Below are 55,619 nucleotides of genomic sequence, written 5' to 3'. Positions count from 1 at the left end.
CGGACACGCTGACCGGATTGCCGAACCGGCGCGCGCTCGAAGAGTTCTTCCGCCATGCGCAGGTCGAGGCGATGGAGCGCGACGAACCGCTCAGCGTTCTCCTGATCGACGTCGACCACTTCAAGAAGTTCAACGACAATTACGGCCATGGCGTCGGCGATCAGGTGCTGCGCCTTGTCGCCAAGGCATTGCGCGAGCGCGTCCGCGACAAGGATCTTCCCGCACGCTACGGCGGCGAGGAACTGATCGCGGTGCTGCCGCAGACCGACCTCGAAGGTTGTACTGTCATCGCCGAGCGCATCCGGCGCACCATCGCCGATTGTCAGTTCACGCGGCGCTCGACCGGCGAGGTGTTGCCGCAGATCACGGTGTCGATCGGCGTCGGCCAGTTCCAGTTCGGCGAATCGATGGCTGATCTGATCGACCGTTGCGACCGCTCGCTGTATCTCGCCAAGAAGCTCGGCCGCAACCGCGTGGTCACCGAGCTCGAGCTCGACCAGAAGCTCGCGGTCGGCTGATCGCAGGCCGCAGCCGCAGCCCTATCCTGCGCGTGCCACGCCGCTCCTGACATCCGCGACATCCGCGAAGCCATGCGCGATGACCGTGTTGCGGCCGCGATGCTTGGCCGCATAGAGCGCGGCATCGGCGGCTTCGATCAGGTCGGAGGGCATCAGCGACTCGTTCGGCCGGGTCGAGGCGACACCGACGCTCACGGTGACGCACCGATGCGCCGACGTCGCGTGCGGCAGCTCGAGCTCCAGCACCGTGGCGCGCACCTGCTCGCCGACCGCGAGCGCCTCTCTGGCACCCATGCCCGGCAACAACAGGCAGAACTCCTCACCGCCATAGCGGCCGGCGAAAGCCGTCATGGCGCCGGCGATCTGCGACAGCGTCTCGCCGAGACGTGACAGGCAGGCGTCACCCTCAGGGTGCCCATAGGTGTCGTTGTAGAGCTTGAAGTGGTCGACGTCGATCATCAGCAGCGACAGCTCGGTGCCGGCCTGCTGCGCGCGGCTCCATTCGACGTCGATGCGGTTCTGGAAGCCGCGGCGGTTGGCGAGGCCCGAGAGCATGTCGATCGACGCCATCACCGTCAGCCGGTCATTGGCGGCGACCAGCTCGCGCTCGCGCTGGCCGAGCTTGGCGGCCATCGCATTGAAGGACTTTGCCAGCGGAACGAACTCCGACGGCAGATGCTTGGTGGTGACGCGCGCCGACCAGTGGCCGTGGCCGAAGCGCTTGGCGGTCGCGGCGAGCATGCTGACGGGCTTCACGATCAGCTTCTCGGCGGCGATCAGCGCGCCGAGCAGCACGATCAGGCAGACGAGGCCAGCCTGCAGATAGGCGTTGCGGATCTCGCGGTCGATGGCGGCGGTGACGCGGGTCTCATCGATGCTGACGATCAGCCGCGATCCGGTGTCGGCGATCCGAGTGAAGGTGATCGCGCGCTTAGAACCATCCGCCGCCGTGAAACTCATCGTCTCGCTCGGCTTCCCCGAACTCAGGGCGGTCTCGGCAACGGCCGACAACAACGGCACGCTGTCGAGCGGCCGGCCGATCAGCTCGTTGCGGTCGGCGGGCGCCGCCAGCACGGTTCCTTCGCTGTCGACCAGCACCGCCGTGATGCCGGGGCGGCCGCCAAGATTGTTCATGATCTTGGACATCCATTCCAGGTTCACGCTCGCCAGCATCACCGCGTCCGGCTCGCCGGTGATAGCGCCGACCGGATAGGCGGCCATGACGATCGGCACGTGCGACGGCTTCGACAGCAGGTAGTCGCTGAACACGAAATCACGTGATTCCTGGGCGCCACGGAAATACGGCCGGTCGCTGAAATCGAGCCCTACATATTGGTTGTTGGTCGAGCACTGGATGCGGCCGTCGCGGCCGGCGATCATCAGGGTGCGGATCCACGGCAGGGTCGCCGGCAGGCTGGCGCGCATCATGTCGCAGCTGCGGCTCACGCCGGTGCTCGACGCCCGGACATAGGCCGTCGACTTCAGCACCGTCTCCACCGACATGATGACCTCGCGCTGCATGTCGGCGCTTTGCCGGGCGAGGCCGGAGAATTCCTCCGATGCGAGTGCGATCTGCCTTGTCCTGGCGCTTTCCAGCGAGCGCGCGCGTTCCAGCATCAGCGGCGCGACCAGGATCAGGGCGAGCAGCGCCAGCCGGGCGCGGATCCCCATCAGCCGGTTCAGCTTCACTCTATTGCGATTGAACCGGATGCTTGGCATTTCTTCCCCCTACCCCCGGCCGTGAAGGGTAAGGAGAAGGGCTCAAGAACCCTTTCTCGAACTCTGTAAAATTGCAGCCAAACCCGTAAATCTACCGACGGACGCCATCGTGCCTGATGAATCGAACGCCTCAACCTCGTCCTCGCCGTCCGCGCTCGCCGCCGTCGAGCAGGAGATTCTGCGCGCCTGCCGCGACGCCAAACGCGATCGCGGCTCGGTCACGCTGATCGCTGTGTCGAAGACCTTCGATGCCGACGCGATCGAGCCGGTGATCGCGGCCGGACAGCGCGCGTTCGGTGAAAATCGCGTTCAGGAAGCCAAAGCCAAGTGGCCGCCGCTGATGGCCGCGCATCCGGGGCTCGCACTGCACCTGATCGGGCCGCTGCAATCCAACAAGGCCAAGGAGGCGGTCGCGCTGTTCGACGCCATCCATTCGGTGGACCGGCCAAGCCTGTGCGTGGCGCTTGCCAAGGAGATTTCCGCCCAGGGCCGGCATCCGCAGCTGTTCGTCCAGATCAATACCGGCGAGGAGCCGCAGAAGGCGGGCATCGCGCCCGGCGACGCCGACGCCTTCATCGCCGCCTGCCGCACGGATTACGGGCTGGCGATTTCAGGACTGATGTGCATTCCGCCGGTCGATGAAGCACCGGGGCCGCATTTCGCGCTGACCGCCAAGATCGCCGCCCGCAACGGCCTCGCGCATCTCTCGATGGGCATGAGCGCCGATTTCGCCACCGCCATCCAGTTCGGCGCCACGCATGTGCGGGTCGGCTCGGCGATCTTCGGGCATCGCTGAAGGGGGGCGCGGTCGCGGCCGGTCCCTACTCGAACCGCACCGATACCTGCCCCAGATCGCCGAAATCGGCCTCCATGTGGTCCCCGCTGCCGATCGGCAGCGGCGGATGACAGGTGCCGGTCGTGACCACCTGCCCTGCCCGCGCGGGCACGCCGAGCGCGCTGAGCTCGTTGACCAGCCAGGCCAGCGCTATCAGCGGATCACCGAGCACGTTGCGGCCGTGGCCGATGAAGGTCTCGCCACGCAGCGCGATGCGCGGCCGCTCCGCGATCAGGTCGCGGCTGCGCCAGTCGGCGGTGGCGGCCTCGCCCAGCACGAACAGATGCGCGCAGGCATTGTCGGCGATCAGTTGCGCCTCGCCGGCGCTGACGAAGTCGGCGAACCGCGAATCGGGAATTTCGATCGCGGGGTGCAGCGTGTCGACCGCGGCCAGCACCTCCGCGACATCATAAGGTGTCGGTCTGGGCGGCAGATCGCGTCCGAGGCGGAAGGCGAATTCCGGCTCGGCGACCCGCATCGCGTTGCCGGCCATCGATGCGGTGCCGCCGACCGGCAGCACCGTTTCGGCCAGGATCCGCCCGGCCATCGGACCGGCGACATTGATATGGCGCTGGCCGGCCTCGCTGGTCGCCGCAATCTTCCAGCCAAATAATGGCTTGGGCGAGTGGCGCTCGAGCTCGGCCTGGATGGCATAGCCTTCGGCGCGATCTCTCGGACGCAGCTCAGTCGGCAGCTCTGCCAGCTTGCTGCCTTCGCTCCAATGCTGGCGCAGGATGCCAGCGGCGCTGGCTGGCTGATCCGGTGCGCGCATGACGTCCTCCCCCAACTCGCTTCTCATTCGATGACGATTCTGGTGCGCGGACCGATTCTTTGCAACAGACGCAGCATCGCCGGCCGGGTCATGGCCACGCAGCCTGCGGTCGGGCCGAAATTCGGCCGCGCCAGATGCAGGAACACGGCGCTGCCGCGGCCCGCGATCCGCGGCCGCGTGTTGTGGTCGATCTCGATGATGAAATCGTACAGATGGTCCTGGCGCGCCAGCCGGTCTCCGGGATGGTCGCCGTGCAGCCGGATCGCCTGGTTGTAGTGCCGGTCGGCCGGGTCCTCGCACCACGCATCCTCCGGGCCAATCGGCCGGATCGGCAGAAAGGTGCGCGGACGCGAATGACGATCGGCCCGCCACCACAGCCGCCGGGGCCGGAAGGTCCCTCGGGGGGTGCCGCCATCTCCCTCGCGCTTGTTGGCCAGGACGCCGCCGCGCCCGAGCGCCACCGGAATGACATGGCCCCAGACATGGAGCCAGCCGCGCTGCCGCGACCCGGCTTTGGTGCGAATCGAGATCCGCGATGCTGGCATGCCAGGCTTCACCTTCGCTAACGACATGAAACAACGTGCCTTTTCATTGCCATGGATTGCCCGGTAATTGCCTTAATGTCGGCAAATGGTCCGCCGCGAGGGTCGAACAGGACAATCATCTCAATCCCTGCTCAATTCTGGAGTAGAGTCCCGGGCGCTTGTGAATCGGTAACAGCCCCCTACTTCAAGACGGAACAGGGCTGATGAGCCTGTTTGCCCACCGTTGACGGCGCCACCCATCCGATCCCGCCGGCGCCACCTAGAGGATTGTACAATGGCCAATGCCCGCAAGATCCTGATCGTGGATGACGACACCGATCTGCGCGATGCCCTGATGGAGCAGCTCTCGCTGCATGACGAGTTCGAAGCCCAGGCCGTCGATACCGGCGCCAAAGGCGCCACCGCCGCAAAGGCCAATTCACCCGACCTGGTTCTGATGGACGTCGGCCTGCCCGACACCGATGGCCGCGAAGTGGTGCGGTCCCTGCGCAAGGGCGGCTTCAAGGCGCCGATCATCATGCTGACCGGGCACGATACCGATTCGGACACGATTCTCGGGCTCGAATCCGGCGCCAACGACTATGTCGCCAAGCCCTTCCGCTTCGCCGTGCTGCTGGCACGCATCCGGGCCCAGCTTCGCCAGCACGAGGCCAGCGAGGACGCGGTGTTCTCGGTCGGCCCCTACAGCTTCCGGCCGGGCTCGAAGATGCTGACCGGCGCCAACGCCCGCAAGGTCCGCCTGACGGAGAAGGAAACGGCGATCCTGCGCTTCCTGTACCGCGCCGGCCAGCAGCCGGTGTCGCGCGAGACGCTGTTGCAGGAGGTCTGGGGCTACAATTCCGGCGTCACCACCCACACGCTGGAAACGCACATTTACCGTCTGCGGCAGAAGATCGAGAAAGATGCCGCGAATCCGGAGATTCTGGTGACGGAGGCCGGTGGCTACAAGTTGGTACCGTGATAGGTTCGGGGATGGCGGTTTCGCCATTTATGATATTGGTTCCATTCAGCCTTCCCCGGGCCCTTGATGTCGATCGAAGACGATATTGCGCTATTGGAGCGGGTCCCAACATTGCGCCTGCTGGGAAGCGACTCGCTGCGCATGATCGCCATCGGCTCCGAGCAGCGTAACATCCAGAGCGGAGAGACCCTGTTCCGCGAGGGGGACACCGCCGATTGCGGCTATGTCGTGCAGCGCGGGTCGTTGCGCATCAGCGACGAGGTCGGTGCCGAGATCGTCGCCACGCCGACCATGCTGATCGGCGAGCTGGCGCTGCTGGTCGAGATGCGGCGCCCGGCGACCGCGACGGCCCTGGAATATTCGACCGTGGTGCGGATCTCGCGCAGCCTGTTTCAGCGTGTGCTGGAAAGCGACGCCAAGGCGGCGCGCCGGCTGCGCGACGAGTTCGCCCACCGCGCCAGCCGAATCGCCAACGACATCATGGCGGCCGGGGCCAAGCTGACTTCGTGACCGCGCGGGTCCGCTACGACACGTCCAGAGTCACCGTGACCGGCACGTGATCCGACGGCCGCTCCCAGCTGCGGGCGTCGCGCAGGATCCTGAAATCGCTGACCCGGTCCTTCAGTGCGCGTGACACCCAGATGTGGTCGAGCCTTCGGCCGCGATCGCCGACGGTCCAGTCGGCCGCGCGGTAGCTCCACCAGGTGTAGACCTTCTCCGACATCGGGATGCGCTCGCGAGCGACATCGACCCATTCGCCATGGGTCTGCGCCGCCAACAGCTTTTCACATTCGATCGGCGTGTGCGACACCACCTTCAGGAGCTGCTTGTGCGACCAGACATCGTGCTCATGCGGCGCGACGTTGAGATCGCCGACCAGGATATGCCGGTCGTCGCCGCGTGGATGCAGCGGCTCGCACGCCTTCATTTCGTCGAGGAATTGCAGCTTGTGCTCGAATTTCGGATTGAGCGCGGGGTCGGGAATGTCGCCGCCTGCGGGCACATAGAAATTGTGCAGCACCAGCGGCTGCGCGAGCTGCGCCTTTTCGCCGAACGCCACCGTGATGTGGCGCGAATCCACCTTGTCGCAGAAGGTGCGGACGTTGGTCTCCTCGAACGGCCATTTCGAGATCACGGCGACGCCGTGATAGCCCTTCTGCCCGTTCAGCGCGACGTGCTCATAGCCGAGCCTCTTGAAGCGCTTCAGCGGAAAGGCGTCGTCGATGCACTTGGTCTCCTGCAGGCACAGCACATCGGGCCTGACCTGCTTGATGAGCTTGGCGACGAGGTCGATGCGCAGGCGCACCGAGTTGATGTTCCAGGTGGTCAGGACGAGACGCATGAGACCCGCGTCATACCATGAATTGCGGCGATGTCAGCGATTCCGCATCGCCTCGGACGCATCGGACTGACCGCGTTGGTTGGCCTTATCCCCAGCCATGTGGGACGGCGCCTGATCAGCGCCGTTTGCTCTCGATGACGTCCCATACGCGGGCGGCGATGTCGGGTCCGCCGAGCCGCGAGATCGCGCGGATGCCGGTCGGCGACGTCACGTTGATCTCGGTGAGGTTGCCGTCGATCACGTCGATGCCGACCAGCAGCAGGCCGCGCGCGCGCAATTCCGGACCGAGCGTGTCGCAGATCTCGCGCTCGCGTGCGCTGAGATCGGTGGCCTGCGCGGCGCCGCCGCGCACCATGTTGGAGCGCAGATCGTCTGCTGCCGGCACGCGGTTGACGGCGCCGGCGAACTCGCCGTCGACCAGGATGATGCGCTTGTCGCCGTGCTTCACCTCGGGGAGGAAGCGCTGGATCACCCAGGGCTCCTTGAACGTCACCGAGAACATGTCGAACAGCGAGCCGAAATTCATATCCTGCGGCATCACCCGAAACACCGCCGCGCCACCATGGCCATGCAGCGGCTTCATCACGACAGCGCCGTGCTGATCGCGGAAGGCGTTGATCTCGTCGAGATCGCGCGAGATCAAGGTCGGCGGCATCAGTTGCGGGAAGTTCATCACGAACAGCTTTTCCGGCGCGTTGCGGACGCTTGCGGGATCATTGACCACCAGCGTCTTCGGATGGATGCGCTCGAGGAAATGCGTCGAGGTGATGTAGGCGAGATCGAACGGCGGATCCTGCCGCAGCAGCACGACATCAAAGGATGTCAGCGCGGTCGGTTTCGGTTCGCCGAGCGTGAAATGGTCGCCGACCTGGTCGCGCACCGTCAGCGCCTGCACCGGCGCATAGAGCTCGCCGCCGCGCAGCGACAGCTTGTCGGGCGTATAGTAACACAGGCCATGGCCGCGCCGCTGCGCTTCGAGCAGCATCGCGAAGGTCGAGTCGCCGCGGATGTTGATGCGCGCGATCGGGTCCATCTGGACGGCGACGTTCAGTTTCATGGGCAGGTCCCTGCTCTCTGCAATCAGTTCATGTCAGGTGCTGGCGTCGAACGCCGCTACCAGATGGCGCGGCAGGCTGCGCGGCGCAACCAGAATCGCGTCGAAGCGCAGCTCCAATTCGGCATGGTCGGGATGCGCCATCAACCAGGCCTGCGCGGCATCGATGATGCGCTGCTGCTGGCGCGGCGTCACCGCATAGGCGGCATCGTCGAGCGAGGCACGCGCCTTGACCTCGACGAAGGCAACCAGGCCGCGCCTGCGCGCGATGATGTCGATCTCGCCTTGGGGCGTGCGGAAGCGTTTGGCGAGGATGCGATAGCCCTTGGCGATCAGCAGCGCTGCGGCGCGGGCTTCCGCCGATAATCCGGTGCGGAAGGCGGCGACGCGTTCGGGTGCCGCCGTCTTCGCCGGCTTGTCAGGGGAGACGCGCTCAGTCTTCGCCATCGGCCGACCCTGACCGCGCGTCCTTCACCAGCTCGAGCGCGCGCGCATAGACTTCGCGGCGCGGCCGGCCGGACAGCTCGACGGCATGCATCACGGCATCCTTGACGCTCGATCGCTGCAGCAGATCCTTCAACACGGCGTCGAGCGCATCCGGCGTCAGCACCCCGGCGCCGCGCGGCGGCGGACCGATCACCAGCACGAACTCGCCGCGCGTTTCGAGATCGCCGGCCTCCGCAGCGAGATCGCCGATGGCGCCGCGCAGCACCTCCTCGTGCAGCTTGGTGAGCTCGCGGCAGATCGCGGCCTGACGTCCCGCCATGGCATCGGCGAGGTCGGCCAGCGTCTCCTGCACCCGGTTGCCGGCTTCGAACAGCACCAGCGTCGCGTCGATCCGCGCGAGCTCGGACAGCCGCGTACGCCGCGCCTGCTGCCTGGCCGGCAGGAACCCCTCGAAGAAGAAGCGGTCGGTCGGAAGCGCGGCCACGCTGAGCGCCGCGAGCACGGCGGAAGGTCCCGGCAGCGCGGTGACAACATGCCCGGCCTCACACGCCTCGCGCACCAGCTTGTAGCCGGGATCGGAGATCAGCGGCGTGCCGGCGTCGGACACCAGCGCGATGGCCGCGCCTTCGGCGAGGCGCTGCAGGATCCTGGGTCTGACGGCTTCGGCATTGTGCTCATGATAGGCTGCGAGTTCCGCGCTGAGGCCGTAGCGCTCGGTCAGGCGCCGGGTGATTCGCGTGTCCTCGCACAAGATGAGGTCGGCGCCGGCCAGGGTTTCCAGCGCGCGCAGCGTGATGTCGCCGAGATTGCCGATCGGGGTCGCCACCAGATGCAATCCAGGCCGCGCCTTGGGCGCCGCAACGATCTGCCCCGCCACCAGATAGGTCGACGTGGTGGAAGATTTGCCGTCATCCGGCGACGTCTTGGGGATTGCCTTCGCGCCCATCGAGGTAATTTAAAGGGCCTGCCGCGGGATTGCCACAGGGGAACAGCCGCGCAGCGATTTTGAAGTGCCGATCGGCACGGGGGGGCCGTTCATCGCAGCTTCAAGTTCGAAGCTGCACCTCGATGAGGGTGTGTACGAGCAGGGGATAGGCCGTGCAAAACGTCGAATTGATCGGCTGTGTGGCGCTGACAGCCTTTTGTTTTGCTTAACTATTCGTCGACAATATGAGTGAATCTGCACGGCCTGCGGGACGTGCGTTTGGGGAACTTCTGGCCGGACTCGGCCGAACGAAGAGATGCCATGGTGGGCCCGCGTCATCCCAACTCTCTCGGTCCGGGACCCCATGGGGTCGCCCGGCGAACGGCGCTGGGCCTGATTGTCGGCGCGCCGCTGCTGTCGGCGTGCTCCAACGTCCAGCAGGGCTTCAATCCGTTCGAGCAGCCGACCGCGCCGGCGGGACCGCCGCAGCAGCCGGCGGTGGCCGGCAACGGCCAGGTCAAGGTCGGGCTGATTCTGCCGCTGTCGGCGTCGGGCAATGCCGGCGTCGCCGCGCAATCGATGAAGAACGCCGCCGAGATGGCGCTGGCCGAGTTTCAGAACCCCAACATCCAGCTCCTGATCAAGGACGACGCCGGCAGCCCGCAAGGGGCGCAGCAGGGCGCGCAACAGGCCTGCGACGAAGGCGCCGAGATCATCCTCGGCCCCCTGTTCGCGGGCTCGGTGCCGGCGACGGCCCAGGTGGCGCGCGCGCGCAACATCTCGGTCATCGCCTTCTCGACCGATTCGAGTGTGGCGGGGCGCGGCGTCTATCTGCTCAGCTTCCTGCCGGAGTCCGATGCCAGCCGCATCGTCGAATATTCCGCCAGCGTCGGCAAACGCTCGTTCGCGGCGCTGCTGCCCGACAATGCCTACGGCACCGTCGTCGAGGGGGCGTTCAAGACCGCGGTCAGCCGCCGCGGCGGACGCATCGTGGCATTCGAGAAATATTCCGGCGACCGCACTGGGCCTGCGCGCACGGTGGCGCAGGCGCTCGGCGGCGCCGATGCGCTGCTGCTGGCCGATGACGGCGAATCGGTCGCGGCGACGGCCGATGCGCTGACCGCTGCCGGCGCCAATCTGCGCAACATCCAGTTGCTCGGCACAGGGCTGTGGGACAATCCGCGCGTCTATGCCAGCGCCAGCCTGCAGGGCGGCCTCTATGCCGCGCCGGATCCCTCCGGCTTCCGCGCCTTTGCCGGCCGCTACCGGACGCGATTCGGCGGCGATCCCGTGCGTACGGCGACCCTCGCTTATGATGCGGTGGCGCTCGTGGCCGCGCTGGCGCGCACCCAGGGCAACCAGCGTTTCGCGCCCGATGTCCTGACCAATGCATCCGGCTTCGCCGGCATCGACGGGCTGTTCCGGTTCCGCAGCGACGGCACCAATGAGCGCGGGCTTGCGGTGATGCGCGTCGGTTCGGCTGGCGGACAGGCGGTCGCCGGCGCGCCGAAGAGCTTCAGCGCGACGTGAGTCGCAGCACTTCTCAGGCGGCGAGGTCGGCGACGACCGCGTCGAGCACCGGAAAGCCGTCCTGGGTTACCCGTAGCCGCCCGTCCGGATCGACCGCGATCGCGCCCTCCTCGCGCAGCAGCGCGATGCGGCGCGGATCGAGCCTGCGGCCGGAGATCCTTGCGTAGCGCTGCGGGTCGATGCCCTCGGCCAGTCGCAGCCCCATCAGCAGGAATTCGTCGGCGCGCTCCTCGCGGTTGAGCTCGTCGTCGGTCATGACACCATGACCGTTGGATTCGACCCGCATCAGCCAGGCTTCCGGCCGCTTGTCGGTCGCTGTCGCGTGCCTGATGCCGCCGATGTCGAGGCGGCCATGGGCGCCCGGGCCGATGCCGGCATATTCCTGGCCGCGCCAGTAGACGAGGTTGTGCCGGCACTCCGCGCCGGGCCGGGCGTGATTGGAAATCTCATAGGCCGGCAGTCCGTGACGGCCACAGATCTCCTGCGTGACGTCGTACAAGGTGCGCGCCAGGCCTTCGTCCGGCGTCTTCAGCTTGCCTGCGGCGTGCAGGCCGAAGAACGGCGTGCCTTCCTCGATGGTCAGTTGATACAGCGACAAATGCTCAGCCGCCTCGCCGATCGCCCGCGTCAGCTCTTCGGTCCACATCTGCGGCGTCTGGTCGGGCCGCGCGTAGATCAGATCGAACGAATAGCGCTCGAATGCATGGCGCGCGATCGCCACCGCCTTCATCGCCTCTTCAGCGGTGTGCAGGCGGCCGAGCATCTTGAGCGACGCATCGTCCATCGCCTGGACGCCGAGCGAGACCCGGTTGACGCCCGCGGCGCGATAGCCGGCAAAGCGGGTCGCCTCGACGCTGGTCGGGTTGGCTTCGAGCGACACCTCGACATCGCCAGCGACGTGCCAGTGCCGGCCGATCGCGTCGAGAATGGCGCCGACCGTCTGCGGCTGCATCAGCGACGGGGTGCCGCCGCCGAGAAAGATCGACGTGACGGTGCGCGGCCCAATGCGGGCGGCCGTGGTCGCGATCTCCTGCGCAAAGGCGCGGGCGAAGCGGTCCTGATCGATGGCGGCATGCCGGACGTGGCTGTTGAAGTCGCAATACGGACATTTCGACAGGCAGAACGGCCAGTGCACATAGACGCCGAACGCTTCGCTGTCAGCGCTGCTCAAGACAGATCTCCGCGAGTTTCACGAAGGCGCGCGCCCGGTGCGACAGGCCGAGCCCGAGCGGCGGCAGGCCATGTTTCTCGATGCTGGTCATCTCGCCGAAGGTCCGGTCGTGGCCCTCGGGCAGGAACATCGGGTCGTAGCCGAAGCCCGCCGTGCCACGCGGCGGCCAGACCAGGGTGCCGTCGACCCGCGCCTCGACCTCCTCGACGTGACCGTCCGGCCACGCCACGCACAGCGCCGAGACGAAATGGGCGCTACGCTTGTCGGCACCAGTCGCGTCCCGCTCCTGCAGGAGGCGCTCGATGCGCGTCATCGCGCCGGCGAAATCCTTGTCCGGTCCTGCCCAGCGCGCCGAATAGATCCCCGGCGCCCCATCGAGCGCATGAACCACGATGCCGGAATCGTCGGCAAAGGCAGGAAGCTGCGCGGCTCTGGCCGCGGCGACCGCCTTGATGCGGGCGTTGGCCTGGAAGGTCTCGCCGGTCTCATCCGGCTCGTCCAGGCCGAGATCGCCGGCCGACACCGCCTCGACGCCATGGGGAGCGAGCAGCTCGCGCATCTCGGCAAGCTTGCCGGGATTGTGGGTCGCAATGATGATGCGACCGGTGAGCTTGCGGTGCGGGCTGCTCACGCGACCGCCATCTTCTGCAGGTCGACCAGCCGCGCGACGCCCTTGCGGGCGAGCGCCATCAGCGCCAGGAATTCGGCCTCGGTGAACGGCGTCTTCTCCGCCGTGCCCTGCACCTCGATGATGCGGCCGTCGCCGGTCATGACGAAATTGGCGTCGGTCTCGGCCTCGGAGTCCTCGGCGTAGTCGAGATCCAGCACCGGCGTGCCGTTGTAGATGCCGCAGGAGATTGCGGCGACGTTGGCGCGCAGCACCTCGGTCTTGATCATGTTGCGCGATTTCATCCACTTGATGCAGTCGGCCAGCGCCACCCAGGCGCCGGTGATCGACGCCGTGCGCGTGCCGCCATCGGCCTGCAGCACGTCGCAATCGACCGTGATCTGGCGCTCGCCGAGCGCTTCCAGGTCGATCGCGGTGCGCAGCGAGCGGCCGATCAGGCGCTGGATCTCGACGGTGCGGCCGGTCTGCTTGCCGGCGGAGGCCTCGCGCCGGGTCCGTTCCAGCGTGGCGCGCGGCAGCATGCCGTATTCGGCGGTGATCCAGCCGCGTCCCTGGCCCTTCAGCCAGGGCGGCAGCCGGTCCTCGAGCGTGGCGGTGACCAGGACATGGGTGTCGCCGAACTTCACCAGGCAGGAGCCCTCGGCGTATTTGACGACGCCGCGTTCCAGGCTCACGGCCCGCAGTTCATCCGGTGCACGGCGGCTCGGCCGCATGATTCTCTCCGTGAAAGCGCGCGAAAGACCGACTTTGACGGGCCTTGTAGGAGCCGGGACCGGCAGCGGCAAGGGTTTATCATGGCTTCGCCCGCGAGCGCCGACCGGCTTGCCACCGAGCCGCCGCATGGACACATTATAGGCAGCTGGGAGGAGTGCATCTGGTGGCCCACCACGATCCGATCAACCTGATGACACCGCCGGCCGGTCTGGCGCACCTGAACGAGCGCTCGCGCGAGATCTTCCGGCAGATCGTCGAAAGCTATCTGGCGACCGGCGAACCGGTCGGCTCGCGCAACATTTCGCGGCTGATCGCGGTTCCGCTGTCGCCGGCCTCGGTGCGCAACGTCATGGCCGATCTCGAGCAGCTCGGCCTCATCTACGCGCCGCACACCTCGGCCGGCCGGCTGCCGACCGAGGCTGGCCTGCGCTTCTTCGTCGACGCCCTGATGCAGGTCGGCGACATGACGGAGGCCGAGCGGCAGTCGATCCAGAGCCAGCTCGCGGCCGTCGGCCAGGCGCAGTCGGTCGAAGCGGCGCTGGACGAAGCGCTGACCCGGCTGTCGGGTCTGACCCGTGCCGCTGCCGTGGTTCTCACCGCCAAATCCAACACCCGCCTGAAGCACATCGAGTTCGTCAGGCTCGAGCCCGAGCGCGCGCTCGTCGTTCTGGTCGGTGAAGACGGACAGGTCGAGAACCGGGTCCTGACCCTGCCGCCGGGCGTGCCGTCGTCGGCGCTGACCGAGGCGTCCAATTTCCTCAATGCCCGCATCAGAGGACGGACGCTGGCGGAAGCGCGGCTCGAGCTCGAGACCGCGCTGGCGCATGACCGTGCCGAGCTCGATCAGTTGACGCAGAAGGTGATCGCCGCCGGAGTCGCGAGCTGGTCCGGAGGGGACAGCGACGAGCGGCAGCTCATCGTGCGCGGCCACGCCAACCTGCTCGAGGACCTGCATGCGCTCGAAGATCTCGAGCGTGTCCGGCGGCTGTTCGACGATCTCGAGACCAAGCGCGGCGTCGTCGATCTGCTCGGACGGGCGGAGAGCGCGGAAGGTGTCCGCATCTTCATCGGCTCGGAGAACAAGCTGTTCTCGCTGTCGGGCTCGTCGACGATCGTGTCGCCCTATTCCGACGCCACGGGGCGCATCGTCGGCGTGCTCGGCGTCATCGGTCCGACCCGGCTCAACTATGCCCGGGTGATTCCGACGGTCGATTATGCCGCGCGTCTGGTCAGCCGGCTGCTGGGTGGCTGACGCGTGACTTGGTTCACCCGCGGACAGCGCCTCCGGGCGCAATGGTCAGGCTGCGCTTGATTTTCGACGCCCAAAGCACGATATCCCGCCCCATATCCCCCAAACCCGTCAGCCGAACTTGCGAGTCTGTCCATGACCGATCCCGACCTGCATAAGAATGATCCGGAAAACCCGGCGCAGGCCAGCGAACCCGTCGTCTCCAAGCCCTACATCATGCCCGATGATCCTGAGGCCGGCTCGGCCGAGGCCCTTGCCAAGGAGGCGGCCGACGCGCGCGACAAGATGCTGCGCACGCTCGCGGAGATGGAGAACCTGCGCAAGCGGACGGCCCGTGAAGTCGCCGATGCGCGCATGTACGGCATCACCGGCTTCGCCCGTGACGTGCTCGATATCGCCGACAATCTGCAGCGCGCGCTCGATGCCGTGCCGGCCGAGACACGCGCCAATGCCGATGCGGGCCTGAAGTCGCTGATCGAGGGCGTCGAGCTCACCGAGCGCTCGCTGCTCAACACGCTGGAGAAGAACGGCGTCAAGAAGTTCGATCCGACGGGACAGAAGTTCGACCCCAACTTCCAGCAGGCGATGTACGAGGTCCCGGATCCGTCGGTGCCGTCCGGTACCGTGGTGCAGGTCGTGCAGGCCGGCTTCATGATCGGCGAGCGCGTGCTGCGCCCCGCGCTGGTCGGCGTGTCCAAGGGTGGCGCGAAGGCGGCGCCGGCGGCGAGCAACGATCAGTCGAACAGCGCCGCCTGACGGCGAGCCTAGGCAGGCGTCCCGCTGCCGTCCTGTCGATCGAATGAACAAGCCACGGGCAACGATGCCCGTGGCTTCTTGTTTGTCGGCGCGACTTTGTAGTCCGTCTCACGGCGAGTGGCCAACGTGATCACGACGTCCGATGCCGGGCTGGTCTCAGCCTCTCGGCTGGATGCCGTCGCGGACGGCGCGGAAGCGCGGGAAGGCCGCCGACCACTGGTCGCGCGGCGCGCTGCCGATGATCCGCAACGTGTTCGGCCCGCCGAAGCGCAGCCACTGCACCACCGTCACCGGCGTATTGTCCTTGCCGCTGGTGGCGTCGATCCGGGTCTCATAGGCCGGCTGGCCGTCGATGCGGATCGGCTCGGACATCGTGATGCGCGCTTCGCGGACGCCCGGAATGGTGGTGGCCGCCTGCTGCGCGACGCGCGCGCGGTCGCCTGCCTCCGGGGCGACGCCGGCCACCAGCCCGATCACCACGAAGGGCGCGGCCTCGAAGCCCTTGTCCTCTTCGCCATCGGCCAGGATCAGGGCGCCCGGCCCGAGCGTGCGGATGGTCTTGAACCCGGAGAGGTCGGTGACCTTGAACGGCATCATCGCGAGCTGCTCGTCGACCGGAACGTCCTTGCGGACGACGGCGGAGGCGAACATCTGGCGCACGGCATCGTCGGTATAGATCCGGCTCGCGGTCTCCGGGATCTGCACGGCCACGTAGCCGGAGAAGCCGTTGCCGGGCAGGATCATCGAGTAGCGCCGCACTGGCGTGGCGCCATCCCGGCCGTTCTCCACCGTGTAGTAGGCGGTGCCGGCAGCGGTCTCGATGCTCTCCGGCTTGACGCTGCCGGTCCCGGCGGGATTGGCGGTAAACGCATTCTTCACCTCGCCATAGGCGGCCGCCGGCAGTTCGGTCAGCAGCACCTTGACGCTCTGGTCCTCGGTTTCGAAGCCGGAGAACGTCTTGGCCTTGGCGAGCCCCACCAGGGGCGCGAGCCCGATGCGGACGCCGGGCGGAAATATGGCGTCGGCGGCCAATGCGGGGTGCAGCAGCGACATCAGCAGGGTGGCCGCGGCGAAAAATCGAACGATCATCATCAACATTGCCTCGTTGACCGAGGCCTCGTGCCGAGGCGGTCGGGATCCTCGCCAGCGTGGTCTTCGGCGGGCACGCTTTTAGCGGCTTTACGCCCCCCGCAACAGGCCGGGCGCGCGGTTTTGATCGCCTGCGGCGATTGGCGGGACCCCCGCGGGGGCGCATTTCGCGGATAATTCGCCTCGAAAGGCGGATTCAGGATGGTCCAGCGCTAGCTGCGCTTCAGGATTTCGACGCCGTCGACGGTCTGTACCAGCACATAGGGCTCCAGCAGAGCCCTGAGTTCGGGGTCGGAACGCGCCCAATCGCCCCAGTCGCTGTTCTGATTGTCGATCAGGACGACGTCGGGCGGCTGTTTCCGGAAGTCGGCGACGATCCCGGCGCGTTCGCGTTCCACGTAGGGCGCGAGCCTCTGCGCCGTCTGTGAATCGATGGTTCCGTCCTGTTGCGAGCGGCGAACGATTTCCCGGACCCAGAACGCCTCCTGGCGCGAGATCCAGGTGCCATCGAGGGTCCGCACCATGGGGTGGCCGATGACCGCAGCCGCGCTGAGCACCAGCATGCTCGGGTGCGGACCGAGCCGCGCCACCTGGGCTTCGATCTGCCGGACGTCGACGCTGCCATTGAACCAGAAGCAGGTCTGCACGAACAGCACGGCGCCGGCGAGAGCGGTGGCGGCACGCGGCCAGCGTCGCGCGTCGCGGCTGCTGTCGATCGCCGACACCGCAAGGCCGGCGGCAAGCAGCGCCAGCGCGACCATGGGGTAGGCGTGATAGCCCCAGCCTTTCTGCTGCGCGACGAACGACACCAGGAAGCCGAGCGATCCGGCCAGCGTGGTGAAGGACGCCGCGTCGCGCTCGTATTGCCGGCGCTGCAGGAGGAGGACGATGATTGCCGCGGCGAGCCACAGGCCCATCGGCAGAGTGACGAGGATGGTCGGTACGGGCGCCTTCAGAAGCAGATAGACGTCGCGGACCAGCGGATAGATGACCGTGAAATATTCGGGAAAGAACAGGTAGATGCACGCCGCGTTGAGCAGCACCAGGGCCGCGGCGATCCAGTTCTCCAGCGCGAGCAGCACGCGCCAGTCGCGCGCCTGCGCGGCGGCGGCGAGAATGCAGAAGCCGACGCTGAAGGCGAAATAGGGCTTGAAGCTCATCGTGAGGCCGGCGCTGAGCCCGGCGATGAGGATGGCCGTCGGGGCTACCCGCTCGCCCTCGGCGCGCAGGATATACACCGCGATCGCCGGCAATATCGTGATCAGGGCCAGATGTTCCCGCTGGCCGAAATCATACATCGGCGCGATCAGGAGCAGGGCGGTCGTCCACGCCGCCAGCCGGCCGTCCGCGAGCCGATGGCGCAGGGCCGATGTCCGCAGCACCAGCCACACCAGCGTCAGGGATGCCGCGGTCAGTGCGAAGATCAGGATATTCGTCGCCAGCTCGGGCCTGAGATGGATCGCACGCGCCAGTGCGACCGCCAGAAGATAGACCGATCCCGCCATGGGCGGATTCGTCTCGAGGATGTCGACGTAGAGTCGCTGGCCATCGAGCATGCGCTCGCTGACGAGGAGCCACCAGCTGACGTCGACATTGAGGGGAAGGACGTACCGCAGCCACGCGGCTGCAACCACGATGGCGCAGATCAGCAGTCTCGGGAACGTGGCCTGGCCGGCTTCACGCGCGCGTTGCGGAAAGCCCCAATCGGTGTCGATGACCATGCCTCATTCCCGTCCCAGGAGTGCGGCAGGCTAGAGCCCGTGGGTTAACAACGCATTTCGGTCATTGGGGCAGATCAGCGGTACCGGGTCTGTCGCACTTGCCGGCGATCGCACACCCTGCATTTCGCACCAGCCGTTCGATGTGCCGACAGGTGGACCCGCGCAGTCGCCTCCGGTCCGAGCCGCCGTTCCACGGGGCCCGATGGGCCGCTCTGTTGTCTCCATGATGACCTCGGGCGGCTGCCGTGATTTTCGTGGGGTCGAACCCCTGGTCCGGTCCTTGCGGGCCACTCCCCCCCTCCTATATGACGCTCATCGTCGCAATATCGCGAGCATTTGATCTGAGGGGGTTTTGGATGGGGGCGCCGTCAGGGCCCCACCCAACCTGCCGCAAAAAGAAGGATATGAGACCATGGGAAAGGTCATCGGGATCGATCTCGGCACCACGAATTCGTGCGTGGCCGTCATGGACGGCAAATCGTCGAAAGTCATCGAGAACGCCGAGGGCATGCGCACCACGCCGTCGATCGTCGCCTTCAGTGACGACGGCGAACGTCTGGTCGGTCAGCCGGCCAAGCGCCAGGCCGTGACCAACCCCGAGCGCACCTTCTTTGCGGTCAAGCGCCTCATCGGCCGCCGCTACGACGACCCGATGGTCGAGAAGGACAAGAAGCTCGTCCCCTACAAGATCGTCAAGGCCGGCAACGGCGACGCCTGGGTCGAGGCCGACGGCAAGACCTATTCGCCCTCGCAGGTCTCCGCCTTCATCCTGCAGAAGATGAAGGAGACCGCGGAAGCCCATCTCGGCCAGAAGGTCGACCAGGCCGTCATCACCGTCCCCGCCTATTTCAACGACGCCCAGCGTCAGGCCACCAAGGACGCCGGCAAGATCGCGGGCCTCGAGGTTCTGCGCATCATCAACGAGCCGACCGCGGCCGCGCTCGCCTACGGCCTCGACAAGACCAAGGCCGGCACCATCGCCGTGTACGACCTCGGCGGCGGCACCTTCGACGTCTCGATCCTGGAGATCGGCGACGGCGTGTTCGAGGTGAAGTCGACCAATGGCGACACCTTCCTCGGCGGTGAAGACTTCGACATGCGTCTGGTCAGCTACCTCGCCGACGAATTCCAGAAGGAGCAGGGCATCAACCTGCGCAACGACAAGCTCGCTTTGCAGCGCCTCAAGGAAGCTGCCGAGAAGGCCAAGATCGAGCTGTCGTCGACCACCCAGACCGAGATCAACCTGCCCTTCATCACCGCGGACCAGTCCGGTCCGAAGCATCTGACGATGAAGCTGACCCGCGCCAAGTTCGAGGCGCTGGTGGCCGACCTCGTCGAGAAGACCATCGAGCCGTGCCGCAAGGCGCTGAAGGATGCCGGCCTCACCGCCGGCGAGATCGGCGAAGTGGTGCTGGTCGGCGGCATGACCCGCATGCCGAAGATCCAGGAGATGGTGAAGCAGTTCTTCGGCAAGGAGCCGCACAAGGGCGTCAACCCCGACGAGGTGGTGGCGATCGGCGCGGCCATTCAGGCCGGCGTGCTGCAGGGCGACGTCAAGGACGTGCTGCTGCTCGACGTGACCCCGCTGTCCCTGGGCATCGAGACCTTGGGCGGCGTGTTCACCCGCATCATCGACCGCAACACCACGATCCCCACCAAGAAGAGCCAGGTGTTCTCGACCGCCGAGGACAATCAGAACGCGGTCACCATCCGGGTCTTCCAGGGTGAGCGCGAAATGGCGGCCGACAACAAGATGCTCGGCCAGTTCGACCTGATGGGCATTCCGCCGTCCCCGCGCGGCATGCCGCAGATCGAGGTGACGTTCGACATCGACGCCAACGGCATCGTCAACGTGTCGGCCAAGGACAAGGCCACCGGCAAGGAGCAGCAGATCCGCATCCAGGCCTCGGGTGGTCTGTCGGAGGCCGACATCGACAAGATGGTCAAGGACGCCGAGGCCAACGCCGTGGCGGACAAGAAGCGCCGCGAGGCGGTCGACGCCAAGAACCATGCCGACGCGCTGGTGCACTCCACCGAGAAGGCTCTGGCCGAGCATGGCTCGAAGGTCGCCGACACCGAGCGCCGTGCCATCGAGGATGCCGTCAGCGATCTCAAGGAAGCGCTGAAGGGCGACGATGCCGAGGCGATCAAGGCCAAGACCAATACGCTGGCCCAGGCGTCGATGAAGCTCGGCGAGGCCATGTACAAGCAGCAGGCCGAGAGCGATGCGGCCCGCGACGCCGCCAAGGATGACGTGGTCGACGCGGAGTTCACCGAGGTCGACGACGACAAGAAGAAATCTGCTTAACTGAGGCAGAGGTAGTGACCATGACCCCCATGCCAAAGAGCGCTTTCAGCGGCTCGTTGGATGGGGGTCATTTTCATTGACCCGGAACGCGCGCGGCGATCGCGCCAGCCGTTCCTGTTGGGCGAAGTTCGGGCGGGTTTGATTGATGTCCACCAAGCGCTGCTACTACGAGACCCTGGAAGTCGAGCGCGACGCCGACGAGAGCAAACTCAAGGCCGCCTTCCGCAAGCTGGCCATGAAGTGGCACCCGGACAAGAATCCGGGCGATGCCTCCAGCGAAGTGAAATTCAAGGAAATCAACGAGGCCTATGAGGTGCTGCGCGACGCCGACAAGCGCGCCGCCTACGACCGCTATGGCCACGCCGCCTTCGAGCAGGGCGGCATGGGCGGGGCGCACGGCTTCGGCGCCGGCTTCGCCTCCTCGTTCTCCGACATCTTCGAAGACCTGTTCGGCATGGCCGGGCAGCGCCGTGGGGGCACCGGACGCGAGCGCGGCGCCGATCTGCGCTACAACATGGAAATCACCTTGGAAGAGGCGTTCCAGGGCAAGACCGCACAAATCGAAATTCCGGTCTCGGTGACCTGCGAATCCTGCTCCGGCACCGGCGCCAAGGCCGGCACCAAGCCGAAGACCTGCGCGATGTGCGGCGGCGCCGGCCGCGTGCGGCAGGCGCAAGGCTTCTTCACCCTGGAGCGGACCTGCCCCGGCTGTCACGGCCGCGGCCAGATGATCGAGGACCCCTGTCCGTCATGCTCCGGCTCCGGCCGCGTCACCCGTGACCGCACGCTGTCCGTCAACATTCCCCAGGGCGTCGAGGACGGCACCCGCATCCGTCTCGCCGGCGAGGGCGAGGCGGGCTTGCGCGGCGGGCCGCCGGGCGATCTCTACATCTTCCTGTCGTTGACTGCTCACGAGTTCTTCCAGCGCGACGGCGCCGACCTGCACTGCCGGGTGCCGATCTCGATGGTGACCGCGGCGCTCGGCGGCGAGTTCGAGGTGCCCACGATCGACAAGGGCAAGACCAAGGTGAAGATTCCCGCCGGTGCGCAGTCCGGGCGCCGGTTCCGGATCGCGGCCAAGGGCATGCCGGTGCTGCGCTCGCGCCAGACCGGCGACATGTATGTCCAGATCGTTGTCGAGACGCCGCAGAACCTGACCAAGAAGCAGCAGGAATTGCTGGCCGAGTTCGAGAAGTTGTCCTCGGGAGCGACCCAGCCCGAGGCCGCCGGCTTCTTCACCAAGGTCAAGGACTTCTTCGGCAAGGCGGCGAGCTGAGCCGTGAGTGCAGAACCGCGGGACCTGGTGCTTTCGCTGATTGGCATCGGAATGTCGATTTCGAGCGAATTTGCTGCTCCGCACATGCAAAAAATTATCGAATGCAACTGTAAGAGCGCGGACCCGCCAGCCTTAATCCTACGTTACGGTTCGGCTTGACCGCCCCGCCTGCGCCCTATACGTCTTTGTGACTCTTTTCTGACATCGCCGTGAAGACGGTCCCGTCTGGTACTGAGATGCCCCTGCAAACGTCCGTGCGTGCGTCGAAAAAGCCTCTCCGTCTGGACGACGAAGTGCGCTTCCTCCGCTCATGGATCGAAAAGCCGCTGCACATGGGCGCCGTCATGCCGTCGGGCCGACTGCTGGCCCGCACCATGGCGCAGTACGTCGATCCGCACGGGACAGGCCCCGTCATCGAGCTCGGACCGGGCACCGGCGCGATCACCAATGCGCTGGTCGAACATGGCGTCGATCAGAAGCGGCTGGTGCTGGTCGAGTACAATCCGGGCTTCTGCGCCCTGCTGCGCGACCGCTACCCGCAGGCCAAGGTGGTCCAGGGCGACGCCTATCGCCTTCGCGACACGCTCTGGAACGTGCTCGGCGCCCCGGCCTCGGCCGTCGTCTCCGGCCTGCCGCTCGTGACCAAGCCGATGCTGACCCGCATGAAGCTGATCCGCGATGCGTTCGCGGCGATGTCGCCGAATGCGCCGTTCGTGCAGTTCACCTACTCCGTCGTGCCGCCGATTCCGAAGTCGCTGCCCGGCGTTACCACGCAGGCCTCCGAGCGCATCTGGATGAATCTTCCGCCAGCGCGCGTCTGGGTGTATCGCAAGCCCTGACCGGCGGCCGCGATCCTTCGTGGCGGGTCGTTGACCGACCTCACGATGTCCGCGCTGAAGATGCTCATCATCCCCGGTTCGACGCGGGCCGGCTCGCACAACGCGAAGCTCGCCGCGGCCGCCGCCTATCAGTTCGTGCAGGCCGGCGCCGACATCACCCGCATCTCGCTCGCCGACTTTCCGCTGCCGATCTACGACGCCGACCTAGAGGCGCAATCGGGCATTCCACTTCACGCCGTGAATCTGACGCGCATGATCGGCGTCCATCATGCCGTGCTGCTGGTGACGCCGGAATACAACGCCTCGGTGCCGCCGCTGCTGACCAACGCCATCACCTGGATCTCGCGCGTCGACGAGCCGCCGGGCAGCCGCGGCGCGGTGTTCCGCAGCAGGCCGTTTGCGATCGCCGCCGCCTCCGAGAACCGCTTTGGCGGCGTGCGTGCGCTCTCGGCCTTGCGGCTGATGCTGACGGCCTGCAACGCGACGGTGATCCCGAGCCAGCTTGCGTTGGCCTTCGCAGACAAGGCCTACAACGACATGGACCGGCTCAAACTGCCCGCCGACATCACGGCGCTCGACGCGCTGGTGCGGGAGCTGATCGCAACAGCGCAACATACGATGTGAGGTGACATGCCGACCGAGATTGCTCCCCGCGACCGCCTGATCGTGGCGCTCGATCTGCCGAGCGTGGCGGAGGCCGAAGCCATGATCGCACGGCTCGGCGACGCCGTGACGTTCTACAAGATCGGCATGGAGCTGACCTATGCCGGCGGCCTCGGTCTCGCCGAACGGCTCGCGGCCGAGGGCAAGCACGTGTTCATGGACCTCAAGCTGCACGACATCCCGAACACCGTCGAGCGCGCCACCCGGCAGATCGCCAGGCTCGGCGCGCGCTTCCTCACCGTGCACGGCTTCTCCCAGAGCATGAAGGCGGCGCTCGCCGGCGCTGCCGGCTCCAGCCTCGAGCTGCTCGCCGTCACCGTCATGACCTCCTACGACGATGCTGACCTCTCCGCCGCCGGCTACGCCATGGGTGTCAAGGAACTCGTGGCGCACCGCGCCAGGCAGGCCAAGGAGATCGGCATCCACGGCCTGATCCTGTCCCCGGAGGAGACCCAGCTCATCCGCCCGCTGGTCGGCCCTGATATGCAGCTCGTGACCCCCGGGATCCGCCCGGCGGGATCGGACGTTGGCGACCAGAAGCGCATCATGACCCCGGCGCTGGCGATCGCCGGCGGCGCCGACCGCCTCGTCGTCGGCCGTCCCGTCACCGGCGCCGCCGATCCGGCGGCGGCCGCCGAGAGCATCGTCGCCGACATCGCCAGCGCCGTCGCGCTGGTCGGCAAGACCAACCGAGCTTGAGCAAGCGCGCCAGAGAGCAAGGAGACGACAGGGATGCCCAAGGCCTATTGGATCGCGCGGATCGACGTGCACAACATGGACGGCTACAAGGACTACGTCGCGCAGAACGGCGCCGTGTTCCACCAGTACGGCGCCAAATTCCTGGTCCGCGGCGGCCAGTACGAGACCCGCGAAGGCACCTCGCGCTCGCGCAACGTCGTGATCGAGTTCAAGGACTACGCGACCGCGCTGGCGTGCTACAATTCCCCTGAATACCAGCGGCTGGTGGCGATGCGCGCGCCGCATTCGCAAGGCGATCTGGTGATCATCGAGGGCTATGACGGCCCGCAGCCCTGATCGCCGCCCGCCCCGGCCACCGTCGACGTGGCCTCGCTCGGTTGCCGCCGCTATCAGCCCCGGCTATAGCCCTTGAAGGGGCAGAGGAGTTGACATGTCCAAGATGCGCTTGATCGTTGCCGGAGCCGGCGGCCGCATGGGCCGCGCCCTGGTGCGCGCGATCGCCGAGACCGACGGCGCCGTGCTGGCGGGCGCGCTCGAAGCCCCCGGCTCGGAGCTGATCGGCAAGGACTCCGGCGCCCTCGCCGGCCTGCCCGCCAACGGCATCAAGCTGTCGGGCGACCTCTGGAGCATGTCGGCCGAGGCCGACGGCATCCTCGATTTCACCGTCCCGGCCGCGACCATCGCCAATGTCGCCATCGCCGCCCAGCGCGGCATCGTCCACGTCGTCGGCACCACCGGCCTGTCCGCGTCGGACGACGCCGTCATCAGGAGCGTCACCAAGCGCGCCATCGTCGTGCAGTCCGGCAACATGAGCCTCGGCGTCAACCTGCTGGCGGCGCTGGTCAAGCAGGTGGCGAAGTCGCTCGATGCCGGCTTCGACATCGAGATCCTCGAGATGCACCACAAGCACAAGGTCGACGCGCCCTCGGGCACGGCGCTGATGCTCGGCCGGGCCGCCGCCGAGGGCCGCGGCATCGCGCTCGACGAGCATTCCGCGCGCGGCCGCGACGGCATCACCGGCGAGCGCCGCAGCGGCGACATCGGCTTCGCCTCGCTGCGCGGCGGCACGGCGGCGGGCGATCACAGCGTCATCTTCGCCGGTCCCTCGGAGCGGCTGGTGCTGTCGCACCAGGCCGAGGACCGCATGATCTTCGCCCATGGCGCGCTGAAGGCGGCGCTGTGGGCCCATGGCAAGCCGCCGGGCTACTACACGATGGACGACGTGCTCGGCCTCAAGGACCTGTTCTAGTTCAACGTCGATGGAAGCGAACTGATGAGCGAACGTCTCCTGGTGCTGGTGCGCCACGGCCAGAGCGAGTGGAATCTGAAGAACCTGTTCACCGGCTGGAAGGATCCGGACCTGACCGAGCAGGGCGTCGCCGAGGCCAAGGAGGCCGGGCGCAAGCTGAAGGCGCAGGGACTGGTCTTCGACGTCGCCTTCACCTCGGTGCTGACGCGCGCCCAGCACACGCTCGACCTGATCCTGACCGAACTCGGCCAGACCGGCCTGCCGACAGCCAAGAACCTCGCGCTCAACGAGCGCGACTATGGCGACCTCTCCGGCCTCAACAAGGACGACGCCCGCGCTAGATGGGGCGAGGAGCAGGTCCACATCTGGCGCCGCTCCTACGACGTCCCGCCGCCCGGCGGCGAGAGCCTCAAGGACACGCTGGCCCGCGCGCTGCCCTACTACGTGCAAGAAATTCTCCCCAGCGTCCTCCGCGGCCAGCGCACCCTGGTCGCCGCCCACGGCAACTCGCTCCGCGCCCTGATCATGGTGCTGGAGAAGCTCACGCCTGAAGGCATACTGAAGCGCGAACTGGCGACCGGCGTGCCGATCATCTACCGCCTGAACGCCGACTCGACGGTGGAGTCGAAGCTGGACCTGGCGGGCTAGGACGGTCGCAAGATTCCACTGCTCATGGGTGATCGCATCCCCATGAGTTGAAGCTCAGCCCCCGCCGTATCGACGCTGCGCTCCCTCTGCCCGTTCTCAAGGGCAGAGAATTGAGAGCAGCCGAGGTGAGCCCCGCTGTCACCCTCCCCTGGAGGGGGAGGGTCGGCTCAGATGCGCGGAGCGCATGTGAGCCGGGGTGGGGTGATCTCTCCACTCGCACCGGTTTCCGCGTCTCACCCCACCCCGCTCGCCCGCTTCGCGCGCGATCGACCCTCCCCCTCCAGGGGAGGGTGAGACTGAGATCGCGGCGCCTGCCGTCGGTATCATCGAAAGTTGGCGACGTTCGCGCAGCGCAACCGCCACGATCTGCCATGTGATGGATTCCGGGCTCGTGTTGCGCACGCCCCGGAATGACAGCGGAGAGAGTGGCGCCTGACTGGAATTCGTGTCGTACGAAAAGCTGCGTAGTTTCTCAGTCGTCATGCCCCGCGAAGGCGGGGCATCCAGTACGCCGTGACGGTCGCGAGACTCGAGACGTCGGTGTTTACTGGATCGTCAGCGTTCGCGGACGGTGACAGCGAGAGTAGCAGCGGCCTCGCCGCTCTACCCCATCCCCACCTGCCCGGCCTCCCACCCGATCATCGCCTGCTTCCGGGTCAGCCCCCAATGATAGCCCGTCAGCGCGCCGGTCTTGCCGAGCGCGCGATGACACGGCACCACGAACGAGATCGGGTTCTTGCCGACCGCCGCGCCCACCGCGCGCGAGGCTTTCGGCGACTCCAGCCGGGTCGCGATGTCCGAGTAGCAGACGGCGCGGCCCATGGGGATCTTGAGCAGGGTCTCCCAGACGCGGACCTCGAAGTCGGTGCCGATCAGGACGACGCGCAAGGGCTGGTCGGGCCGCCACAGGGTCTTGTCGAAGATGCGCTGGGCGAGGCCGGCGGTGCCGGGGACGTCTTCGATATAGGTGGCGCGGGGCCAGCGGCTCTTCATGTCGGCGAGCGCGCCAGCCTCCTCGCCGGGGTCGGCGAAGGCGAGGCCAGCGAGGCCACGCGGGGTGGCCATCACCAGCGCGATGCCGAACGGGCAGGGGTGGAAGCCGTAGCGCAAGGTGGTGCCGGCGCCGCCGGTCTTCCATTCGCCGGGCGACATCGCTTCATGGGTGACGAACAGGTCGTGTAGCCGGCCGGGGCCTGACAGCCCCGAGTCGAGCGCGGCGTCGAGCACGCTGGCGGAGCCCTTCAGCAGGCCCTTGGCGTGGTCGAGGGTCAGCGCCTGCATGAACGCCTTCGGCGTCAGCCCGGCCCAGCGCCGGAACAGATGGTGCAGCTCGTCGGGCGTGAGGCTGGCGGCGTCGGCCATGTCCTCGATGGTCGGCTGCCGCCGCCAGTGTTCCGAGATGAAAGCGATCGCGCGGCGCACCGCATCGTAGTCGCGCAGCGCGGCCGATTGTTGCGGGCCCGGCTTGGCCAGGGCGGAATCGTGAATGGCGAGGGTCATCATGATCCGGATGTAGGGCGGCCGGGGCGCGGACTCCACCCGATTTCCGATCGGGAGGCTAGGGGCGTTGCGATCGGCTTCGGCTTGAAACAGGAGTTTCCCGGCTTGCTCCGTCATTCCGGGGCATCGCGCAGCGATGAGCCCGGAATCCATAACCACGAGAAGACGTGTGAGGCGAGATGCCCACTACCCGCGTGCCCCACACAAGGTCCTGTGGGTATGGGTTCCGGGCTCGCGCTGCGCGCGCCCCGGAACGACGCCGGAGGGTGTTAGCGGCGCTTTCGCCTGGGTAGAGCTGCCCGCAGTCAGTGCCCTTGGACGCGCTACAGCGGGTTGTACACCGGCCCGCGCTTCGCGGCCTGCAGCCCGGCCGTGAGGGCCTTCGCAAAACTGGCTTTCTCCTCCGGGCCCAAAAAGCTCGCGATGGCGACGCGCTGGCCGCGCGCCACCAGGTAGAGGCGCTCGATACCGAACTCCTCGTGGGTCTCCTGGTCGAGCCGCACCCAGAGCGGGTTGAAGCGCCATTCCATGACGTGGCCCTTGTGGCTGACGCGGCGCAGGCGCAGCTCGGTCAGGGTGATCGAGATGTCCTCATAGGCGTTGGCGCGGCGGAAGTTGACCTTGAAGGCCCAGTAGATCGCGAGCGCATCCAGGCCGAAGAAGCCGAGCACGGGCCAGGCGCCCATCAAGAGCGAGGCGATGCCGCCGATGAAGCTGATGGCGCAGACCACGACCATCAGCACCAGAAAGCCGGTGCGGTTGAGCGAGCGATGCGGCGTCAGCCGGGCCGCGAACAGCTCGGGATCAGCGGCGTCGGTGCCGGTCTCCTGATACGCAAAAGCATTGCCTGGCGTCATGGGGCCTCAGTATACCCGGATCATGGCCAAAATCACCCGCCCCCAACGCGCCAAACCGGCGCCGGTTCGCAGCCCCTTGAAGAAGGCCGCTCCCAAGGCCGGGCCCAAGTCAGCCCCCAAGGCCGCCTCGAAACGGGCCGCCAAGAAGGCTCCGACGGCCAAGCCGAAGAGCCCTGCCCGGCCGGTCAAGACAGCGTCGAAGGCGGCCAGGCCCTGGACCTCGGCCGAGATCCGCGAGGCCTTCAGCCGCTTCGCACAGGCCAATCCGGAGCCGAAGGGCGAGCTCGAGCACCTCAACCCCTACACCCTGCTGGTCGCCGTGGTGCTGTCGGCGCAGGCGACCGACGCCGGCGTCAACAAGGCGACGCGGCCGCTGTTCGCCGTCGCCGACACGCCGCAGAAGATGATCGCGCTCGGCGAGGACAAACTCCGCGACTACATCAAGACCGTCGGCCTCTACCGCACCAAGGCCAGGAACGTGATCGCGCTGTCGCAAAAGCTGATCAGCGAGTTCGGCGGCGAGGTGCCGCGTACGCGCGCCGAGCTCGAGTCGCTGCCCGGTGCCGGCCGCAAGACCGCGAACGTCGTGCTCAACATGGCGTTCGGCGAGCACACGATGGCGGTCGACACCCATGTGTTCCGCGTCGGCAACCGCACCGGCTTGGCACCCGGCAAGACGCCGCTGGAGGTCGAGCTCGGGCTGGAGAAGGCGATCCCGGCCGAGTTCATGCTGCATGCCCATCACTGGCTGATCCTGCACGGCCGCTACACGTGCCTGGCGCGCAAGCCGCGCTGCGAGCTGTGCCTGATCAAGGACCTCTGCCGCTGGCCGGAGAAGACCGCCTGATACGTTGTGTGTGACGAACGGTTTCGCCTGAGAACGCGTTTGACAGTCACTATTGTGTCACGGCGCGACGCCGTCTCACCATGGCCGGGCCACATCGCCGCCCGCATTGGACATAAGATGACACCCGTAATCCGGGGCGATGTGAGTGGCGCGTGACGATTCCCGCGTTCTCGGACCTTTCTGCGCCGGGACGTTGAAGGATCAGCCGCATGGACAACACTGCCGCACTCGTGTCGCTCGCGACCTCGGTGCCACCGCATCAGTTTCGCCAGAACGAAGTGATGGAGGCCGCACGCGTGGTGCTGGCGCCGCGCTTCCCGCAGTTCGACACGATGGCGAGCCTGTTCGCCAACACCGGCATCCGCCAGCGCTACGGCGTCAAGCCGATCGAATGGTACATGGAGCGGCGCGGCTGGCCGGAGCGCACCGAAGCCTATCTCGAAGGCGCCGAGGCGCTGTTCGTCGACGCGGCGAACAAGGCGCTTGCGCAGGCCGATCTCAACGCCGCCGACATCGACACCATCGTCACCGTGAGCTCGACGGGGATCGCGACGCCGACCTTGGAAGCGCGCGTCGCCGGCCGCCTGGGTTTTCGCGCGGACGTGTCGCGCGTGCCGGTGTTCGGGCTTGGCTGCGCCGGTGGGGTCTCGGGCCTGTCGATCGCCGCGCGCCTAGCGCAGGCCCGGCCCGGCACCAACGTGCTGCTGGTGACCTTCGAACTGTGCACACTGGCTGTCCGCCATGATGAGTTGACGAAGGCCAACATCGTCGCGCTGAGCCTGTTCGGCGATGGCGCGGCGGCCGCGATCCTGCGCGCCGGCGATGGCGGCGCTATCCGCGTCGAGGCGACCGGCGAGAAGCTGTGGCCCGATACGCTCGACATCATGGGCTGGAGCGTCGATCCCGAAGGTTTTGGCGTGATCTTCCAGCGCACCATTCCGGACTTCGTCACCGAGAACATGGGCCCCGCGGTCAACGAGATCCTGGAGCGGATGAAGCTCGCGCCTGCCGACGTCGACCGCTTCGTCTGCCATCCCGGCGGCGCCAAGGTGATCACGGCGCTGGAGCGCGCGCTGTCGCTGGATCAGGGCACGCTGGATCATGAGCGCGAGATCATCGCCGACTACGGCAACATGTCCGCGCCGACGGTGCTGTTCGTGCTGGAGCGCGCCCGCGCCCAGGGCTTGCCGCCGCGCTCGGTGCTCACTGCGCTCGGACCTGGGTTCACCGCAAGCTGCGTTTCATTGAGGCACGCCGCATGACCTTCGCCGCCTTCGTCCTCGCCCTCGTCACCATGCAGCGGCTCGGCGAGCTCGTGCTCGCCCGCCACAACACCAAGCGCCTGCGCGCCATGGGCGCGGTCGAGGTCGGGGCGGATCATTATCCGCTGATGATCTCGATGCATGCGGCCTGGCTGGTATCGCTGTGGCTGCTCGGCGCCGACCAGGAGGTCGACCCGTGGCTCTTGAGCGGCTTCGTGCTGCTGCAGGGGCTGCGCTGGTGGGTGCTGGCGACGCTCGGTCCGCGCTGGACGACGCGCATCATCATCCTGCCGGGGGCGCCCCTCGTCACCGATGGTCCCTATCGTTACATCTCGCATCCGAACTATCTGGTGGTCGCAGCCGAGATCGCGCTGCTGCCGCTGGCGCTGCATCTGCCGCTGATCGCCCTGATCTTCTCCGGCCTGAATGCGGCGGTGCTGTTCATCCGCATCCGCGCCGAATCGGAAGCACTCACCGGCATCGGCGGCGGCCAGACCGCATGAGCGCATCGGCCGCGCCGCAGGATCGTCCGAGCCTCGCCACCTGGCTCGGCTTCATCCTGATGTGCGTCGGCATGTTCATGGCGATCCTGGACATCCAGGTGGTGGCGACGTCGCTGCCGACCATCCAGGAGGCGCTCGGCATCACGCCGGAGGCGATGAGCTGGATCCAGACGGCGTATCTGATCGCCGAGATCATCGCCATTCCGCTGACCGGGTTGCTCACGCGGGTGTTCACGTTGCGCTGGCTGTTCGTCGGCGCCGTCGGCATCTTCACCGCCGCCTCGCTCGGTTGCGCGTTCAGCGGCGATTTTCACACGCTGCTGGCGTTCCGCGTGCTGCAGGGCTTCTTCGGTGGTCTCTTGATTCCCGTGGTGTTCTCCGCCGTGTTCCTGCTGTTTCCACCGCGCCTGCACGCGGTCGCGACGACGATCGGCGGCGTGGTCGCGGTGCTCGCGCCGACCATCGGCCCGGTCGTCGGCGGCTTCATCACCAACACCTGGTCGTGGCCCTGGCTGTTCCTGATCAACATCGCGCCCGGCCTCGTCGCCGCGCTGGCGACGCCCGGCCTGCTGCCGAAGCAGCGCATGGACCTCGCGGAGCTCGACAAGCTCGACCTGTTTGCGCTGCTGCTGCTCGCAGTGTCCCTGGCCAGCCTCGAGCTCGGGCTGAAGGAGGCGCCGAAGGGCGGCTGGCTGTCGTCGAACTGCATCGCGTTCCTGGTGCTGAGCGCGTCGTGCCTCACCTTGCTCGTCCAGCGCCTGCTGACCTCACCGCAGCCGATCCTGCGGCTCGGCAGCTTTCAGCGGCGGTCGTTCACGCTCGGCTGCCTGTCGAGCTTCTGTCTGGGCATCGGGCTGTTCGGCTCGGTGTATCTGATGCCGGTGTTCCTCGCCTTCGTGCGCGGCCACGATGCGTTCGAGATCGGCAAGATCATGCTGGTCACCGGCGTGGCGCAACTGATCGCCGCTCCGCTGGTGACGGCGCTGGACGGCAAGGTCGACGCGCGTCTCCTGACGGCGTTCGGTTTCGTGCTGTTCGGCTCCGGTCTGGCCGCGAGCGCGTTCCAGCCGCCGACCGCCGACTATCAGGAGATGTTCTGGCCGCAGGTGGTGCGCGGCGTCGGCATCATGTTCTGCCTGCTGCCGCCGACGCGGATCGCGCTCGGCGACCTGCCGCAGGCCGAGGTCGCCGACGCCAGCGGGCTGTTCAACCTGATGCGCAATCTCGGCGGCGCCATCGGCATCGCGCTGATCGACACCATCCTCTATGGCCGCGTCGCCATGCATGCCCAGGCGTTTCGCGACCGCCTGCTGGCCGGCGATACCGCGGCGGCCAAGGCGATCGGGCTCGCGCCGGAGCTGCTGCGCAACCGGCCGCGCGGCATCTCGGAGGAGCAGGCGATCGCCTATGTCCGGCCGCTGGTGGAGAAGGCCTCGCTGGCGCTGTGCGTCAACGAGGCCTGGTCGCTGCTCGCTGGTGTCGCGCTGCTCGGCTTCCTGCTGATCCCCTTCGCCCGCAGCAAGGCGACGAGCCTGTCGCCGCGGATGATGGCGCTAGAGGCTGCGCAGCCGGCGCTCCGGCGACGGCTCGATCAGCTCGGGCCGCGGTCCGGATAGGCGCTTGTGCAGGTGGACCATGAACGCCATGCCGAACAGCGGCGTCGCCAGGTTCACGATCGGGATGGTGACGAAGGCCGCGATGATCAGCCCCGCGGTGAACACCGTGATCGCATTGTCGCGCCGCATCGCCTTGGCCTCCGCCGGCGGCCGGAAGCGCATCGCGGCGAGCTCGAAATATTCGCGGCCGAGCAGCCAGGCCGTGGCGAGGAAGAAGATCACGAAGCCGGCGCCGGCGAGGAACACGAAGGGCAGGGCGACCAGATAGACCAGGATGGTGAGGCCGGCGGCCTTGAGGCCCTCGATGATGGCGACGCCGAACGGCAAAGCGGCGCCGGGGCGCTCGGCCGGATAATGCTCGCGCTCGACAAGGTCGGCGACGTCGTCGACGAACAGGCTCGCGATCACCGAGGTGATTGCCGGCATCAGCATGATGCCGCCGAACACGACGCCGAAGCCGGCGGCGATCGAGATGATCCAGGTCAGCACCTCGAGCGTGCCGTGCGAGTTCGGCCCGAGCATGGCCTCCGCCCAGCCCTCGCCGGCAGTCGCGAGCCAGGTCAGGAGCCGCTGCAGCCCGATCGCGAGCACCGTGACCAGCACCAGCGCCAGCCCGATCGAGCGCCACAGGATCGAGCGCATCGGCGGCGACAGAATCTGCGAAATCGCCTTGATGGCGGCGTCGATCATGGCGGGGTCCCTCGCTGCAAAGCCCGCGGCAGAGGTAGACATGCCGGCGGGCTTCGGCAAGTCCGCCGGCATCGTATCAAAGATCGGTCGCCCGCAGCCGCAGCGCGTTGCCGACCACGCTGACCGACGACAGCGACATCGCGGCGGCTGCGATGATCGGCGACAGCAGGATGCCGAACACGGGGTAGAGGATGCCGGCGGCGATCGGGATGCCGGCGGCGTTGTAGATGAACGCGAAGAACAGGTTCTGGCGGATGTTGCGCATCGTCGCCGCCGACAGTTTTCGCGCCCGCGCGATACCGCCGAGGTCGCCCTGCAGCAGCGTGATGCCGGCGCTCTCCATCGCCACGTCGGTGCCGGTGCCCATGGCGATGCCGACGTCGGCCGCGGCGAGCGCCGGCGCATCGTTGACGCCGTCGCCGGCCATCGCGACGATCTTGCCGCTGGCGCGCAGACGCGCGACCACGGCGCTCTTCTGCTCGGGCAGCACCTCGGCCTCGACCTCGGTGATGCCGATCTTGCGCGCGACCGCGGTGGCGGTGGTGCGGTTGTCGCCGGTCAGCATGATCACCTTGATGCCGTCGGCCGCGAGTGCCTTCAGCGCCTCCGGCGTCGACGCCTTGACCGGATCGGCGACCGCAAACAGCGCAGACGGCTTGCCGTCGACGGCCATCGTGATCACGGTGGCGCCCTCTTCGCGCAGCCGCTTGCTCTCGACGCCGAGCGTATCGGTGATGATGCCGAGCGAGGCGAGATAGGTCGCATTGCCGAGCACGATGGCCTTGCCATCGACCTCGCCGCGCGCGCCCTTGCCGGTCGGCGCGTCGAAGTTCTTGACGTCGGCGAGCTTGATGTTGCGCTCCGCGGCATGCCGGACGATGGCCTCGGCCAGCGGATGCTCGCTGGCGCGCTCGACGCTGGCGGCCAGCCGCAGCGCGTCGGCCTCGTCGAAGCCCTGAGCGGTGACGATGCTGGTCACCTTCGGCTTGCCCTCGGTCAGGGTGCCGGTCTTGTCGACGACCAGCGTATCGACCTTCTCCATCCGCTCCAGCGCCTCGGCGCTCTTGATCAGCACGCCGGCCTGGGCGCCGCGGCCGACCCCGACCATGATCGACATCGGCGTCGCAAGACCGAGCGCGCAGGGACAGGCGATGATCAGCACGCTCACGGCGGCGACGAGGCCGAAGGCGAAGCGCGGCTCGGGACCGAACGCGTACCACGCGACGAAGGCGGCAATGGCAGCAGCGATCACCATCGGCACGAACCAGCCCGCGACCTGGTCGGCGAGGCGCTGGATCGGCGCGCGCGAGCGCTGCGCGTCGGCGACCATCTGCACGATCTGCGACAGCAGGGTCTCGCGTCCGACCTTGTCGGCGCGCATCACGAAGCTGCCGGTCTGGTTCAAGGTGCCCGCGATGACGCGCTCGCCCTCGTCCTTGGTCACCGGCATCGACTCGCCGGTGACAAGCGATTCGTCGAGCGACGAGCGGCCTTCGAGAATGATGCCGTCGACCGGCACCTTCTCGCCCGGGCGCACACGCAGGCGATCGCCGACCGCGAGCTCGGCGATCTCCACCTCATGATCGTTGCCGTCGGTGTCGAGCCGCCGCGCCGTCTTCGGCGCCAGCTGCAACAGCGCCTTGATCGCTCCCGACGTTGCTTCGCGTGCGCGCAGCTCCAGCACCTGGCCGAGCAGGACGAGAATGGTGATGACCGAGGCCGCCTCGAAATACACCGCCACCGCGCCGCCATGGCCGCGGAACGCCGGCGGAAACGCCTGCGGCGCGACGGTCGCGATCACGCTGTAGACATAGGCGACGCCCGTGCCCATTGCGATCAAGGTGAACATGTTGAGATTGCGGGTCTGGACCGATTGCCAGCCGCGCACGAAGAACGGCCAGCCGGCCCACAGCACGACCGGCGTCGCCAGCGCGAACTGGATCCAGTTCGACAGCACGGGATCGAGCAGGCCATGGCCGCCGACGAGATGTCCGCCCATCTCCAGCACGACAACGGGTGCCGACAGCACAGTGCCGATCCAGAACCGCCTGCTCATGTCGGCGAGCTCGGGATTGGGCGCATCGTCGAGGCTGACGACGTCGGGCTCCAGCGCCATGCCGCAGATCGGGCAGGTGCCTGGGCCTTCCTGGCGGATCTCGGGATGCATCGGGCAGGTGTAGATCGTGCCTGCCGGCATCTCCGGCGGCGGCTCGCGTTCGCCGAGATATTTGTCCGGCTCGGCCGCGAACTTGGTGCGGCAGCCGGCCGAGCAGAAATGGAAGGTGTGACCCTGATGGTCGAAACGATGTGTCGAGGTCGCAGGATCGACGCTCATGCCGCAGACGGGATCGATGACCGTTGCCGGGTCATGCTCATGGTGGTCATGACCGCCACAGCATGACCGAGCGGCTGCAGGCGCTGCGGCCGTCGCGAGATACTTGGCGGGATCGGCGGCGAACTTGGTGCGGCAGCCTGCCGAGCAGAAATGGAAGGTCTGCCCCTGATGCTCGAAGCGATGCTTCGAGGTCAGGGGATCGACCGACATGCCGCAGACCGGATCCGTTGCCTTCGCTGGTTCAGGCGCGGCGGGGTCCGAGCCGCCGCAGCAGCCGCCCGAAGCGCTGGCGGGCGCCGCGCCGGCACGATCGCTGCAACAACTGTCCGCGGATGCCTGTTCGTGTCCGGTTTCCACCGCGCGCGCGCGCGATCCACAGCCGCATCCGCCCTCGCCGCCCGCCGCGACGCCATGCTCGTGTCTGGTTTCCGACATCGCTCAGCCTCTTGAAACCTATACCCTGTAGGGGTATATAGGCTCCATGCGCGAGGACATCAAGACATCCTGTCAGAAACGTTTGAGTCGGATCGAAGGGCAGGTCAGGGGCCTGTCGAAAATGGTCGAGGACAACCGCTACTGCATCGACATCGTCACCCAGATCTCCGCTGTGCGGGCGGCGTTGCGCCGGGTCGAGGAGGAGATCTTGCGCGACCACGTCGCGCATTGCGTCGAGCACGCCATCGCATCGGGCGACAAGGCCGATCAACGGCAGAAGATCGCGGAGTTGATGGATGTGATCGGCCGGTCGGATCGCTGAGGTCAGCCCAGCTCAGACCGCCACCTTGTTGCGGCGGCGCGCGGTCGGACGTGGCGCGACGTTTCGTACCGGCTCGGCGACGAGAAAATGCTCGTTGACCACGAGCCGTTCGCCGAGCTTCGCAACTATTTCCTCAGCCGCAGCCTGCTGCGTCGCCTCTTCGTCAGCCGTCTCAGGAACGAGCGGCGGCGCTGTGATGGCTCCTGGAAACACGGCGAACTCGCCCGCTACCTCCGCGAGCGGCTTCTGCTTGTCGGCCCAGTGCAGGGTCGTGTAGTCGAATCCATTGACGATGGTCGGCTTGACGATCTCGAAATAGGGCGAGATGTCGAAGTCGCGCGGCATGTAGAGCGAGGAATCGCGGATGTGCAGGATCTCGCGCTTGGCGCGCCGCGATGGCGCCCGCGTGATCTTGGGCAGGATCGGGTAGCGCACCGCATCGAAGGCCTGCGCGATCAGCGCCGAGCAGATCATCTTGGTCGGATCACCCGAGCCCAGCGCGATCATGCGCCGCCGCCAGCGTTGCGGAATCGGCATCGGGATCAGATAGCGCATCAGGTCGATGATGTTCTTGGTGTCGTAGCCGAAGCCGATGCGATTGATGGCGTAGCGGCACACCGTGTGCCGGTCCTCATAGGTCAGGCCGACCGGACGGCACACACGGGTGTGATAGGCGAAATATTTCGACAGCGGCGCCGAGATCACGCCGTCGCCGACATAGGCCTCGACCAGCACATGCGGCTCGCCGTCGGGCTCGACGGCGCCATCGATCGGTCCGACATAGAGCGCGGCGTGCGACCAGGTCGACTGCGTGAGGTATTTGATGATGCCGGAGATGCGGCTGTTGCCCTCGACGAGCAGCACGTCGCCGGGCTGGACGTCCTTGCGCAGATAGTCCGGATCGCTCGGCGTGAACGGCTCATAGCCGGGGATCTCCTTCTGGAGATAGGCGGCAATCAGCTTGCCGATCTGATCAAGCACGATACCCATAACGCTCCCCGGGCGACCTTGGCCGGTCGCCGGTTTTTTCCCTTCTTCCATGATGGTCGATTGCGGTTGCAATTTGGTTCATAGTGGACGCGTTCTGCACGGTATCACGTTTACCATCCCGGTTGCCGCAGCGCGGTAGATGCGGCAAATTCGCGGGTATTCGTTTGGTTCAAAGCTTTCGGAAACCATGTCATGAATGTCACGCGCCGCGGCTTCCTCTCCGCTTCCGCGGCGCTGGCCGTGCTGCCCATCGCCGGCCGCGCCGCGCAGGCGGCTGTTCCACGCGAGGCTGACATTGTCGTGATCGGGGCGGGTGCGGCGGGAATCGCCGCGGCCCGCCGCATCGTCGCGGCCAATCGCAAGGTCGTGGTGCTGGAGGCCGCGCCGCAGCTCGGCGGCCGTTGCCGCACGGATGCAGCCACCTTCGGCGTGCCGTTCGATCGCGGCGCCCGCTGGCTGCTCAACGCCGACGGCAATCCCATCAGCAGGCTCGCGCGCGGTCTCGGACTCGATCTCGTCGCGGCTCCCGTCGGGCAGAAGATCCGCGTCGGCCGGCGCAATGCGCGGCCCGGCGAGACCGAGCAGTTCCTGGCGGGGCTGGTGCGCGCCAATCGCGCCATCGACGAGGCGGCGCGCGGCAAGCTCGATACGTCCTGCGCCGCGGCGCTGCCGAAAGATCTGGGCGACTGGACCAGCACCACGGCATTCGTGCTCGGCGCCAGCGCGACCGGGAAGGATCTCGCCGATCTCTCCGCGATGGACAAGGCGCGTGCGCAGGATCGCAGCGCGCCGCTGGCCTGCCGCCAGGGGCTGGGCACGTTCATCGCCAGGCTCGGCGAATCGTTGCCGTTGTCGCTGTCGACTCCAGCAACGCGCGTCGTGTGGGCCAACCGCGACGTCGCGGTGGAAACGCCGGCGGGGCGAATCGCGGCGCGCGCCGTCATCCTCACGGTGTCGACCAACGTGCTGACATCAGGCGCCATCAAGTTCGCGCCCGAGCTGCCCAAGCGGCAGCTCGACGCCGCCGCGAAGCTCAGCCTCGGCAGCTATGATCACATTGCGCTGATGCTCGCGGGCAATCCGCTCGGCCTGTCGCGGGACGAGGTCATCATCGAGCAGAGCAATTCCAGTCGCACAGGTCTGCTGCTTGCCAATATCGGCGGATCGTCGCTTTGTACCGTCGATGTTGCCGGCGCCTTCGGCCGCGAACTATCAGCGCAGGGCGAGGTGGCGATGGTCGACTTCGCCAGGGAGTGGATAGGCAAGCTGTTTGGAAGCGAGGCCGCCGCAGCGGTGAAGTCGTCCGCAGCGACGCGCTGGAACCTGGCGCCGGGCGTGCTCGGCGCGATGTCGGCGGCCACGCCCGGCAGCCAGGGCGCCCGCAAAATATTGGGCGAGCCCTTGGGTCCGCTGTTTCTTGCGGGAGAGGCCACGCACGAAGCGCTGTGGGGCACGGTCGACGGCGCCTGGGACTCCGGCGAGCGCGCCGCGGAAGCCGCGCTGCGCCGGATCGGCGCGATCAAGGACGCCGAACCGGAGCCGAGCAGTGAGCGGCAACGACCGCGCCGTCGTGGCAAGGTGCGCTCGGCCTCGCCGGAGGATTGACCGTCGATCCGCAAGCTCATCAGCAAGAGGGTGGGCACGGCGCAACTGCGATCTCAAGCGTGAATGGCACGGCTGCGCCTTTGCCCACCCTACCGCTGATGCAGGCGAGTTGCCGATTGAAGCACGCCCAGCCTTGGCTACACCGGCAGCTTCAATTCCATCAGGTCTTTCGCGACCACGATGCGGCCCGTGTAGTTCTTCTTCACGTCCCGCGTCCAGTCCTCGTCCGTCACTTCGGGGTCATCACCGGGCACGAAGTGGCTGAGCACCAGCACCTTCACGCCTGCAGCCGCGGCGATGCGTCCGACGTCTTCCGTGGTCGTGTGACTGTCGAGCAGGTGCTTCTTCAGCGTCGAGCCGTTCTTCGTCTTGGCGACCAGCCGATCGACCGCGGGCACATAGAGGCATTCATGCACGAGAACGTCTGCGCCCTTGGCAAACTCTGCAAGCTTCGGGTTATAGGCCGTGTCGCTCGAGAACACGATCGTGCCCTCGGGCGTCTCGAACTTGTACGCGAAGTTGTCGGTGATCGGCGGATGTGGCGTGCGGAACGCGGTCACCGTCACGTCCGCCGTCTTCAGCACGACGCCGTCCGCGTCGATATCCTTCGCGACCAGGAGTGGCCGCGGATCTGGCCGGCCTTCATCCGCGATGCGGGTGTCGACGTCGAACTTGTTGGTTTCCCAGAAGCTCCTGGTCATCGCCTCCAGGCCCTTCGGTCCGAACGACTGGATCGGCGTCGACAATCCTGCGGCCCAGGCGTTGTAGAACAGATTGCCGTATTCGAGATTGTGATCGGAATGGTGATGGCTGATCAGGATGTACTTGATCGATGGGATCGGAACCCCAGCGCTGACGAGCTGACGGCTGACGCCCATGCCGCAATCGATCACGAACGGCGTGCCGTTGACGACGACGAGATTGGCCGGATTCGAAGCGCCGACGCCGACGCGCGGGCCGCCCTTGGTGCCGAGGAAGACCATCCGCGTGCCGGTCTTCGCGCCTTGCGCGAACGCCGCGGGCGCCGCGATGGCGCCGGCCGTTCCCAGCGCGAGCTTGAGCATTGTTCGCCGATGGATCACGGTGGCCTCCCAGTCTGCTTCGTTGCAGGAAGGCTAACCCCGCCCGAGCACGCCGTCGAGGGCCGGCAGGCCGGCGATCACGGCGATTGCGATCAGCGCATAGCAGATGGCGCGGAACACCTGCTCGCTGGCGCGGCCGAACAGCGACGCGCCGAACGCGACACCGAGCGCGTAGACCGGCCCGATCAGCAGCGAAAGCTTCAGCGAATCCCAGGTGATCAGCCCGCTCATTGCGTAGCTCACCATCGCGAAGAAGTCCGATGCGCCGAAGAACAGCACGATGTTCGCCCGTGCGATCTTTGGCGGGATCGGGCGTCCCAGCCAGTAGCCGACGATCGGCGGGCCCCCGGTCTGCGCCAGTCCGCTGCAGAATCCGGAGATGCAGCCGACAACGACCGACAGCGCGGTGTACTCCCTGCCGCGATAGCGCCAGCCGGACAGCAGCAGCGCAAGCAGCCCGATCACGAAACCGGTGATGATCCAGCGGACGGTGACCGGGTCCAGCCGGCTGAGGAAATAGGTGCCCACGGGCACGCCGACCAGCGCACCCGCGACGATCACCGCGGTGGCCTTGCGGTCGGCCTCGCGCCAGGCCGGCGCCACCATCGGGGCCATCGAGACGAAATCGATCACCAGCAGCAGCGGCGCGACCAGACGGGGCGTCGCAAAGCTGCTCGCGAGCGGCATGAAGATCAGTGCTGCGCCGAAGCCGGAGAAGCCGCGCGCGGTTGCGGCAATGAAGGCGACGATCGCCAGCGCGATCGTCGCGAACAGGCTGAGATCGGCAGGGATGAGCCCGGAGAGGCTCATCCGCGCAACGTGCCGCCGGTCTTCTTGGCTACGTCGGCCGTGATCTTCGCCGCGACCGCGTCGATCTCCTCGTCGGTCATGGTCTTGTCGCGTGGCTGCAGGGTCACGGCGATCGCGATCGACTTCTTGCCGTCCTCGATGCCCTTGCCCTCGTAGACGTCGAACACGGTGACATCGGTGATCAGCTTCTTGTCGACGCCCTGCGCGGCGCGGACGATGTCGCCGGCCTTGACCTTGCGATCGACGATGAAGGCGAAGTCGCGCGACACCGGCTGGAATGCCGAGAGCTCCAGCACCGGCTTGGCGCGGGTCGGCTTCGCCTTGGCCGCCGGAATGCGATCCAGGATCACCTCGAAGGCGACCAGTGGCCCGTCCGCCTTCAGCGCCTCCAGCGTGCGCGGATGCAGCTCGCCGAAATGCCCGAGCACGTTCTGCGGGCCCATCTGGATCGTGCCGGAGCGCCCCGGATGCATCCAGGCCGGCCCGCCGGCGACGATCTGCAGCGAGGCCATCGGCGCGCCGGCCGCCGCGAGCACCGCGAGCGCATCGGCCTTGGCGTCATACGCGTTGGCCGGCTGCGATCCCGTCCAATGCCGGCCGAGTCCCTTCGCCGGCGCGATGCCGCGGCGGATGCCGCTCGCGGCCACGAACTGATCCGTGGGGCCATCGCCCTTGAAGACCTGCCCGACCTCGAAGATCGCGGCATCGCCGAAGCCGCGATCGGCATTGGCCTGCACCGTCGCGGTCAGGCCCGGCAACAGGCTCGGGCGCATGTCCGAGAGATCGGCCGCGATCGGATTGGCGAGAGCGAGCTCGGCCTTGCCGCCGCCGAACAATTCGGCGGCCGGCTTGGAGATGAATGACCACGTCACGGCTTCGACCATGCCGCGCGCGGCCAGCGCGCGCTTGGCGCGCCGCGTGCGCAATTGCAGCGGCGTCAGCACCGGCTTGCGCGGGGCGTCGCCGCGCTCGAACGGCGTCATAGGCACCTTGTCGACGCCGACGATGCGCACGACTTCCTCGACGATATCGGCCTTGCCGTGCACGTCGCTGCGCCAGGACGGCACCGCGACCTTCACGATGGGGCCGTTGCCGGCGACCACGAAGCCGAGATGCGTCAGGATCCGCCGCATCTCGGTCAGCGGCACCTCGATGCCCGCCAGCCGCTTCACCTCGGTCAACGGGAAGTCGACGATGCGGTCATCGCCGAACGGATTGCCGACGACGACAGTCTCCGACGGCGTGCCGCCACACAGGTCGAGCACGAGCTTGGTCGCCATCTCCAGGCCCGGCACCATGAAGGCCGGATCGACGCCGCGCTCGAAGCGGTAGCGCGCGTCGGAATTGATGCCGAGCTTGCGGCCGGTCTGGGCGATGTTGATCTCGTTCCACAGCGCCGATTCGATCAGCACGTCGGTGGTGCCTTCATCGCAGCCCGAAGCCTCGCCGCCCATGATGCCGGCGAGCGATTCGACGCCGGAATCGTCGGCGATGACGCACATCGAATGGTCGAGCGTGTAGGTACGGCCGTCGAGCGCGAGCAGGGTCTCGCCGTCACGCGCGCGGCGGACGACCAGATTGCCCTTCACCTTCTTGGCGTCGAACACATGCAGCGGACGCGCGCGGTCGAAGGTCATGTAGTTGGTGATGTCGACCAGCGCGTTGATCGGGCGTAGGCCGATCGATGTGAGGCGCTGCTGCAGCCACTTCGGCGACGGGCCGTTCTTGACGCCGCGCACCAGCCGCAGCGCGAAGCCCGGACACAGCTTCTCGTCCTCGACCGTGACCTTCACCGGGCAGGGGAGCTCGCCCTTCACCGGCTTGATGCCGGGATCTTTCAGCTTGCCCATGTCGGCGGCGGCGAGGTCGCGGGCGATGCCGTGCACGCCGGTGCAGTCCTGGCGGTTCGGCGTCAGGTTGATCTCGAATTGGGGATCGCCGAGCCCAGCCCATTCGGCGTAGGGGGTGCCGATCGGCGCATCCGCCGGCAGCTCCATGATGCCGTCGTGATCGTCGGAGATCTGCAGCTCGGCCGCCGAGCACAGCATGCCGCGGCTCTCGACGCCGCGGATCGTGCCGACCGACAGCGTGATGTTCTTGCCGGGGATGTAGGTGCCCGGCGGCGAGAACACCGACACCAGTCCCGCGCGCGCATTCGGCGCGCCGCACACCACCTGCACCGGCGCGCCACCGTCGCCGGTGTCGACCATGCAGACCCGCAGCCGGTCCGCATTCGGATGCTGCTCGGCGGAGACGACGCGCGCGATTTTGTACGGCGCGAGCAGCTTCGCCTTGTCCTCGAGATGCTCGACCTCGAGGCCGATCATCGTGAGCTTGTTGGCGAGCGTCTCGACCGACTCGTCGGTGTCGAGATGGTCCTTCAGCCAGGACAGCGTGAATTTCATGGCTCTTTCCGCTGATTCAGTCCCGTTCCCTCCCCCGCTTGCGGGGGAGGGTCAGGGTGGGGGCTCTCGCCGCAATGGCAGCGGCAATGGTTTCAAGAACGCCGGCGCGATTGGCCAGGACGTCGTTATTGGCAAAGCGCAGGATGTGAAATCCTTTGGCTTCGATCGCAGCTGAGCGTGAAGCGTCGCGCTGTTCGCCTTCAGTTGAGAAGTGCTGTCCGCCATCGAGCTCGATGACGAGACGTGCGGTGTGGCAGACGAAGTCGACGATGTAGCGGTCGATCGGGACCTGACGGCGAAAGCCCGCGCCGAGCAGGCGATGGCCGCGCAGCTCGGACCATAATATTCTCTCGGCATCCGTCGAGTTTTGGCGGAGGGCGCGCGCATTCGTTCGAAGCTTCGGCGAGACTGTCCAGATGGGCTTCTCGTCGTCCATCGACACCTCCTGCGCGGAGAGACCCCCACCCCAGCCCTCCCCCGCAAGCGGGAGAGGGAGTTCGAGCGTTTGCTGAGAGAGGGCGAGGCTCATCACGAACTCAGCCCTCCGGCCAAGGTCGGGACCTCCAACGGCTTGAAGCCGTAATGCGACAGCCAGCGGACGTCGCCGTCGAACAGCTGGCGCAGGTCGCTCATGCCGTATTTCAGCATCGCGATGCGGTCGATGCCCATGCCCCAGGCAAAGCCCTGGTATTCGTCGGGATCGATGCCGCAGGCGCGCAGCACGTTCGGGTGCACCATACCGCAGCCGAGAATCTCCAGCCAGTCCTCGCCCTCGCCGAAGCGGATCTCGCCCTTGTCGCGGCGGCACTGGATGTCGACCTCAAGAGACGGCTCGGTGAACGGGAAGAACGACGGCCGGAATTTCATGTTGATGTGGTCGACCTCGAAGAACGCCTTGCAGAACTCATGCAGGATCCATTTGAGGTGACCGAGATGCGAGCCCTTGTCGATGACGAGGCCCTCGACCTGGTGGAATTGCGGCGTGTGGGTCGCGTCCGAATCGATGCGATAGGTGCGGCCCGGGCAGATCACGCGGATCGGCGGCTTCTGGCTGAGCATGGTCCGCACCTGCACCGGCGAGGTGTGGGTTCGCAGCAGCATGCGCGAGCCGTCCGGCTTCGGATTGAAGAAGAACGTGTCGTGCATCTCCCGCGCCGGATGGCCTTCCGGGAAGTTCAGCTTGGTGAAGTTGTAGTCGTCGGTCTCGACGTCGGGACCTTCCGCGATCGAAAAGCCCATATCGGCGAAGATCGTGGTCAGCTCGTCCATCACCTGGCTGAGCGGATGGATGCGGCCGGTCTCGGCCGGCGAATCCTGCAGCGGCAGGGTGACGTCGATGGTCTCGGCGGCGAGACGGGCGTCGAGCGCGGCGGCCTTGAGGACGTCGCGCCGCGCGGCCAGCGCCTGCGTGACCTTGTCCTTGGCGAGGTTGATCGCGGCGCCTTGCGTCTTGCGTTCGTCCGGCGACATCTTGCCGAGGGTCGCCAGCAGCGCCGAGATCGAGCCCTTCTTGCCGAGGGCTGCGACGCGGACGGCTTCCAGCGCGGCTTCATCGCCGGCGGCGGCGATCTGGTCGAGGATCGAGGTTTCGAGCGAAGCGAGGTCGGACACGGGCAAAATCTCCGCGGGACAAAAGGCGGCTGGGTTGTCGCCGCGCGGGCGACAGGGGTCAAGCGAAGGATTGATGTCGCCGGATAGCAAAAAGCGGCCGAGAGCATCGGCCGCTTTTGAAATCCTCACGATGCGGAGGCGATCAGGCGGCGAGCGCCGCCTTGGCCTTCTCAACGATCGCCTGGAACGCGGCGGGCTCGTTGATCGCGAGATCCGACAGCACCTTGCGGTCGACGGTGATGCCGGACTTCGACAGGCCGTCGATAAATCGGCTGTAGGTGAGCTCGAAGGGACGCACGGCGGCGTTCAGGCGCTGGATCCAGAGCGCGCGGAAGGTGCGCTTCTTGCGCTTGCGATCGCGGAACGCATACTGGCCGGCCTTCTCGACGGCCTGCTTGGCGGTGCGGATCGTGTTCTTGCGGCGGCCGTAATAGCCCTTGGCGGCCTTGAAGACTTTCTTGTGCTTGGCGTGGGCGGTCACACCGCGTTTGACGCGAGACATGCCGGAAATCCTTGGATTCAGAGATGACGATCAGCCGCGGCTTTGAGGCGGCCAGGGTTCGGACGCGAGAGGCCGGTCAGGCGTTCGGCAAGAAGTACTTCTTGACGTTGTCGCCGTCGGTCTTGAACAGCACGCGGGTGCCGCGCAGCTGCCGGATCTGCTTCTTCGTCCGCTTGATCATGCCGTGGCGCTTGCCGCGCTGGGCGTGCATCACTTTGCCGGTGGCAGTCACCTTGAAGCGCTTTTTGGCGCCGGATTTGGTCTTCAGCTTGGGCATTTGGCTCTCCTTGATGCCAACGGCAAGCCGCCCGCTAGAGCGGCGCCATCTGGCGAAAATGCTCGTTAGAGCGTTGGTTGTGCTCAGGTTTCGGGTCCAAACGAGGACCCACCCGCACAGAAACATCGCCACGGCAGCCCTTGATCAGCCGGGCGACGAAGGCCGCGCTTATGCCAGAGACAAAGCCTGTTGGCAACGTCGAACCACGGAATCAGCTATTCCGACCCATGATCAGCCGACCATGACAGTCGAGGATCGACCATGACCCGCCTCATTCGCCGCGCCATCTCCGTCGCCTTCACGACCGCGCTGCTGACGGGCCTCGCGGGCCTGACGGCAAGGCCGGCGCACGCTGCCGGCTTCGATGGCGCCTGGACCGTGCTCATCATCACCGAGGCCGGCAGTTGCGACCAGGGTTACAGCTTCCCGATCCGGATCAGCGGCGGCCGGGTCCTCTCGAACAGCACCGCCAACATTACCGGCTCGGTTGGCCGCGGCGGCGCCGTCACTGTGCGGGTATCCCAGGGTGGTGCCTCGGCCAGCGGCACCGGCCGGCTTGGCGCCACGTCCGGCGTCGGCCGCTGGAGCGGCAAAGGCTCGTCCGGGACCTGCAGGGGGCGGTGGCAGGCGACGCGGTCCTGACCCGGGCCCGCAAAAGCGGTCCTGACGGGCGCCCCAAGAGAAAAGCCCGCCAAACGCGTGGCGGGCCCGGCTTCAGGTGTCGGCGTGCAGGACTTAGCGCGGCGCCAGAACCATGACCACCTGACGTCCCTCGAACCTGGCGTCCTGCTCGACCTTGGCGAACGCCGCCACGTCGGACTTCACCTTGTCGAGCAGCTTGGTGCCGATCTCCTGGTGCGCCATTTCGCGGCCGCGATAGCGCAGCGTGATCTTGACCTTGTCGCCCTCTTCGAAGAACCGCTGCATCGCGCGCATCTTCACGTCGTAGTCGTGGTCGTCGATCATCGGGCGGAGCTTGATCTCCTTGATCTCGACGACCTTCTGCTTCTTGCGGGCCTCGGCGGCCTTCTTCTGCGCCGAATATTTGTACTTCCCGTAGTCCATGATCTTACAGACGGGAGGCGAGTTGTTCGGCGAAATCTCGACCAGATCCATGCCGGCATCAGCGGCCATCTTGATCGCGACAACGGTCTCGACGACACCACGGTTGGTGCCTTCGGCATCGATCAGCTGGATCTGCGCATTGCGAATCTCATCATTGGTACGCGGCCCGTCTTTGACGGCAGCGGGCGGGGCTCGATTGGGGCGGCGAATGGGTAGTGCTCCAAGGTTGTGGAAGAAGGCGGCTAGTTTGAAGGAAGATGCTTTCGCGGGCAAGGTCGCAACGGTCCGGTGCGTCGAAATTCCGCCCGGTCGTCGCGGCTCCTGCGTCGCATGCGCGAGACTTGCGCGTCGATGCATTCCCCCAAGGAAGCCACACGGCCGAGAATTGCGATCAAACTCGCGCTTTTTCGGGCCCTCGTGGTTCCGCCGGGGGACATAGAGTGCGCGGCGCGCTTTCGCAAGCGGCTGCGTCGGGCCGCGCCGATTGACGGAAACGGCCGGTTCGCCCACACAACACCCGACAGCGAGTAACGATCCATGAACCCTGCTGCAGAAAATGCCGATCCGCCCGTCTTCATCGCCGTCGGCGCGGGCGAATCGTCGTGCCGGATCGCGGTGCGGGCGCGACCGGGCCGTCCGCCCGGGCTGTTCTGGCTCGGTGGCTTCAATTCCGACATGAAAGGCACCAAGGCCCTGGCCCTCGACGCCTGGGCCGCCGAGCGCGGCCGCGCCTGCGTCCGCTTCGACTATTCCGGGCACGGCGAATCCGGCGGACGCTTCGTCGACGGCACCATCAGCCGCTGGCTCGAGGAGAGCGTCGCGGTGTTCCGGCAATTCTGCCGCGGACCCCAGGTCGTGGTCGGTTCCTCGATGGGCGGCTGGATGGCGCTGCTGCTGGCGCGCGAGCTGCTCAAGGACCCGGCCGAAGCAACGCTGGCGGGCCTGGTCCTGATCGCCCCGGCGCCCGATTTCACCGAGGAGCTGATGTGGAAGGGCTTCCCGCCGACGGTCCGGACCGAGATCGAGACCAACGGCGTCTGGATGCGTCCGTCGGAGTACGGTGAGCCCTATCCCATCACCCGGGCATTGATCGAGGACGGGCGCAACCATCTCCTGCTCGGCGGTGCCATCAAGGTCGGCTGTCCGGTGCGCATCCTGCAGGGCGCGCAGGACCGCGACGTTCCCTGGCAGCATGCGTTCGCACTGACCCACCGCCTGCCGGCCGAAGACGTGGTGCTGACCATGATCCAGGACGGTGACCACCGGCTGTCGCGTCCGCAGGACATCGCGCGTATGCTGGCCGCCGTCGGCGAGATGGGCTGAGGCGGCCGGCTTCAGCATCGCGCCTGCCATTCCGCGCGGACGCTCTCGTCGGTCTCCGACGTCAGCGCCGCCTTCGCACGCCGCGCGTAAGCAGCCTCGTCGAGCAGCCAAGCGAGCGCCCAGGCGGCGGCACCGCGCACCAGCGGACTCGGATCGGCGGCCAGTCGCTCGGCTGACGGCGTCAGCGCCGCATCGCCGGAGTTGCCGATCGCGATCAGCACGTTGCGCAGGAAGCGGTCGCGGCCGATGCGCTTGATCGGCGATTTCGCGAACAACGCGCGGAACGCGGCATCGTCGAGCGCCGCCAGCTCCGCCAGCGAAGGCGCGCGCAACGCGTCGCGCGCCGCCAGCTTCGCCTCGCGTCCCGCCTGCGCGAACTTGTTCCAGGGGCAGGCGGCGAGGCAGTCGTCGCAGCCATAGATGCGGTTGCCCAGCGCCTTGCGGAACTCGCGCGGGATCGGCCCCTTGTTCTCGATCGTCAGATACGAGATGCAGCGCCGTGCATCGAGGCTGTAAGGCTCCGGAAACGCCGCGGTCGGGCAGCTGTCGAGGCAGGCCCGGCACGAGCCGCAATGATCCTGCTCCGGCGCGTCCGCCGGCAGCGCCAGCGTGGTGTAGATGGCGCCGAGGAACAGCCAGGAGCCGAAGCCGCGCGACACCAAGTTGGTGTGCTTGCCCTGCCAGCCGAGCCCGGCCGCTTCGGCCAGCGGCTTCTCCATGACGGCCGCGGTGTCGACGAACACCTTCACATCACAGCCGGCCTGCGCGACCAGCCAGCGGGCGAGCGCCTTGAGGTTCTTCTTGATGACGTCGTGATAGTCGTCGCCGCGGGCATAGACCGAAATCGCAGCATTGCTGCGCCGGGACAGGACCGCGCGAGGGTCCTCGTCGGGGCCGTAATTGACGCCGAGCATGATGATGCTGCGGACCTCGCGCCACAGCGTGGTGGGATCGGTGCGGCGGGACGGCTCGCGCGCCAGCCAGTCCATGTCGCCGTGCTGGCCGGCGGCGAGGAAGCGTTCGAACGCGGCGACCCGTTCGGCGCTCACGACCGGGGCGGTGATACCGATGACATCGAAGCCCAGCCGTTGCGCCTCGGCGGCCAGCGCCGCCTTCAACGTCTCCGGCGCGGGCCTAGCGGCGCTCAGAAGTCCAGATCCACATAGGTGCGCGACGCCGGCACGCCCGCCAGCCAGTCGGAGAGCAGCGGCCGGAACGACGGCCGCGACTTCACCCGCGCGTACCACGCCTTCGCGGCGTCGTCCTCGATCCATGGCACGTCGCCCAGATAGTCGATCGCCGACAGATGCGCGGCGGCGGCGAGGTCGGCATAGGTCAGGCGGTCGCCAGCCAGGAAATTGCGCCGCTGCGCCAGCCAGCCGATATAGGCGAGATGATAGCGCACATTGGTCTTGGCGGCGCGAATCACGTCGGTCGACGGCGGCCCGCCGCCATCCTCCTCGCTCATGAAGCGCTTGTAGATGCGCTCGGTGACCAGCAGGTTCGAGGCCTCCTCGAAGAACTTGGTGTTGAACCAGTCCATCAGTCGGCGCACCTCGATGCGCTCGGCCGCCGAGGCCGGCATCAGCCGGCGATCACCCATCTCGGGCCCGCAGGTCTCGTCGATGAATTCGGCGATCACGCCGACACCGGGCACCGGCGGCAGGCCTTCGACCGACAGCACCGGCGTGGTGGCCGCGGGATTGAGCACGAGAAACGCCTCGCGGCGCTCCCAGGCGCGTTCCTCCACCAGGCGCAGATCGAGCCCGTATTCGCCGAGCACCAGCCGGACGAAGCGTGAATGCGGGCAGAAGGGATGGTGGTAGAGCGTGTACATGGAGCCTTTCGACGATTCCGCGGCTACGGCGCTTAACGAACAATCAACCATCGGTTCGCACCGACGCCTCGTCCCGATACCGGCGCGCGGGTGCGCTCGCGAATCGGACCATTAGCGCATGGTCGGCGAAAGTGTAAGCAGTAGGGCGACGGGCGGTCATGCGGGAAACGACGCTTTCGGGAACAGCGATCAGCGCGCCCGATCCGCCGTCCGGCATTGCCCCGTTCTGATTCGCATGGCCGATCACACGCCGGTTCATTCATCGGATGTGGCCGGTTCGAGCGCTTTTTGCAATTGCGGGCGCGGGCCGAATAGGCGAGAAGGGCGGCGTTTTGCCGGCCATCCAGGATCCGATCAATGATGTCAGATACGCTGCGGGCGGTGCTTCTCGGCATCGTCGAGGGCGTCACCGAGTTTCTTCCCGTATCCTCGACGGGCCATCTGTTGCTCGCCGAGCGCTTTTTCGGGCTCGGCGACGAGGGGTTCTGGAAGAGCTTTGCGATCCTGATCCAGCTCGGCGCCATCCTCGCCATCGTCGCGCTGTACTTCTTCAAGCTGTACCGCGTCGCCATCGGCGCGCTGACGAACCCTGACGACCGCCGCTTCATCATCGGCGTGCTGATCGCCTTCCTGCCCGCGGTCATCATCGGCCTCATCGCCGGCAAGTACATCAAGGCGCTCCTGTTCGATCCCTGGGTCGTGTGCTTCTCGCTGATCGTCGGCGGCGCCATCCTGCTGTGGGTCGATCAGATCGATCTCAAGCCGCGGGAGCACGACGCCACGCGCTATCCGCTGATGATGTATCTGTGGATCGGCGTCGCGCAGTGCGTCGCGATGATCCCCGGCGTGTCGCGCTCCGGCGCCACCATCGTGGCGGCGATGCTGCTCGGCGGCGACAAGCGCTCGGCCGCGGAGTTCTCCTTCTTCCTGGCGATCCCGACCATGGTCGGCGCCTTCGTCTACGACTTCTACAAGAGCCGCGCCGAGATGACGGCGGACCATCTCGGTCTGATCGCCATCGGCTTCGTCGTCTCCTTCATCACCGCGATGATCGTGGTGAAGGCCTTCCTCGGCTACGTCACCCGCCACGGCTTCGTGCTGTTCGCCTGGTGGCGCGTCATCGTCGGCACCCTCGGCCTGATCGCGCTGGCGCTGGGGAAGTGAGCTGAGCCCCAGCTCCATCCACCGTCATTGCGAGCGTAAGCGAAGCAATCCAGTGTGGTGTCCGGGACTCTGGATTGCTTCGTCGCTTCGCTCCTCGCAATGACGTGGAGAGGCCGGGGGCCCCTCACGCGTTCTTACGCTGGAACTGTCCTGAGGGACGGAAGCGCCAGAGATATTGCGGAGCGACCGCCTCGAGCGAGTCAGGCGTGATGCCGAGGCCCTGCAAGGTCAGCCCGGCCGCCTTTGCCGCCTCCGACACCACGTTGTCGTGGCGCAAGAGCTCGACCTGGTCCGGCGTCAGCTTCAGCGGGCCCGGCGCGAACTGCAGGATTGCGGCCTGCAGTTTGGCGAGCCCGAACGGCAGCGGCAGCAGCGCGCGGTCGCGGTCGGTGATGTCGAGGATGATTTTCAGGATTTCCCGGAAGCTCAGCACCTCGGGCCCGCCGAGCTCGTAGGTCGCGCCCGGCTGCGCCTTGCCGTCGACCGCGTCGGCCACCGCGGTGGCGACGTCGCCGACATAGACCGGCTGCATCTTCGTCTCGCCGCCGCCGATCAGCGGCAGGAACGGCGAGATCCGGGCGAGCCCCGCAAAGCGGTTGGTGAACTGGTCCTCGGGGCCGAACACGACCGAGGGGCGCATGATCACGGCCTCGGGCACCGCAGCCAGCACGGCGGCCTCGCCGGCCGCCTTGGCGCGGGCATAGCTCGACGCCGACTCTGCGTCGGCGCCGATCGCCGAGACGTGCACCATGCGGGCGCCAGCGGCGGCCGCCGCCTTGGCGACGGTGGCGGCGCCCTCGGCCTGCACGGCCTCGAAGGTCTGCGCGCCGCTCTCGGTCAGGACGCCGACGAGGTTGATCGCGACATGGCTGTCACGCAGCGCCGATGCGACCGAGTCGGGATAGCGCAGATTGGCCTGTACGGCGTGGATCTGGCCGACCCGGCCGAGCGGCTGCAGGTGGCCGGCGAGCTCCGGCCGGCGCACCGCGACGCGGATGCGATAGTCGCGCTTGGCCAGCGCCCGGACCACGTTGCGCCCGACGAAGCCGGAGCCGCCGAAGACGGTAACCAATGTGTCCAGATTCGATGCCATGGAATGAGTCCTGGGATTGCCGGGCGGTCGGTCCGTCCCGGACGAGATAGCTGTCAGCGGCGATTCGCACCCCGCGGCCCGCCATCCTGGGCCGCTGTATAGCCCATCGCCCGCACCGCGGAAAAGGGAGCCGTGTTTTTGCGCATGGGGTGAGAAAAATTGTCATCTTGGGCGTTCAGCGGTTTGACAAGCGCCCGTTCGATCCGTACACAGCGCCCCCATGCCCAGGTGGCGGAATTGGTAGACGCGCTGGCTTCAGGTGCCAGTGGCTTAACGGCCGTGAAGGTTCGAGTCCTTTCCTGGGCACCATTTTTGGTGGTGACCTCCCCCGCACAGAAGACGACGGCGCTGATGCGCCTCGCGATCTGATTGGGTGGCATCGATTTAGCTGATGTCTTCGCGACATCAGCGACACGCTCGTCCCCGAGCCAGCCGATAATCCTCCTTTCAACGCCCGTGATGTAGCCGCTGCTGCCGGCTGCGAGCCTCCACCCTCCCCTGGAGGGGGAGGGTCGATCGCACGCGAAGCGGGCGAGCGGGGTGGGGCGATCTCTCCACGCACGCCAGCGCCAGAGGAGAGATCACCCCACCCCGCCTCACGTTTCGCTTCGCTCTCCGCGAGGCGACCCTCCCCCTCCAGGGGAGGGTGGGCACCGCCTTCGTGTTGAGTGATCACCATGACCGCCGTGGTCTTTCTCGTTTAGGGCAAGACCTATCAGCCTCGCGGCGCGCTTTGCGCCCGAGCCATGCCGATCGTCTCGCCCTCGAAATCATGAGGGCGCAGGGAGAGCCGGGCGCCGACCGCACCCATGGCCCGCCAGCGAAGGAAAATGCTGGCGGCAGGAACCACAGGTACGCGCCGGATCATCCGGCCCTCCCTGCGCGATTGGTTTTAACGGCTGCTTCGCGTTCTCCCTGGTGCGCCGGGCTTGGTGGCCACCATCCCCACGCGAAGCGAAAGCTTCGTCATGAGTTGATATCAGCGTCGGGATATCAGGACCGCGCGACTTGACCGTGCGTGCATCATTGTTCGTCCGCGCGAACTGATCACGCTGCAACGACACACGCCCATCGCATCCCACTGCCAACGTCTCGTGACGGTCGCGACACGCCCCTCATGCGGCAGCAGGGACGCGCGGAAATGTGCAGGTGATTTGCCCGACGGCGCAAGGGAGAATGTTGCGACAGACTGGCACGACGGGCGATTTGCGCATGACAGGCATGCCATCTCCACCGTGATTGCGAACGAAGCAATCCAGAGCCACGGGTGTCGCCCGGGATCGCTTCGTCGCTTCGCTCCTCACAATGATGGTGGTGAGCACTACGCCCCGAGCTGGCTTAGGAGCAACCTCACCAATCAACTTGCATTGGCGCACAGGATTAGCACGTGAGTTCGGCGCAGAGCTTTCGCTTCACCGCCGGTGTCGTCCCCACGAACGCGGGGACCCATACCGCGCAGGCGGTACGTTCCGCGCGACTCGTCGCAGCCGGTGACCATGTGTCTCGGATCGGCGCCCGCCGACGCGTTGCGTCGGCGAGCTTATCGGCGACGACAGAGGATGCCGTTGTCAGCTGGCCGTCACAGGCGCAGTTCGCCCGTCCAGGGGAGGCCGACAAAGCCCGATGGGCGGGTCATGCCGTGCGTGATGCCGCGATCACGCGCGCCAGCACTGGCCAATACAGATCGCCATAGCCCGCCTCGATCGCCTCTCCGAGTCGCCTGTCGGCAAGCTCCGCGCCCGGCAGGTCGATCTGCACGGACCTGGCGAGATCGAGAGCATAGCCGATGTCCTTGCGCGCATATTCGGTCGAGAACGCGCGCTCCGGATATGTGTCGGGCAGCATCGCCTTCATGCCGTGGTTGCGCAGCGCGAAGCTGTCGGCCGAGCCTTTGGCCAGGGTCTCGAACAGCAGCGTGGCATCAAGGCCAGCGCGCTTGGCAGTCTCCAGCGCTTCGCCGAGCGCCACCACGGTCTGCATCAGCACCATGTTGTTGAGGATCTTCACGACCTGGCCGGCGCCCACGCCGCCGCAATGGGTGATGTCAGTCGCAAACATCGCAATCAGCGGCCGCAGCTTTTCGAACGTTGCCGCGTCGGCCCCCACCATCACGCTCAGCGTGCCGTCCTCGGCCGCCTGCCGGGTGCGGGCGATCGGCGCATCCGCGTAGGCGGCCCCCTCGGCCGCGAAACGCTCGGCGAGCTCCCGGCTGGCCTGCACCGGCGAGGTGCCGAGGTCCACGATGGTGTGACGCGCCTCGACGTGGCGGAGCAAGCCGTCGTCGCCGTCGCATACGGCTTGGACATGCTTGCCACTCGGCAACGCCATGAAGATCACGTCGGTCTGGCGCGCCAGCTCCGCGAGCGACACGGCACGCTTGACGCCGACGGCGGCGAGGCGCTGCAGCGGCGCGTCCGCACGATCGAAGCCGAGCACCGGGACGCCTGACTTGAGGGCTAGGTTGCGGCACATCGGCTCGCCCATGACGCCTAACCCGATAAATCCGATCGCCCCCATTGCAAGTTCCTCTTCATTCGGACCTGCCTGTTCAATCGACCATGGCGCCGCGCTGCAGGTTGGCCCAGTCCCGTTCCGGATAGTCGTCTGAATAGTCGCAGGTGTCGATCGAGCAGACGATCCTACCGCTCATGCCGGTGACACGGATCTCGTCGCCGAGCCTGGCGATCTGACCGTCAGGGGAGCGCATCTGGTTCGTCCTTGCGCTCGGGACCGGGTGGGTTGCGAAAAGGATACACGGTGATGCCGATAGCCGCGCCGAGCGTTGCGATCCGCAGCAGCAGGTCGGCGGGGATGGTGGTGTCGAGCGCGGGGAAGTCGCGGCCGCCTTCGAAGCCATAGGAGAACGTGCGCGACGTGCAGCTGTCCCACAGCTCCCTCGGGGTCTGGGGCAGCGATTCGATCAGCGTAAGGAATTGCTCGGTGGATGTGGTCGGATGCGGGGATCCTGTATCGTTGATCTCCAGCACCAGCAGAAACTCCTGCTCATGCTCCTCATGATGCAGGACATGCGCGTTCTGATGCAGATGCGCGATCAGCGGCGAGAAGTCGGACTTCGACTTCAGGACGAGATCGAGATTCAGGAAATGCGAGAGTGCGGCCATGCTCGCTCGCGCGGGTTGCTGCGGACGACGGGTGTCGAAGCTCCGCGAGCGCTAGCGGCAAGTCGGGACCGAACGCATCGGGATGCGGCCAAGGTTCGCCGGCCGAAGCCGGCGAACCTTCAGACCGCTATCCCTTATACCCCATCAGCAGCCGCGGCAGCCACAGCGAGAACGCCGGCACGTAGGTCACGAACATCAAAGCGGCGATCAGGGCGGCGTAGAACGGCAGGATGGTGCGCATGACGGCGCCGACCGAGATGCCGCCGATGGCGCAGCCGACGAACTGCGTGGTGCCGACCGGCGGGGTGTTGAGGCCCAGCGCGCAGTTGATCAGCATCAGCATGCCGAACTGCACCGGATCCATGCCCGCCTTCATCGCGATCGGCAGGAAGATCGGGGTGCAGATCAGGATGGTCGCCGCCATGTCCATGAACGTGCCGAGCAGGAACAGGATGACGTTGATCAGCAGGAAGATCATCCAGGGCTGCGTCGACACCTTGCTCATCAGGTCGCCGGCGAAGTCGGCGACTTCGTAAAGTCCCATCAGGTACTGGAACATGGTGGAGACGCCGATCAGCAGCAGCACCACGCCGGTCGTCTTGACCGCCTTGGCGGCGGCCCGCAGGAAGTTCTGCAGGGTCATGGTGCGGTAGATGAAGAACGTCAGCAGGATCGTGTAGGTGACCGCGACGGCCGCGGATTCGGTGG

Annotated in this window: 57 protein-coding genes and 1 tRNA gene (2 of these 58 cut by a window edge); 26 read left to right on the top strand and 32 right to left on the bottom strand. The window is 66.9% G+C overall.

Translation table 11 applies throughout. From position 1 onward, the window contains the following. Positions 1-518 carry the 3' portion of a GGDEF domain-containing protein gene (locus QX041_RS20720; protein WP_315825825.1) on the top strand. 469 nt of this gene lie to the left of the window's left edge, so 518 of the gene's 987 nt are visible here — the last part of the coding sequence; the start codon falls outside the window, past its left edge; the stop codon is at positions 516-518. Between the two features lie 21 nt (positions 519-539). On the opposite strand, the gene QX041_RS20715 is transcribed toward QX041_RS20720, so the two are convergent. Further along, entirely contained in the window at positions 540-2,237 is a 1,698-nt protein-coding gene (locus QX041_RS20715) for a diguanylate cyclase domain-containing protein (RefSeq protein WP_315825690.1), read from the bottom strand. Positions 2,238-2,346: 109 nt separating this feature from the next. On the opposite strand from QX041_RS20715, the gene QX041_RS20710 reads away from it, so the two are divergent. After that, positions 2,347-3,033, top strand: coding sequence for a YggS family pyridoxal phosphate-dependent enzyme (locus tag QX041_RS20710; RefSeq protein WP_316166397.1), 687 nt, complete (start codon positions 2,347-2,349; stop codon positions 3,031-3,033). Between the two features lie 25 nt (positions 3,034-3,058). Here the strand turns inward: QX041_RS20710 and QX041_RS20705 are convergent, their stop codons facing one another. Further along, positions 3,059-3,844: a 2-keto-4-pentenoate hydratase gene (locus QX041_RS20705; RefSeq protein ID WP_315825688.1), complete on the bottom strand. Its 786-nt coding sequence runs from the start codon at positions 3,842-3,844 to the stop codon at positions 3,059-3,061. A 23-nt stretch (positions 3,845-3,867) separates the two neighbouring features. Then, positions 3,868-4,389, bottom strand: coding sequence for a L,D-transpeptidase (locus QX041_RS20700; RefSeq protein WP_315825687.1), 522 nt, complete (start codon positions 4,387-4,389; stop codon positions 3,868-3,870). Positions 4,390-4,663: 274 nt separating this feature from the next. Here QX041_RS20700 and QX041_RS20695 point away from each other — a divergent pair, with 274 nt between their 5' ends. Together QX041_RS20695 and QX041_RS20690 are read left to right on the top strand one after the other, a co-directional pair. Then, positions 4,664-5,350 carry a response regulator transcription factor gene (locus QX041_RS20695; RefSeq protein WP_315716813.1) on the top strand — a complete coding sequence of 229 codons (687 nt, stop codon included), beginning with the start codon at positions 4,664-4,666 and terminating at the stop codon, positions 5,348-5,350. Positions 5,351-5,416: 66 nt separating this feature from the next. Further along, a complete protein-coding gene (locus QX041_RS20690) occupies positions 5,417-5,860 on the top strand; it encodes a cyclic nucleotide-binding domain-containing protein (RefSeq protein WP_315716814.1) in 444 nt (147 codons plus the stop codon). Positions 5,861-5,873: 13 nt separating this feature from the next. On the opposite strand, the gene QX041_RS20685 is transcribed toward QX041_RS20690, so the two are convergent. The 4 genes from QX041_RS20685 to rsmI all read right to left on the bottom strand — a co-directional run bounded on the left by QX041_RS20685 (position 5,874) and on the right by rsmI (position 9,139). After that, positions 5,874-6,692, bottom strand: a complete 819-nt coding sequence (locus tag QX041_RS20685) for an exodeoxyribonuclease III (RefSeq protein WP_315716815.1) — start codon at positions 6,690-6,692, stop codon at positions 5,874-5,876. A gap of 115 nt (positions 6,693-6,807) precedes the next feature. Continuing rightward, positions 6,808-7,749 (bottom strand): glutathione synthase, encoded by a 942-nt coding sequence (gene gshB / locus QX041_RS20680; RefSeq protein ID WP_315716816.1) that lies wholly within the window; start codon positions 7,747-7,749, stop codon positions 6,808-6,810. A 33-nt stretch (positions 7,750-7,782) separates the two neighbouring features. Continuing rightward, on the bottom strand, positions 7,783-8,193 hold the full coding sequence (locus QX041_RS20675; RefSeq protein WP_315716817.1) for a YraN family protein: 411 nt from the start codon (positions 8,191-8,193) through the stop codon (positions 7,783-7,785). Then, complete coding sequence (rsmI, locus tag QX041_RS20670) at positions 8,180-9,139, bottom strand: 16S rRNA (cytidine(1402)-2'-O)-methyltransferase (RefSeq protein ID WP_315716818.1); 960 nt, start codon at positions 9,137-9,139, stop codon at positions 8,180-8,182. The genes QX041_RS20675 and rsmI overlap by 14 nt, the downstream gene beginning before the upstream one ends. Before the next feature lie 300 nt (positions 9,140-9,439). Here rsmI and QX041_RS20665 point away from each other — a divergent pair, with 300 nt between their 5' ends. Beyond that, entirely contained in the window at positions 9,440-10,648 is a 1,209-nt protein-coding gene (locus QX041_RS20665) for a penicillin-binding protein activator (protein ID WP_315750503.1), read from the top strand. Between the two features lie 13 nt (positions 10,649-10,661). Here QX041_RS20665 and hemW read toward each other — a convergent pair whose 3' ends face one another. Genes hemW through rph form a run of 3 tightly spaced genes read right to left on the bottom strand, consistent with a single transcriptional unit; the run spans position 10,662 to position 13,160 of the window. Beyond that, entirely contained in the window at positions 10,662-11,819 is a 1,158-nt protein-coding gene (gene hemW / locus QX041_RS20660; protein WP_315716820.1) for a radical SAM family heme chaperone HemW, read from the bottom strand. Continuing rightward, on the bottom strand, positions 11,806-12,450 hold the full coding sequence (rdgB, locus tag QX041_RS20655) for an RdgB/HAM1 family non-canonical purine NTP pyrophosphatase (RefSeq protein WP_315716821.1): 645 nt from the start codon (positions 12,448-12,450) through the stop codon (positions 11,806-11,808). Before rdgB ends, hemW begins: the two co-directional genes overlap by 14 nt. Continuing rightward, a complete protein-coding gene (rph, locus tag QX041_RS20650; protein ID WP_315716822.1) occupies positions 12,447-13,160 on the bottom strand; it encodes a ribonuclease PH in 714 nt (237 codons plus the stop codon). The genes rdgB and rph overlap by 4 nt, the downstream gene beginning before the upstream one ends. Positions 13,161-13,324: 164 nt before the next feature. On the opposite strand from rph, the gene hrcA reads away from it, so the two are divergent. Then, positions 13,325-14,413 (top strand): heat-inducible transcriptional repressor HrcA, encoded by a 1,089-nt coding sequence (gene hrcA / locus QX041_RS20645; RefSeq protein WP_315716823.1) that lies wholly within the window; start codon positions 13,325-13,327, stop codon positions 14,411-14,413. 132 nt (positions 14,414-14,545) lie between these two features. Continuing rightward, complete coding sequence (gene grpE, locus QX041_RS20640; RefSeq protein ID WP_315716824.1) at positions 14,546-15,166, top strand: nucleotide exchange factor GrpE; 621 nt, start codon at positions 14,546-14,548, stop codon at positions 15,164-15,166. A gap of 156 nt (positions 15,167-15,322) precedes the next feature. Here grpE and QX041_RS20635 read toward each other — a convergent pair whose 3' ends face one another. Then, positions 15,323-16,258 (bottom strand): hypothetical protein, encoded by a 936-nt coding sequence (locus QX041_RS20635; protein WP_315716825.1) that lies wholly within the window; start codon positions 16,256-16,258, stop codon positions 15,323-15,325. A gap of 209 nt (positions 16,259-16,467) precedes the next feature. After that, entirely contained in the window at positions 16,468-17,976 is a 1,509-nt protein-coding gene (locus QX041_RS20630; protein WP_316166395.1) for a hypothetical protein, read from the bottom strand. Between the two features lie 412 nt (positions 17,977-18,388). Here QX041_RS20630 and dnaK point away from each other — a divergent pair, with 412 nt between their 5' ends. The 8 genes from dnaK to QX041_RS20590 all read left to right on the top strand — a co-directional run bounded on the left by dnaK (position 18,389) and on the right by QX041_RS20590 (position 25,658). After that, positions 18,389-20,284 (top strand): molecular chaperone DnaK, encoded by a 1,896-nt coding sequence (dnaK, locus tag QX041_RS20625; RefSeq protein WP_315716827.1) that lies wholly within the window; start codon positions 18,389-18,391, stop codon positions 20,282-20,284. Positions 20,285-20,429: 145 nt separating this feature from the next. Beyond that, positions 20,430-21,560, top strand: coding sequence for a molecular chaperone DnaJ (gene dnaJ, locus QX041_RS20620; RefSeq protein WP_315716828.1), 1,131 nt, complete (start codon positions 20,430-20,432; stop codon positions 21,558-21,560). A 236-nt stretch (positions 21,561-21,796) separates the two neighbouring features. Continuing rightward, a complete protein-coding gene (locus tag QX041_RS20615) occupies positions 21,797-22,399 on the top strand; it encodes a class I SAM-dependent methyltransferase (protein ID WP_315716829.1) in 603 nt (200 codons plus the stop codon). Between the two features lie 45 nt (positions 22,400-22,444). Beyond that, on the top strand, positions 22,445-23,023 hold the full coding sequence (locus QX041_RS20610) for an NAD(P)H-dependent oxidoreductase (protein ID WP_315716830.1): 579 nt from the start codon (positions 22,445-22,447) through the stop codon (positions 23,021-23,023). Between the two features lie 6 nt (positions 23,024-23,029). Beyond that, a complete protein-coding gene (gene pyrF / locus QX041_RS20605) occupies positions 23,030-23,761 on the top strand; it encodes an orotidine-5'-phosphate decarboxylase (protein WP_315716831.1) in 732 nt (243 codons plus the stop codon). A gap of 33 nt (positions 23,762-23,794) precedes the next feature. Next, positions 23,795-24,097, top strand: coding sequence for a DUF1330 domain-containing protein (locus tag QX041_RS20600; protein WP_316166393.1), 303 nt, complete (start codon positions 23,795-23,797; stop codon positions 24,095-24,097). Positions 24,098-24,191: 94 nt separating this feature from the next. Further along, positions 24,192-25,010, top strand: a complete 819-nt coding sequence (dapB, locus tag QX041_RS20595; protein WP_315716833.1) for a 4-hydroxy-tetrahydrodipicolinate reductase — start codon at positions 24,192-24,194, stop codon at positions 25,008-25,010. A gap of 24 nt (positions 25,011-25,034) precedes the next feature. After that, complete coding sequence (locus QX041_RS20590; RefSeq protein WP_316166392.1) at positions 25,035-25,658, top strand: 2,3-bisphosphoglycerate-dependent phosphoglycerate mutase; 624 nt, start codon at positions 25,035-25,037, stop codon at positions 25,656-25,658. Positions 25,659-26,261: 603 nt separating this feature from the next. Here the strand turns inward: QX041_RS20590 and QX041_RS20585 are convergent. Together QX041_RS20585 and QX041_RS20580 are read right to left on the bottom strand one after the other, a co-directional pair. Next, positions 26,262-27,161, bottom strand: a complete 900-nt coding sequence (locus tag QX041_RS20585) for a bifunctional helix-turn-helix domain-containing protein/methylated-DNA--[protein]-cysteine S-methyltransferase (RefSeq protein WP_316166466.1) — start codon at positions 27,159-27,161, stop codon at positions 26,262-26,264. 320 nt (positions 27,162-27,481) lie between these two features. After that, positions 27,482-28,015, bottom strand: coding sequence for a DUF2244 domain-containing protein (locus QX041_RS20580; RefSeq protein WP_315825680.1), 534 nt, complete (start codon positions 28,013-28,015; stop codon positions 27,482-27,484). Between the two features lie 22 nt (positions 28,016-28,037). On the opposite strand from QX041_RS20580, the gene nth reads away from it, so the two are divergent. The 4 genes from nth (at position 28,038) to QX041_RS20560 (ending at position 32,243) form a co-directional block, all read left to right on the top strand. Further along, entirely contained in the window at positions 28,038-28,862 is an 825-nt protein-coding gene (gene nth, locus QX041_RS20575) for an endonuclease III (protein WP_316166391.1), read from the top strand. 209 nt (positions 28,863-29,071) lie between these two features. Next, a complete protein-coding gene (locus QX041_RS20570; RefSeq protein WP_316166390.1) occupies positions 29,072-30,124 on the top strand; it encodes a type III polyketide synthase in 1,053 nt (350 codons plus the stop codon). Next, positions 30,121-30,627 carry an isoprenylcysteine carboxyl methyltransferase family protein gene (locus QX041_RS20565; protein ID WP_315716838.1) on the top strand — a complete coding sequence of 169 codons (507 nt, stop codon included), beginning with the start codon at positions 30,121-30,123 and terminating at the stop codon, positions 30,625-30,627. Before QX041_RS20570 ends, QX041_RS20565 begins: the two co-directional genes overlap by 4 nt. Beyond that, positions 30,624-32,243, top strand: a complete 1,620-nt coding sequence (locus tag QX041_RS20560; protein WP_316166389.1) for a DHA2 family efflux MFS transporter permease subunit — start codon at positions 30,624-30,626, stop codon at positions 32,241-32,243. The genes QX041_RS20565 and QX041_RS20560 overlap by 4 nt, the downstream gene beginning before the upstream one ends. Here the strand turns inward: QX041_RS20560 and QX041_RS20555 are convergent. Then, a complete protein-coding gene (locus QX041_RS20555; protein ID WP_315825677.1) occupies positions 32,181-32,933 on the bottom strand; it encodes a sulfate transporter family protein in 753 nt (250 codons plus the stop codon). The two genes, QX041_RS20560 and QX041_RS20555, sit on opposite strands and share 63 nt — an antisense overlap. Before the next feature lie 76 nt (positions 32,934-33,009). Further along, on the bottom strand, positions 33,010-35,478 hold the full coding sequence (locus QX041_RS20550) for a heavy metal translocating P-type ATPase (protein ID WP_316166387.1): 2,469 nt from the start codon (positions 35,476-35,478) through the stop codon (positions 33,010-33,012). Between QX041_RS20550 and QX041_RS20545 the strand changes: the two genes are divergently transcribed. Both QX041_RS20545 and QX041_RS20540 read left to right on the top strand, forming a co-directional pair. Next, positions 35,477-35,734 (top strand): hypothetical protein, encoded by a 258-nt coding sequence (locus tag QX041_RS20545; RefSeq protein WP_316166386.1) that lies wholly within the window; start codon positions 35,477-35,479, stop codon positions 35,732-35,734. The two genes, QX041_RS20550 and QX041_RS20545, sit on opposite strands and share 2 nt — an antisense overlap. A gap of 15 nt (positions 35,735-35,749) precedes the next feature. After that, positions 35,750-36,025, top strand: a complete 276-nt coding sequence (locus QX041_RS20540) for a metal-sensitive transcriptional regulator (RefSeq protein ID WP_315716843.1) — start codon at positions 35,750-35,752, stop codon at positions 36,023-36,025. A 12-nt stretch (positions 36,026-36,037) separates the two neighbouring features. On the opposite strand, the gene QX041_RS20535 is transcribed toward QX041_RS20540, so the two are convergent. Continuing rightward, complete coding sequence (locus tag QX041_RS20535; RefSeq protein ID WP_315716844.1) at positions 36,038-37,015, bottom strand: YiiX/YebB-like N1pC/P60 family cysteine hydrolase; 978 nt, start codon at positions 37,013-37,015, stop codon at positions 36,038-36,040. 192 nt (positions 37,016-37,207) lie between these two features. Here QX041_RS20535 and QX041_RS20530 point away from each other — a divergent pair, with 192 nt between their 5' ends. Then, positions 37,208-38,620: a flavin monoamine oxidase family protein gene (locus QX041_RS20530; protein ID WP_316166385.1), complete on the top strand. Its 1,413-nt coding sequence runs from the start codon at positions 37,208-37,210 to the stop codon at positions 38,618-38,620. A gap of 137 nt (positions 38,621-38,757) precedes the next feature. Here the strand turns inward: QX041_RS20530 and QX041_RS20525 are convergent, their stop codons facing one another. From QX041_RS20525 to rpmI, 7 genes are all read right to left on the bottom strand, one after another. After that, the gene (locus QX041_RS20525; protein ID WP_315750484.1) at positions 38,758-39,702 is read right to left on the bottom strand and encodes an MBL fold metallo-hydrolase; all 945 of its coding nucleotides are present in this window, start codon (positions 39,700-39,702) and stop codon (positions 38,758-38,760) included. Between the two features lie 33 nt (positions 39,703-39,735). Next, positions 39,736-40,512 carry a sulfite exporter TauE/SafE family protein gene (locus QX041_RS20520; protein WP_315750483.1) on the bottom strand — a complete coding sequence of 259 codons (777 nt, stop codon included), beginning with the start codon at positions 40,510-40,512 and terminating at the stop codon, positions 39,736-39,738. Further along, on the bottom strand, positions 40,509-42,917 hold the full coding sequence (pheT, locus tag QX041_RS20515) for a phenylalanine--tRNA ligase subunit beta (protein ID WP_316166384.1): 2,409 nt from the start codon (positions 42,915-42,917) through the stop codon (positions 40,509-40,511). The genes QX041_RS20520 and pheT overlap by 4 nt, the downstream gene beginning before the upstream one ends. A 16-nt stretch (positions 42,918-42,933) precedes the next feature. After that, the gene (locus tag QX041_RS20510) at positions 42,934-43,353 is read right to left on the bottom strand and encodes an endonuclease domain-containing protein (protein ID WP_315716850.1); all 420 of its coding nucleotides are present in this window, start codon (positions 43,351-43,353) and stop codon (positions 42,934-42,936) included. A 92-nt stretch (positions 43,354-43,445) separates the two neighbouring features. Then, positions 43,446-44,528, bottom strand: coding sequence for a phenylalanine--tRNA ligase subunit alpha (pheS, locus tag QX041_RS20505; RefSeq protein WP_316166383.1), 1,083 nt, complete (start codon positions 44,526-44,528; stop codon positions 43,446-43,448). Positions 44,529-44,670: 142 nt separating this feature from the next. After that, positions 44,671-45,030: a 50S ribosomal protein L20 gene (rplT, locus tag QX041_RS20500; RefSeq protein WP_012040570.1), complete on the bottom strand. Its 360-nt coding sequence runs from the start codon at positions 45,028-45,030 to the stop codon at positions 44,671-44,673. A gap of 76 nt (positions 45,031-45,106) precedes the next feature. Beyond that, a complete protein-coding gene (rpmI, locus tag QX041_RS20495) occupies positions 45,107-45,307 on the bottom strand; it encodes a 50S ribosomal protein L35 (RefSeq protein ID WP_008539890.1) in 201 nt (66 codons plus the stop codon). 261 nt (positions 45,308-45,568) lie between these two features. Here rpmI and QX041_RS20490 point away from each other — a divergent pair, with 261 nt between their 5' ends. After that, a complete protein-coding gene (locus QX041_RS20490) occupies positions 45,569-45,949 on the top strand; it encodes a hypothetical protein (RefSeq protein ID WP_316166382.1) in 381 nt (126 codons plus the stop codon). Positions 45,950-46,042: 93 nt separating this feature from the next. Here the strand turns inward: QX041_RS20490 and infC are convergent, their stop codons facing one another. Continuing rightward, a complete protein-coding gene (infC, locus tag QX041_RS20485) occupies positions 46,043-46,582 on the bottom strand; it encodes a translation initiation factor IF-3 (RefSeq protein WP_315716960.1) in 540 nt (179 codons plus the stop codon). Between the two features lie 327 nt (positions 46,583-46,909). Here infC and QX041_RS20480 point away from each other — a divergent pair, with 327 nt between their 5' ends. Further along, positions 46,910-47,695, top strand: a complete 786-nt coding sequence (locus tag QX041_RS20480; protein WP_316166381.1) for an alpha/beta hydrolase — start codon at positions 46,910-46,912, stop codon at positions 47,693-47,695. 11 nt (positions 47,696-47,706) lie between these two features. Here QX041_RS20480 and queG read toward each other — a convergent pair whose 3' ends face one another. Together queG and QX041_RS20470 are read right to left on the bottom strand one after the other, a co-directional pair. After that, positions 47,707-48,891 (bottom strand): tRNA epoxyqueuosine(34) reductase QueG, encoded by a 1,185-nt coding sequence (queG, locus tag QX041_RS20475; protein ID WP_316166464.1) that lies wholly within the window; start codon positions 48,889-48,891, stop codon positions 47,707-47,709. Next, the gene (locus QX041_RS20470) at positions 48,840-49,532 is read right to left on the bottom strand and encodes a glutathione S-transferase family protein (protein ID WP_315716854.1); all 693 of its coding nucleotides are present in this window, start codon (positions 49,530-49,532) and stop codon (positions 48,840-48,842) included. The genes queG and QX041_RS20470 overlap by 52 nt, the downstream gene beginning before the upstream one ends. Positions 49,533-49,889: 357 nt before the next feature. On the opposite strand from QX041_RS20470, the gene QX041_RS20465 reads away from it, so the two are divergent. Continuing rightward, positions 49,890-50,696 carry an undecaprenyl-diphosphate phosphatase gene (locus QX041_RS20465; RefSeq protein ID WP_315716855.1) on the top strand — a complete coding sequence of 269 codons (807 nt, stop codon included), beginning with the start codon at positions 49,890-49,892 and terminating at the stop codon, positions 50,694-50,696. Between the two features lie 124 nt (positions 50,697-50,820). On the opposite strand, the gene QX041_RS20460 is transcribed toward QX041_RS20465, so the two are convergent. Next, positions 50,821-51,789, bottom strand: a complete 969-nt coding sequence (locus QX041_RS20460) for a complex I NDUFA9 subunit family protein (protein ID WP_315716856.1) — start codon at positions 51,787-51,789, stop codon at positions 50,821-50,823. Positions 51,790-52,011: 222 nt separating this feature from the next. On the opposite strand from QX041_RS20460, the gene QX041_RS20455 reads away from it, so the two are divergent. Continuing rightward, positions 52,012-52,098, top strand: a tRNA-Leu gene (locus QX041_RS20455). 1,323 nt (positions 52,099-53,421) lie between these two features. On the opposite strand, the gene QX041_RS20450 is transcribed toward QX041_RS20455, so the two are convergent. From QX041_RS20450 to QX041_RS20435, 4 genes are all read right to left on the bottom strand, one after another. Beyond that, entirely contained in the window at positions 53,422-54,306 is an 885-nt protein-coding gene (locus QX041_RS20450) for an NAD(P)-dependent oxidoreductase (RefSeq protein ID WP_315750478.1), read from the bottom strand. 31 nt (positions 54,307-54,337) lie between these two features. After that, complete coding sequence (locus QX041_RS20445) at positions 54,338-54,496, bottom strand: hypothetical protein (protein WP_315750477.1); 159 nt, start codon at positions 54,494-54,496, stop codon at positions 54,338-54,340. Beyond that, the gene (locus tag QX041_RS20440) at positions 54,483-54,911 is read right to left on the bottom strand and encodes a hypothetical protein (protein WP_315750476.1); all 429 of its coding nucleotides are present in this window, start codon (positions 54,909-54,911) and stop codon (positions 54,483-54,485) included. Before QX041_RS20440 ends, QX041_RS20445 begins: the two co-directional genes overlap by 14 nt. A 127-nt stretch (positions 54,912-55,038) precedes the next feature. Then, a protein-coding gene (locus tag QX041_RS20435) for a TRAP transporter large permease (RefSeq protein WP_316166380.1) crosses the window boundary here: on the bottom strand, positions 55,039-55,619 show its 3' end. It continues 712 nt past the right edge of the window; the window shows 581 of its 1,293 coding nt (coding positions 713-1,293); the start codon falls outside the window, past its right edge; the stop codon is at positions 55,039-55,041.

This window comes from Bradyrhizobium sp. SZCCHNRI2009 (assembly GCF_032485115.1).
In the GTDB taxonomy this organism is placed as follows: domain Bacteria; phylum Pseudomonadota; class Alphaproteobacteria; order Rhizobiales; family Xanthobacteraceae; genus Bradyrhizobium.
This window is presented reverse-complemented; position numbering and strand designations above follow the sequence as displayed.

Coding starts and splice junctions, on each gene's coding strand:
- QX041_RS20715 (WP_315825690.1), bottom strand. CDS start 2,237: ATGCCAAGCATCCGGTTCAATCGCAATAGAGTGAAGCTGAACCGGCTG.
- QX041_RS20705 (WP_315825688.1), bottom strand. CDS start 3,844: ATGCGCGCACCGGATCAGCCAGCCAGCGCCGCTGGCATCCTGCGCCAG.
- QX041_RS20700 (WP_315825687.1), bottom strand. CDS start 4,389: ATGCCAGCATCGCGGATCTCGATTCGCACCAAAGCCGGGTCGCGGCAG.
- QX041_RS20695 (WP_315716813.1), top strand. CDS start 4,664: ATGGCCAATGCCCGCAAGATCCTGATCGTGGATGACGACACCGATCTG.
- QX041_RS20690 (WP_315716814.1), top strand. CDS start 5,417: ATGTCGATCGAAGACGATATTGCGCTATTGGAGCGGGTCCCAACATTG.
- QX041_RS20685 (WP_315716815.1), bottom strand. CDS start 6,692: ATGCGTCTCGTCCTGACCACCTGGAACATCAACTCGGTGCGCCTGCGC.
- gshB (WP_315716816.1), bottom strand. CDS start 7,749: ATGAAACTGAACGTCGCCGTCCAGATGGACCCGATCGCGCGCATCAAC.
- QX041_RS20675 (WP_315716817.1), bottom strand. CDS start 8,193: ATGGCGAAGACTGAGCGCGTCTCCCCTGACAAGCCGGCGAAGACGGCG.
- rsmI (WP_315716818.1), bottom strand. CDS start 9,139: ATGGGCGCGAAGGCAATCCCCAAGACGTCGCCGGATGACGGCAAATCT.
- QX041_RS20665 (WP_315750503.1), top strand. CDS start 9,440: ATGGTGGGCCCGCGTCATCCCAACTCTCTCGGTCCGGGACCCCATGGG.
- rph (WP_315716822.1), bottom strand. CDS start 13,160: ATGCGGCCGAGCCGCCGTGCACCGGATGAACTGCGGGCCGTGAGCCTG.
- grpE (WP_315716824.1), top strand. CDS start 14,546: ATGACCGATCCCGACCTGCATAAGAATGATCCGGAAAACCCGGCGCAG.
- QX041_RS20635 (WP_315716825.1), bottom strand. CDS start 16,258: ATGATGATCGTTCGATTTTTCGCCGCGGCCACCCTGCTGATGTCGCTG.
- QX041_RS20630 (WP_316166395.1), bottom strand. CDS start 17,976: ATGGTCATCGACACCGATTGGGGCTTTCCGCAACGCGCGCGTGAAGCC.
- dnaK (WP_315716827.1), top strand. CDS start 18,389: ATGGGAAAGGTCATCGGGATCGATCTCGGCACCACGAATTCGTGCGTG.
- dnaJ (WP_315716828.1), top strand. CDS start 20,430: ATGTCCACCAAGCGCTGCTACTACGAGACCCTGGAAGTCGAGCGCGAC.
- QX041_RS20615 (WP_315716829.1), top strand. CDS start 21,797: ATGCCCCTGCAAACGTCCGTGCGTGCGTCGAAAAAGCCTCTCCGTCTG.
- QX041_RS20610 (WP_315716830.1), top strand. CDS start 22,445: ATGTCCGCGCTGAAGATGCTCATCATCCCCGGTTCGACGCGGGCCGGC.
- pyrF (WP_315716831.1), top strand. CDS start 23,030: ATGCCGACCGAGATTGCTCCCCGCGACCGCCTGATCGTGGCGCTCGAT.
- QX041_RS20600 (WP_316166393.1), top strand. CDS start 23,795: ATGCCCAAGGCCTATTGGATCGCGCGGATCGACGTGCACAACATGGAC.
- dapB (WP_315716833.1), top strand. CDS start 24,192: ATGTCCAAGATGCGCTTGATCGTTGCCGGAGCCGGCGGCCGCATGGGC.
- QX041_RS20590 (WP_316166392.1), top strand. CDS start 25,035: ATGAGCGAACGTCTCCTGGTGCTGGTGCGCCACGGCCAGAGCGAGTGG.
- QX041_RS20585 (WP_316166466.1), bottom strand. CDS start 27,161: ATGATGACCCTCGCCATTCACGATTCCGCCCTGGCCAAGCCGGGCCCG.
- QX041_RS20580 (WP_315825680.1), bottom strand. CDS start 28,015: ATGACGCCAGGCAATGCTTTTGCGTATCAGGAGACCGGCACCGACGCC.
- nth (WP_316166391.1), top strand. CDS start 28,038: ATGGCCAAAATCACCCGCCCCCAACGCGCCAAACCGGCGCCGGTTCGC.
- QX041_RS20570 (WP_316166390.1), top strand. CDS start 29,072: ATGGACAACACTGCCGCACTCGTGTCGCTCGCGACCTCGGTGCCACCG.
- QX041_RS20565 (WP_315716838.1), top strand. CDS start 30,121: ATGACCTTCGCCGCCTTCGTCCTCGCCCTCGTCACCATGCAGCGGCTC.
- QX041_RS20560 (WP_316166389.1), top strand. CDS start 30,624: ATGAGCGCATCGGCCGCGCCGCAGGATCGTCCGAGCCTCGCCACCTGG.
- QX041_RS20555 (WP_315825677.1), bottom strand. CDS start 32,933: ATGATCGACGCCGCCATCAAGGCGATTTCGCAGATTCTGTCGCCGCCG.
- QX041_RS20545 (WP_316166386.1), top strand. CDS start 35,477: ATGCCGCAGACCGGATCCGTTGCCTTCGCTGGTTCAGGCGCGGCGGGG.
- QX041_RS20550 (WP_316166387.1), bottom strand. CDS start 35,478: ATGTCGGTCGATCCCCTGACCTCGAAGCATCGCTTCGAGCATCAGGGG.
- QX041_RS20540 (WP_315716843.1), top strand. CDS start 35,750: ATGCGCGAGGACATCAAGACATCCTGTCAGAAACGTTTGAGTCGGATC.
- QX041_RS20535 (WP_315716844.1), bottom strand. CDS start 37,015: ATGGGTATCGTGCTTGATCAGATCGGCAAGCTGATTGCCGCCTATCTC.
- QX041_RS20530 (WP_316166385.1), top strand. CDS start 37,208: ATGAATGTCACGCGCCGCGGCTTCCTCTCCGCTTCCGCGGCGCTGGCC.
- QX041_RS20520 (WP_315750483.1), bottom strand. CDS start 40,512: ATGAGCCTCTCCGGGCTCATCCCTGCCGATCTCAGCCTGTTCGCGACG.
- pheT (WP_316166384.1), bottom strand. CDS start 42,917: ATGAAATTCACGCTGTCCTGGCTGAAGGACCATCTCGACACCGACGAG.
- QX041_RS20510 (WP_315716850.1), bottom strand. CDS start 43,353: ATGGACGACGAGAAGCCCATCTGGACAGTCTCGCCGAAGCTTCGAACG.
- rplT (WP_012040570.1), bottom strand. CDS start 45,030: ATGTCTCGCGTCAAACGCGGTGTGACCGCCCACGCCAAGCACAAGAAA.
- rpmI (WP_008539890.1), bottom strand. CDS start 45,307: ATGCCCAAGCTGAAGACCAAATCCGGCGCCAAAAAGCGCTTCAAGGTG.
- QX041_RS20490 (WP_316166382.1), top strand. CDS start 45,569: ATGACCCGCCTCATTCGCCGCGCCATCTCCGTCGCCTTCACGACCGCG.
- QX041_RS20480 (WP_316166381.1), top strand. CDS start 46,910: ATGAACCCTGCTGCAGAAAATGCCGATCCGCCCGTCTTCATCGCCGTC.
- QX041_RS20470 (WP_315716854.1), bottom strand. CDS start 49,532: ATGTACACGCTCTACCACCATCCCTTCTGCCCGCATTCACGCTTCGTC.
- QX041_RS20465 (WP_315716855.1), top strand. CDS start 49,890: ATGATGTCAGATACGCTGCGGGCGGTGCTTCTCGGCATCGTCGAGGGC.
- QX041_RS20460 (WP_315716856.1), bottom strand. CDS start 51,789: ATGGCATCGAATCTGGACACATTGGTTACCGTCTTCGGCGGCTCCGGC.
- QX041_RS20450 (WP_315750478.1), bottom strand. CDS start 54,306: ATGGGGGCGATCGGATTTATCGGGTTAGGCGTCATGGGCGAGCCGATG.
- QX041_RS20445 (WP_315750477.1), bottom strand. CDS start 54,496: ATGCGCTCCCCTGACGGTCAGATCGCCAGGCTCGGCGACGAGATCCGT.
- QX041_RS20440 (WP_315750476.1), bottom strand. CDS start 54,911: ATGGCCGCACTCTCGCATTTCCTGAATCTCGATCTCGTCCTGAAGTCG.